This window comes from Mesorhizobium sp. M0195, assembly GCF_040322115.1.
In the GTDB taxonomy this organism is placed as follows: Bacteria; Pseudomonadota; Alphaproteobacteria; order Rhizobiales; family Rhizobiaceae; genus Mesorhizobium.
Window position 1 is genome coordinate 1 of sequence record NZ_JAMYSV010000020.1, and the last position, 55400, is coordinate 55400.

Sequence of the window (55400 nt, forward strand, 5' to 3'; positions counted from 1 at the left end):
TCACCAGACCCGACAATCGATCAAGCGGTGAAGAACCGCCAGCCAACTTGCCGCCCAGAAAAGCCTCCGCCAAGCTCAACTGGCCTATCTGCTTCACTGCCATCGCGATTCCCTCCGAGCTTCGTCTCAGAGAATCACAATCAGCGAATTACGCAACAGGCCCTATGTGGCTGACTGGCGGCAGCGTGGTTGAATTTGCACGGCGATGCGCCAGACTCGACTCAGAGGATGGACAGCGCGATGACCGACCGCACTGTACAAGTACGCATATATGGCAAGGTGCAAGGCGTCAGCTACCGGGTCTGGGCGCGGCGCGAGGCGTCGGCGCTTGGCCTCGCCGGGTGGGTGCGCAACGAAGTTGACGGCTCGGTGACAGCCTTGATTGCAGGAACCGGGGCGGCGGTCTCGACGATGATTGAGCGACTTTGGCAAGGGCCGGCAGGGGCAGCAGTTTCGAAGGTCGATGTCGAGGACATCGAGGCACGCAACACGTCCGCGGGTTTCAGGATTATTGCCTAGCAAGGCATGATCCTGCTCATTGCTTCCATCGGACAAAATCTCCAGGGTGCAGAGAGAGCAAACCTGAAGCCATTGCCCTGCCCGAATGCTTCGGTCCTTGAATTAATTGAACGTTTGTTTTATTACGTCGTAAAAGGCGGTTTCTCATGGCGCGTACGACCGGTTCTCACGGAGAAAAGACCGAAGCTGCGGTCCGCGAGGCGGCGGTCAGCCTGATTGCGCGTCTCGGCTACGAAGCGATGTCGATGCGCCAGCTGGCGGCCGAAGTCGGCGTCCAGGCAGCGGCGCTTTACCGCTACTTCCCGACCAAGCAGGACCTTCTGTTCACGCTGATGCGCGAGCATATGGAAGGCTTGATCGAGGCGTGGCGCGCAACACGCCCTGTCGGCGCCGATCCGGCAACGCGGCTTGCCGCCTATGTCGAAAACCACATCGCTTTCCATATCGAACGCCGCCATTCCACCCATGTCTCGAACATGGAGCTGCGCAGCCTGTCGCACGAAAAACTCACGCAGATCCTGCGCATGCGCACGGCCTACGAGAAGGAGCTGCGCACCATCCTGCGCGACGGCGTCGAAGCGGGCTTATTCAGCATCGAAGACACAGGGCTCACCGCCATGGCGCTGATCCAGATGATGACCGGCGTCATCGTCTGGTTCCGGCCGGGCGAACGGCTGTCGATCGCCGAAGTCACCGCTACATATCTAGCAATGACAATGCGCCTTGTTGGAGCAAAGAACGATGGCGCGACAACGAGCTCCGGCGCCGTGCGTTCATTCGAGCGCGCAAAGGACGCTCTAGCACTTTGATTTCGCGCATGATCCCGATTTTCGGGGTCGTGCGCCGGGAGGAACGGCATGTACACGCATACGCTCAACTTCGGGCTTGACGAAGATGTCGAGGCGCTGCGCGACCTGGTGCGGCGCTTCGCCCAAGAGAAAATCGCGCCGATAGCCGCCGAGATCGACCGGTCGAACGAATTCCCGGCGCATCTGTGGGTGGAGCTCGGCGGGCTTGGCCTGCTCGGCATCACCGCCGATCCCGATTTCGGCGGCAGCGGCATGGGCTACCTCGCCCACGTCGTGGCGATGGAGGAGATTTCGCGCGCCTCCGCCTCGGTCGGCCTCTCCTACGGCGCCCATTCCAACCTCTGCGTCAACCAGATCAATCGCTGGGCGACGCAGGCGCAGAAGGAAAAATATCTGCCTTCGCTGTGCAGTGGCGAAAAGGTCGGCGCGCTGGCAATGTCGGAATCCGGCGCCGGGTCCGACGTCGTGTCGCTGCGCCTGCGCGCGGAAAGGCGCAACGACCGCTATGTGCTCAACGGCACCAAGATGTGGATCACCAACGGACCGGATGCCGAGACGCTGGTCGTGTATGCCAAGACCGATCCGGAACTCCATTCGCGCGGCATCACCGCTTTCATCGTCGAAAAGGCCTTTGCCGGTTTTTCGGTTGCGCAAAAGCTCGACAAGCTTGGCATGCGCGGCTCGAACACCGGCGAGCTGGTGTTCGAGAATGTCGAAGTCCCGTTCGACAATGTGCTGCATGAGGAAGGGCGCGGCGTCGAGGTGTTGATGTCGGGCCTCGACTACGAACGTGCCGTGCTGGCCGGCGGGCCGATCGGGCTGATGGCGGCGTGCCTCGACGTGGCGATACCTTACGTGCACGAGCGCAAGCAGTTCGGCCAGCCGATCGGCGAATTCCAGCTGGTGCAAGGCAAGCTCGCCGACATGTATGCGACGATGAACGCGGCGCGCGCCTACGTCTATGCCGTGGCCGCCGCTTGCGATCGCGGTGAGACGGCCCGCAAGGATGCTGCCGCCTGTATTCTCTTCGCCGCCGAAAAGGCGACGCTGATGGCGCTCGAGGCCATCCAGCTTTTGGGCGGCAATGGCTACATCAACGACTACCCGACCGGCCGGCTGCTGCGCGACGCCAAGCTCTACGAGATCGGCGCCGGCACCAGCGAAATCCGTCGTTGGCTGATCGGGCGGGAAATCATGGCGGAGAGCGCCTAATGGCATCCTTTTGAACTTTTGCCAGAAGCCATGCGATGTGGCATATTTCGGACTATGTGCCACAACCTAGCGAGACGAACCATGGCGGACAGAACGGGAAAGTCCGGATTTGACGAAGATCCGCAAGCACAGTTCGATGCCAGCGCTCGCAAAACGCCACTTAGGGTTCCGGCGAAACGCGAGCGTGTTAAACTTGGCGAGGGCGGGCGCTTCGTCATCCCTGCTGCGATGCGCGAGGAGATGGGCGTGAAGCCTGGCGAGGAGATGATCCTGCATGTCGAAAACGGCGAGCTGCGGGTAAGATCGTGGCTGCAGAATCTGCGGCGCGTCCAGGCCGAATTGTCGGCGCTGAAACAGCCCGGTGAAAGCGTCGTCGACGAATTTCTGAAAGAGCGGCGGGAAGAGCAGCGTCGAAGCGACAAGCGTCTCGACCGGCTTCACGCCGAAGGGACGACAGGAAAGCGGGCGAAATGAAGCCCTACGTCATGGACAGTTCGGCGGCACTCGCAATCCTGCTCAACGAGCAAGGCACCGATAGTGCTTTGGGGTTCGCGCCGGATGCACAATGCAGTTCGGTCAATGCGGCCGAAATCATTGCCAAGCTGATCGACAAGGGACGCAGCATGGAACAGGCCGCGGACGACCTCGCCAGTCTCGGCATGCCGATCGCCGTTTTCGACGAAGCGATGGGCATCGCCGCCGGGCAGCTTCGCCAACTGACGCGGCATCGCGGCCTGTCGTTGGGCGATCGGGCCTGCCTCGCGCTGGCTATTCGCGAGAACGCCATTGCCGTCACCGCTGATCGCGATTGGAGCGACCTCGATGTCGGCTGCAAGATCGAGCTGATCCGGTAGCGCCATGGCCCCCCTCAACTCGCAGATCTCGCCCGCCTCCGATATTTTCCGCGCCAATGCCGAGCGCATGCGGGCGCTGGTCGCCGATATTGCTGAGAAAGCGGCCACGGTCGAACGCGGCGGCTCGGAAGATGCGCGCGAGCGGCACGTCTCCCGCGGCAAGCTCCTGCCGCGGCAACGCCTCGCCCAATTGCTTGATACCGGCTCGCCCTTCCTCGAAATCGGCCAGTTCGCGGCATGGTCGATGTATGGCGAGGACATCCCGTCGGCCGGTCTCATCGCCGGCATCGGGCGCGTCGAAGGCACCGAAGTGATGGTCGTCGTCAACGACGCCACGGTGAAGGGCGGCACCTATTATCCGCTGACAGTGAAGAAGCATCTGCGTGCACAGGAAATCGCGCTGCAGAACAATCTGCCTTGCGTCTATCTGGTCGACAGCGGCGGCGCCAATCTGCCCAATCAGGACGAGGTGTTTCCCGACCGCGATCATTTCGGCCGCATCTTCTATAACCAGGCCAACATGTCGGCCGCCGGCATTCCGCAGATCGCCTGCGTCATGGGGTCGTGCACTGCCGGCGGCGCCTATGTGCCTGCGATGTCGGACGAGACAATCATGGTGCGCAACCAGGCAACCATCTTTCTCGGCGGCCCGCCGCTGGTGAAGGCGGCCACCGGCGAGGACGTCACCGCCGAGGACCTCGGTGGCGCCGACGTGCACACAAGGCTTTCCGGCGTTGCCGACCACTATGCGCTCGACGACGAGCATGCGCTGGCCATATGCCGGCGTATCGTCAAAAACCTGAATCGGAACAAGACTGTAAGCCTTGCCTTACAGAAATCGATTCCGCCGCTTCACGATCCACATGAACTCTACGGAATCGTGCCGACGGATCTGCGCCAGCCCTATGACGTACGCGAGGTAATCGCCCGCACCGTCGACGGCTCCGAATTCGATGAGTTCAAGCAGAATTATGGCACCACGCTGGTCACCGGTTTTGCCCATCTCAGCGGCATGCCGGTCGGCATCATCGCCAACAATGGCGTGCTGTTTTCGGAAAGCGCGCTAAAGGGCGCGCATTTCATCGAGCTGTGCTGCCAGCGCAGGATCCCGCTGATTTTCCTGCAGAACATCACCGGCTTCATGGTCGGGCGGAGATACGAGGCCGGCGGCATCGCCAAGGACGGCGCCAAGCTGGTCATGGCGGTCGCAACGGCCAAGGTGCCGAAGATGACCGTGATCATCGGCGGCTCGTTCGGCGCCGGCAATTACGGTATGTGCGGACGCGCCTATTCGCCACGCTTCCTGTGGATGTGGCCGAATGCCCGCATCTCGGTGATGGGCGGCGAGCAGGCGGCAACGGTGCTGGCCATGGTCAAGCGCGAAGGCATCGAGCGCAAGGGCGGGGAATGGAGCGCCGAGGAGGAGGCGAAATTCAAGAAGCCGATCCTTATGAAATACGAGCATGAAGGCCACCCGCTCTATTCGTCGGCAAGGCTCTGGGACGACGGCATCATCGACCCGGCCAAGACCCGCGAGGTGCTGGCGCTCAGCCTTTCGGCCGCGCTCAACGCCGAGATCGAAGAGACAAGGTTCGGCGTGTTCAGGATGTGAGATGAGCGAAATCGGCCAGAGGATTCGTATTCAAACCGGCGACATCACGAAGCTGGCGGTCGACGCCATCGTCAACGCCGCCAACACCTCTCTTCTCGGAGGCGGCGGCGTCGACGGCGCTATCCACCGCGCGGCCGGCCCCGAGCTTGTGGCAGAATGCCGGACCTTGCATGGCTGCAAGGTCGGAGACGCAAAAATCACCAAGGGCTACAGGCTACCCGCGCGCTACGTCATTCATACGGTCGGGCCGGTCTGGCAAGGTGGCAGCAAAGGAGAAGCCGAACTGCTCGCCTCCTGCTATCGCCGGTCGCTCGAAATCGCCGCCGCAAAGGACTGCCGGACGGTGGCGTTTCCAGCGATCTCGACCGGGGCCTACCGCTACCCGAAGGATCAGGCGACGCAAATTGCAGTCGGGACCGTGAGCGCCTTCATCGGCCAGAACACCGTTCCGGAAACCGTCATTTTCTGCTGCTTCGACGAGCCGACGGCCGAATTGTATCAGCGGGCCGTTGCTGCACTCGGCAAAGCGTGATCCACAGCCATGAGAAATCTGCAGACCCATTTTCAATCATCCAACTGGCCATACAGAAAAATTGCGGCTATTGCTGTTTTTCAACGTCAATGGGGCTTGGGCGAAGGTGAAACAGCAACTTTTCCAGAAAACTACTGCCGCAATACTTTCGGGGTTACTTATATTAGCTGCACCAGGCACGGGCGCGGCGGGATCGCTGGCCGGAAGCGAAGGCGACAAGCGCTTTTCACCACTTCTGCCTGGCAGCGCCAAGGACGAATGCACCAAGGCCTACAAGGCCTATGTCGCTGCAAGCGGCCATTCGGCATACGCCACGACATCTTTCGTGCGGGTCAGGGACGGTTACGTCCTGTGTGGCGCTCACTGCAATGCCTCGTCGCAAAAGGCGGCAGAGGCCATGGCGATGAAATCCTGCCAGAGCGCACGGGCGTACTACAAGGTGGCGGCCAGCGGCAACTGTCAGATCGCGGCTTCGAAGTAGACGGGCAAACGCCGATCCGGGATTGCCCGCGCCAAATCCGGGAGGCCCGATGTTCGCCAAGATCCTGATCGCCAACCGTGGCGAGATCGCCTGCCGGGTGGTCCGCACGGCACGCAGGATGGGTGTGCGCAGCGTCGCCGTCTATTCCGATGCCGACGCTCACGCCTTGCATGTCGAAATGGCCGACGAAGCGGTGCATATCGGCGCCTCTCCCGCCAACGAAAGCTATCTGCGCGGCGACAAGATCATTGCAGCGGCCTTGGCCACAGGTGCCGAGGCCATCCATCCGGGCTACGGCTTTCTTTCGGAAAACCCCGAATTCGTCGACCAGGTCGCCGCCGCTGGGCTGATCTTCATTGGGCCGTCGGCGGCCTCGATCCGTGCCATGGGACTGAAGGACGCGGCCAAGCGGCTGATGGAAAAGTCCGGCGTGCCTGTCGTTCCGGGCTACCATGGCGAAGCGCAGGAGATCGTGTTGCTCGCCTCCAAGGCGCGCGAGATCGGCTACCCCGTATTGATCAAGGCGCGCGCCGGCGGCGGCGGCAAGGGCATGCGGCGTGTCGAGCATCCCGATGATTTTTCGGAAGCACTGTCGGGCGCGCGGCGCGAGGCGAAAGCCGCGTTCGGTGACGACCGCGTCTTGGTGGAAAAATATGTCGACAAGCCGCGCCACATCGAAGTGCAGGTGTTTGGTGACAATTTCGGCAACGCCGTACATCTTCACGAACGTGACTGCTCGGCGCAGCGCCGCCATCAGAAGGTGATCGAGGAGGCGCCTGCCCCCGGCATGACGCCGGCACTGCGCAAGGCGATGACCGAGGCGGCGGTGAAAGCCGCAAAGGCAATCCACTATTCCGGCGCCGGTACCATCGAGTTCATCGTCGATGCCTCGCAAGGTCTGAAGGCCGACCGTTTCTGGTTCATGGAAATGAACACCCGCCTTCAGGTCGAGCACCCCGTCACCGAAATGGTCACCGGCATCGACTTGGTCGAGTGGCAGTTGCGGGTAGCCTCCGGCGAAAAACTGCCGAAGACGCAGAGCGAGATCGCGCTCTCCGGCCACGCCTTCGAGGCGCGCATCTATGCCGAGGACGCGGCAAGAGGGTTTTTACCGGCGACCGGCACCTTGCACCATTTGAAATTTCCGCAGCCAGCACCGGAAGGTGCGACCATGCGCATCGAAACTGGCGTGCGCGCCGGCGATGCGATTTCGCCGTTTTACGACCCGATGATCGCCAAGCTGATCGTCCATGGCAAGGACAGACGGGCGGCGCTCACGGCACTTGGCGAGGCGCTGTCGCAGACCGAAATCGCCGGCTCGACCGTCAACACTGGCTTTCTTGCCGCGCTGGCCGCTGATGCAGCTTTTGCGGCGGGCGATATCGATACCGGCCTGATCTCCAGGCATCAGCAGGCGTTGACGGCGGTTGCGCCGCCGAGCGGTGAGACAATTGCCGCCGCGGCACTTGCTGCTTCCGGTGCGCGCGACTTGCCGTCCTCGGACGATCCCTGGTTGTCGCTGGCCGGCTATGCGCATTTCCACGCTGTAGTGCGGCGCATGCTGCTGAAGTTTGGCGAGCAGGAGATCGCCGCGCGCGTGTCGGTGCGGCCGGACAGACGGTTCGAGGTGGCGCTGGAAGCGCCCTATGACAGCGTCAATTCGCATGATCTCCGTACCGCCCCTCGCCTCGCCCGCTGGCCGGGCCACGTCACCGTCTTCGAGGGCGCTATCGGCTACGATTTTGCCGTGCCGGACCCGCTGGCGCGAGCCGACGAAGCCGCCGCTTCCGGCAGCCTGCGCGCGCCGATGCCGGGCCTGGTCAAATTGGTGCGTGCGGCAAAAGGCGAGGCCGTGATCAAGGGCCAGCCGCTGCTGATACTGGAGGCGATGAAGATGGAGCACACCATTGCCGCGCCCCATGACGGGCTTATCGCCGAGATCGCCGCCGAAGGCGCGCAGGTCACAGACGGAACCGTGCTGGTTCGCTTTGCCGAGGAACCACAGCTGACCGCAGTTTCCTTATCCACGAAGTGACCCCGAGCGCGTCACAAAAGGCACCGCAAAGATGAAAATGGCCAGGTTCGACCCGGCCATTTTCAATTACAACATAGTTCTATCAGGGCTGGATCGGCGCGTATTTGCCGTCATGCCACTGGTTGATGTCGTAGCTGGCGTTCTTGAGGTCGCCCTTCTCGTCGAAGGTGACCGGCCCGACAACCGTGCTGATCGGCTGGCCGTTCTTCAACGCCTCGGCGACCTTGGCCGGGTCGTCGCTGCCGGCGCGCTTGATGCCCTCGGCGAATGCCTGGATCACGGCATAGGAAAACAGCGTGAAGCCCTCCGGCACAAAGCCGCCGGCCTTGATCTTGGCGATAGCTTCCTTGGCTTCGGGCTTCGACTGCGGATCCGATGGGAAGACGAACATGGTGCCTTCGCCGGCCGGACCGGCAACCTGCCAGAATTCCGGCGAAGCGATCGAGTCCGGCATGATCAACTGGAACTTGAGGTTCTGCTCCGCCGACTGGCGCAGGATGAGGCCGGCTTCGGGGTGATAGCCGCCGAAATAGACCACATCAGCCTTCAGCTCCTTGAGCTTGGTAACGAGCGCGGAATAGTCCTTCTCGCCGGCGTTGATGCCCTCGTAGAGGATTTCATTGAGACCGTTCTGGTTCATCGTTGCCTTCACGGCATCGGCCACGCCCTGCCCATAGGCGCTCTTGTCGTGCAGGATGACGACTTTCTTGCCGGCATATTTCTTGGCGATCCAGGGACCAATAAAAGCGCCCTGCGCATCGTCGCGCGTATAGAGGCGCATGATCGTCGGCCAGCCGGCCTTCGCCGCTGCGTCGGTCAACACCGGGTTTGAGGAAGCCGGACTCATCATCAGCGCACCGGCTTCTGCGTAGACAGCGGAGGCCGGGATGCTGGAGCCCGAGCAGGCGTGACCATCGATGAACTTGACACCATTGGCGATGATGCGGTTGGCGACCGAAACCGCCTGCTTCGGATCGCACTGATCATCCTCGATGTCGAGCTTGATCTGGCGACCGTCGACGCCGCCAGCCGCGTTGATCGCGTCGGCGGCGGCTTGCGCGCCTTGCTTGAACTGATCGCCGATGGTGGCAAGCTGCCCGGTCATCGGTCCGACCACCGAAAAGGTGATGTCGTCGGCGAAGGCGAGCGGCGCGGTCATCATCAGGCCAAATATGGCTGCGCTCAAAATACTGAATTTCTTCATGGTAACATAACTCCTCCACTCTCGCGCAGCCGCCCGGCCGCGCCTCTTCCAGAGTGGCGGGAGAATTTCATCCTTCGCCGGAGCTGTCTAGACGCATCGTCGGCGCTCGATTGGGCCTGTAACATGCGGTCCCAAAGACAAAGCCGCGCCAGCCCTGTTCCGGCCGGTCGCGGCTTTTGCCATTGAGCTTGCCGGCGCATCCGCGCCGGAACCTGCTGGCCTTCCCTGTCTGTTGCACGGCTCGGCCTGATCAGCCTGCTGTGTTCTTGGTTTTGACTTGGTCGGCCATCTTGCGCGGCCTCTTTTTTTCGGGGCCAGCCGTCTGCGCGGCCTTGACCCGAAGCGTCCCTGTCAGTGAACTCAGTGTCGGCGAATTCAGTGCATCGTCATCCATTCGCGGGCTTCGCGCAGCGCACTGGCGATCTCGACTTTCGACATGGCGGCCGACAATTCAGAACGCAGTTCCGCGGCGCGGGCCGAACCCTTGATCGCGGCGATGTTGAACCATTTGTGGGCGGCGACGACATCGGTCTCGCAATCGCGGCCGGTCGCATACATCATGCCCAACTCGAAAAGAATATCGGCCTGGGCAGTTGCCCCCATGGCGCCGAAGCCGGCTTCAAGCATTTCAAAACGTGCCATTTCAAATCCCCTGTTCTGGCTCCCGAGAGCTGTCTCCGTCTGTCCCTCGGTGTCCTTGATTACCTTCGGGGGCGGCCGCTCTTTCGATGCTTTCGAGAATGCCGCGGAGGCTTGAATCCGTCGTTAAATGGCGTGCTTAATTTGAGGAAAACAAAGCTAAAACAAGAGGTAAACGCGAAAATTCGTTAAGGATACAAAGCCAGCAACTGCGCCAGTTTGCACAAAATTTGAAGAAAACTTGCGAGGCGCGGATCAAGACTCGGCTAACCACAGAAGACAAAGACGTGTGCGGCCCGTTTCATTTTTCGCCGGCGCGGCCGTTCGGGAGCGGGCAAAAACCCGCAACCGTTCCGTCGCGGCACCGCTTTTGTTTTTCCGGGAGCTGGACTAGCTTACGTTTGCGTAAGGGGCAGACGGCCGGGACGGAGCCCGATTGGACTTGCCTGAGGGAGGAAAGACATGTTTCGACACGTGAGCCTGGCCCTCGCGGCCGCAATAATGATGACCGGCGCGGCATGGGCCGATCCGATCGAAGGCAATTGGAAAACGCAAGCCGGAGCGACTGCCGCCATTTCGGGTGGCGGCGGGGCATTTTCGATTACGCTCAAATCCGGCAAATTTGCCGGCAAGAACATAGGTTCACTGAAGGTGGCCGGCGACAACAAATATGCCGGCACCATAACCGACCCCGAAACCGACAAGACCTATTCGGGCAAGGCTTCGCTTTCCGGCAGTTCGCTCAAGATGAGCGGCTGCGTGTTGGGCGGGCTGATCTGCAAGAGCCAGACCTGGCACAAGCTCTGATCGTGCCATTCCTGCCGGGGTGCGCGGGGCCAGTCGGCCCCGTTTTCATATATCGGTCTCGCAGCCGCGGCTCGCCATAGGTCACTGCTTTCAAGGCGGCCCGCCCAGAGATCATCAACCATTTTGAACCCCAGATGAACGCCGGCATCAGAGCCGGTTCAGCCTGGGCAAGGCATTGTCATGCGTGTTGAAGGAGACACCGCGCGATGCTTGCCCGCCGCTTCACCATCGTCTGCCTGCTGATGAGCCTGTTCGGCATGTTGTTCGCCGTCCTTGTCGCCGAAGCCGGCCGGCCGGCCCGCGCCTGGGATGTGGCCATTTCCTGCCGGCTCGGTTGCCCGAACCAGCTTCGCCACTGAACCCGACAGCGAGATATTGAAACCCACGCCATGACCCGCCTCACCGCCAATGTCGTCAAGATCCTTCGGCTTCTGCCGCGGACGGCACTCATCCTGACGGTTCTGGCGGCCCCGGTCCTGGCCGTGCCGACGATGCGCGCCGATTCCGGTTCGACCATCGAGGCGCCTGCGCTGAGAAAGGCCAGCGTCGGCTTTGTGCTGCTGGTCAGCTTGCGGCGAGGCTAGGCCGCCGGAAAGAAAACCGCCGACAGCGCGTTTTGAGACCGCCTTACCCCCTCCCAACTGCGCGCCCAACTCTCTATATTGGGTCATGGAAAAGCGAATCTATCCCCAAGCCATTGAATCGGTCGTCACGCCGGAGCCGTTTGGCCGACAGAGCTTCAACGACGCCAAGAAGGCGGTCGCGGCCCTGCAGGTGCTTTACGACCGCAACACAAAGTTCCTGCGCGATTCATTTGCCGCGCTCGCAGCGGGCGGCGACAACAACAAACGCTACCGGGCCTTCTATCCGGAGATCGGCGTCACCACGAGTTCGTTCACCCAGATCGACTCGAGGCAGGCCTATGGTCACATGCCGACGCCGGGGCATTTCTCAACCACAATCACCCAGCCTGCTCTTTTCGAGAGCTATCTCACCGAACAGCTTCGGCTGATCATGCGCAACCACGGCGTTCCGGTCACGGTTTCAGAATCGACCACTCCCATCCCCCTGCATTTCGCCTTTCTCGAAGGCACGCATGTCGACGGTTCCGCTGCGGAACGCATCAAACGGCCGATCCGTGACCTGTTCGACGTGCCGGATCTCGACGGCACCGACGACCAGATCGCCAACGGTACATTTGAAGTGGGATTGGGCGAGGCACGGCCGCTGGCGCCGTTCACGGCACAACGGATCGACTATTCGCTGCATCGGATGTCGCACTATACGGCGACCAGTCCCCAGCATTTCCAGAACTTCGTGCTGTTCACCAACTACCAGTTCTACATCGACGAATTCGTCGCCCGTGCACGCGAATTGATGGCCAATGGCGGTGACGGATATGTAGAGTTCGTCGAGCCGGGCAATATCGTGACCAAAGTGGGCGACAGCGCGCCTGGTGAGGGTGCTGCGCCCCCTCGCCTGCCGCAGATGCCGGCCTATCATCTGAAGAAGCCGAATCATGGCGGCATCACCATGGTCAATATCGGCGTTGGCCCTTCCAACGCCAAGACCATCACCGACCATATTGCGGTGCTCCGGCCGCATGCCTGGGTGATGCTCGGCCATTGCGCTGGCCTGCGCAACACGCAGGCGCTGGGCGATTATGTGCTGGCACACGCCTATGTTCGGGAAGACCATGTCCTCGACGACGATCTTCCGGTCTGGGTGCCGATCCCGCCGCTGGCTGAAATCCAAGTGGCGCTGCAGGAAGCGGTCGCCGAGGTCACCGGGCTTTCCGGCTACGACCTCAAGCGCATCATGCGCACCGGCACCGTCGCCACCATCGACAACCGCAACTGGGAGCTGCGCGACCAGCGCGGGCCGGTGCAGCGGCTGTCGCAGTCGCGGGCGATCGCGCTCGATATGGAATCGGCAACGATCGCCGCCAACGGCTTCCGCTTCCGGGTTCCCTATGGCACGCTGCTTTGCGTATCCGACAAGCCGCTGCATGGCGAATTGAAGCTGCCCGGCATGGCGACCGAGTTCTACAAGCGGCAAGTGGCGCAGCATCTGACCATCGGCATCAGGGCGATGGAGAAGCTGGCTGAAATGCCGATGGAGCGACTGCATTCGCGTAAGCTCAGGAGCTTTTCGGAAACGGCCTTCCAGTAAATGCCGAATCGCATGTGTCGGTCCGGGTCAGGACATTTCGTCATCTTGATTGAGCCGCACTTCTGCCGATAGACAAAGCGATGGCACGTATTCGGGAAATGACGGTTGCGCTGGCATTCGTCGCAATGCTTGCACTCTCGGCCGCGCTGGTGGCCGGGTTTTTCGGATCGCTGCATCCGGCCCTCGATTCCTTTGCTCATTTCCGCGTCCATTTTTCGGTGCTGATGGCGCTTTGCGCGCTGCCCCTGCTCGCCACCTCGTTTCGCCTGCAGGCTGCGGCCGCCTTGCTGTTTGCGGTAGCCTCCTTTGCCACCACGTCGAATGCCTTGCCGCTTTCGCGGCTATGGCAGGTGCAGGCCGCCTACGAAGCCAAACCTGGTGACGAGCCGGTCTACCGCCTGCTGCAGATGAACCTCAGGTTCAACAATCCAACGCCTGAGAAGGTGCTGTCGCTGATCGGCCGGACCCAGCCCGATGTGATCACCCTCGAAGAGGTGTCCGAGATGTGGAAGGCAAAGCTTGGGCTGCTGTCCAGCGCTTATCCCTACCGGATCCTCTGCCCGTATCCCAATGGCGTGTTCGGCGTTGCGCTGCTGTCCAGACGACCGTTTGCCATAGGCACAGCGCCGCACTGCGACAGCCGCGGCGCAATGGCGATCGCCACGGTCGATTTCGGCGGAACCGACGTCGATGTCGGCGCCATCCACCTCACCTGGCCATGGCCGCACAACCAATCACGGCAGATTGGAGGGTTGTCTGACGAAATCGCCTCGCTTGGCGAGACGTCGATCCTGGCGGGCGACTGCAACGCAGCGCCATGGAGCGCCGCCGTCCGGCGCGTCGCATCGCTTGGCAAGCTGACTGTAATGCCGTCGGTCGGGCCGACCTGGCTCTACAGAAAGCTGCCGGATTTCCTGCGCTTCGCCGGACTGCCGATCGACCAGGTTTTCAGCAAGGGCGCCATCGTTATCCGTTCGGCGTCGACCCTTGAGGACACCGGCTCAGACCATCTGCCGGTGCTGGTGGAGTTTTCGCTACGGTCGCATGAACAAAAGCCGCTCGACGAGCACCAGACGGCGACCGCGCTTGCAGCGCTGCCTGGCGGGACGCGAAGCTGAAAATCCGCAGTCCAGTCTCGACCTGGCTTATTACTGGCCCACAAAAGCGCGGATGAGGTGCTCGACAGGGCCGCCGTCGCGATGCTCGTGCGCATCGAAGGCGATCTGCTTTGCCTCGTATTCGGCATAGATGGCATTGATCCGGCGATTTGCCTCGCGACGTGCCTCGAAACAGTGCGGGTCATCAGCGACTGTCAGCCCTCGAACCGACTTTTCGGTGGCCCGCATCATCTGTCTGGCGATGCGGCCATGGGTCTCTTCATGGGCGCGGACGCCAGCGAAGAACCGCTTCCAGCGCTTCTGCAGCGCAGGCGATGTGGCTGAGACTAGTTTGGGATAGGTATAGAAGAGATTGAGCGTCCCGTTGGCCTGGCGCAGGCGGCAGACGCCGTTTTCCTGATGGGCGTCGAAGGTCCAATCATCGACGCTGTAGCCGGTCTGCGCGATGGCGTGGGTCATGAAGCCGTGCTTCGGCCCACTGCGATCCATGGCCTCGATCAGGGCCGCGCCGGTGGTTCCGGCAATGTTGTAAGTTCGTGTCTTGACCAGCACCTTAGTGCCGGCCAAGGCTGCAGGGGCGCACAATGCCCCGATCGCCACAACGCTCGTCAGAACTGCCAGGCGCATTTTTCCTTCCTCCCTGTCGCCGCAGAAAGGAAACACAGGCAGGCGGTTTATTCAACAATCCTACGGTTGCGCTGCTCCTCATCTTGTTTAGTCCGGAACAAACCTTGTGACTTACATGTTCTGGTAGACCGGGCCCTCGCCGCCCTGTGGCGGCACCCAATTTATATTCTGGTTCGGGTCCTTGATATCGCAAGTCTTGCAGTGCACGCAGTTCTGCGCGTTGATGACGAAGCGCACATCCTTTGCCGCAGGATCGGCGGCGGCATTGCCGTCCTTGTCGACCCATTCGTAGACGCTGGCCGGGCAGTAACGCGTCGAGGGCCCGGCATAGACGTCATGCTCGGAGCGCTTTTGCAGGTCCATGTCGGCGACGAGCAGATGGACCGGCTCGTTCTCCTCGTGGTTGGTGTTGGACAGGAACACCGACGACAGCCGGTCGAAGGTCAGCACCCCGTCCGGCTTCGGGTAGGCGATCTTCTGGTGCGCGGCGGCCGGTTCCAGCGTGGCGTAGTCGGCCTTGCCGTGCTTCATCGTGCCGAAGGGCGAGAAGCCGAACAGCGTGTTCAGCCACATGTCGAGCCCGCCAAGGCCGACGCCGACAATGGTGCCGAAGCGTGACCATAGCGGCTTGACATTGCGCACTTTCTTCAGATCCTTGCCGATATCGGTGGCGCGCCAGGTGGCCTCGTAGGAGGCCAGCTCGTCATTGGCGCGGCCGGCGGCTATCGCATCACAGACATGCTCGGCCGCCAGCATTCCGGAGAGCACGGCATTGTGCGAGCCCTTGATGCGCGGCACGTTGACGAAGCCGGCCGCGCAGCCGATCAGGGCACCGCCGGGGAAGGACAGTTTCGGCACCGACTGCCAGCCGCCTTCGGTGATGGCGCGGGCACCATAGCCCAGCCGCTTGGCACCCTCGAAGGTACCGCGGATCGCCGGATGGGTCTTGAAGCGCTGGAACTCGTCAAAGGGCGACAGATAGGGGTTCTTGTAGTTCAGGTGAACGACGAAGCCGACTGCCACCTGGTTGTCCTCGAGATGGTAGAGGAAGGAGCCGCCGCCGGTCTTCATATCGAGCGGCCAGCCGAAGGAATGCTGCACAAGGCCCGGCCGGTGGTTTTCCGGTTTGACCTGCCAGAGTTCCTTGAGGCCGATGCCGTATTTTCCTGGCTCGCGGCCGTCGGAAAGGTGGTATTTGGCGATCAGCTGCTTGGCGAGCGAGCCACGCGCGCCCTCGCCGATCAAGACATATTTGCCCATCAGCGCCATGCCCGGCGCAAAGCCCGGACCGTGCGTGCCGTCCTTCTCGACGCCCATGTCGCCGGTGACGACGCCGGTGACCGCACCGGCCTCGTTGTAGAGCAGGCCGACCGCCGCAAAGCCCGGATAGATCTCGACGCCCAGCGCCTCGGCCTTGGTCGCCAGCCAGCGGCAGACATTGCCGAGCGAGACGATATAGTTGCCGTGATTGTTCATCAGCGGCGGCATCAGGATATTGGGCAGACGGAACGAACCGGCGGGGCCGAGAACCAGGAAATGGTCGTCGGTGACCGGTGTCCTGAAGGGATGACCCTCCTCTTCGCGCCAGCCGGGCAGCAGCCGGTCGATGCCGATCGGATCGACGACGGCGCCGGACAGGATATGCGCGCCGACTTCGCCGCCCTTTTCCAGCACGACGACGGAAAGCTCGGGATTGACCTGCTTGAGACGGATCGCGGCGGCGAGGCCGGCCGGGCCGGCGCCGACAATGACCACGTCGAATTCCATGCTTTCGCGTTCGATATCGCTCATCGACCCCTCACTGGCTCGCTATTCCCGGCATCTTGCTGGCTCACGCGCTGCATAGCGCATCAAATAGCGACGGGAAACCGGCGCGGACGTGACAATACCGATTTCGTCAAAAAGTCGCGTCCTGCCACACAGATTCGCGGTGGCGAGCATCAATCTTCAATCCTATTCCGTTTGCACAGATATGTCGCACTGATGTTTTTAATTGTTCGACGGCTTGCTTATCGGCCATACTTCCCGCCATGCGCATATTCAGGCCGGCTGGCTTTTCATCGACGCGCTTTTTTTTCACGCCCGGCCGGATTTGCCGTGCGGCGCTGTTGGCGCTGCTGCCACTGACGACCCTCGATGCCCATGCCGAGCAGCAACTGGTCTGGGCGACCGGCGCCTATTCCTTTTCCGACGAGCGCGGCGGCTTCCGCATCACCGGGGCTTCCGGCATCGGCACGAAAGAGGATCCGCTGGTCATCACCGAAGAGCTGAATTCAGCGACGCCGGTAACGCTTGCCATTCGCACGACAAAGCCGATCCAGCCGTTCGGCAAGGCGGGAGACTTCGCCAATGGTCTGATGTATATGCGCATCGACGTGCTCAACAATAGCGGCCAGGCCTGGGTCGAGTTCCAGTTCGAACTCCAGGAGATCCTCGACCAGCCGAGCGTGTTCGGCGACGGCCTGTCGTTTGACCAGCGCAACAAAACGCCTGAAAATATCTGGTCGAGCAGCTACGCCGATTTCGACCGCAATTTCGAACCGTATGACCGCCTGCTGTTCAAGAACGGCAAGATCGACCCGCTGAAGACCGCCAGCTTCTATTTCCTGATCACCGACTACACGCCGCGCTGGACGTTCTATCTGGTGCAGGATCCGCGCATACCGTCGAGCTGAACTTGCAAATTCAAGCTTTGCGGCCGAATGTGAAACCATGACTGCCGCCCCCCACAATAGCCGAGCCGATCTCGCCGAGCTGCTGGCCTTCTACGCCAGCGCCGGCGTCGACGAGGCACTTGAAGAACACCCGGTAAACAGGTTTGCAGAAGCCAGGCCACCGGAGCGGGTGCCTGCGGCGGCCGCTATGCCGGCCGGTGAAAATGCGGCGCCACAACGCTCGACGAGCGTATCGCGCGCCGAAATGGGCGAGAGACCGAGTACAGCACCGGCAGTGCGAACGTCCCCGGCCATGTCAACGGTGCCCGACGAGGCGCAAGCGGCATTGGCGCGGCAACTGGCGAGATCGGCGGCAAGCCTCGACGAGCTTCGCCAGCACATGGCGGCATTCGACGGCTGCAATCTCAAATTCACCGCCAAGAACCTTGTGTTCGCCGACGGCAATCCGACTGCCGAGGTGATGCTGGTCGGCGAAGCGCCGGGTCGCGATGAGGACATAGAGGGCTTGCCGTTCGTTGGCCGCTCCGGCCGGCTGCTCGACCGCATGCTGGCTGCGATCGGTCTTGACCGGACGTCCGTCTACATCGCCAATGTCATTCCCTGGCGGCCGCCCGGCAACCGCACGCCGACCCCGCACGAAACCGAGATCTGCCGGCCGTTCATCGAGCGGCAGATCGAGTTGGTCAATCCGAAGGTGCTGGTCAATCTCGGCGGCCCGTCGGCAAAGACCCTGCTCAACACCTCCGAAGGCATATTGCGGCTGCGCGGCAACTGGCGCGTCCACACGACCCCGTCCGGCGTCGCCATTCCTGCCATGCCGACCCTGCATCCGGCCTATTTGCTGAGAACGCCGGCGCACAAGAAGCTGGCGTGGCGGGATTTCCTCGAAGTGAAGGCGAAGTTGCGGGCGCTTGGGTAATGGTGCAGAGCGCGTCTTCAGTTCTCCCCTTGCGAGGAAGGAAGGGCGGCATCATGACTTCGCAGGTAATTGAAATGCGCCCACTGCCGGCCTAGTCATCTCGTTATGACAGCAGCCCAGATTTCCGCCGGCAGTCTCATTCGCGAATGGCGTACACGCCGGCGCATGAGCCAGCTCGACCTCGCTATGGAGGCCGAGATCTCGCAGCGGCATCTGAGCTTCGTGGAAAGCGGCCGCGCCGCACCCTCGCGTGACATGGTGCTGCATCTGGCGGAGCAGCTTTCGATCCCGCTCAGGCAGCGCAACCAGCTGCTGCTGGCCGCCGGCTTTGCCCCGAGCTTCGGCGAACGACCACTTGACGATGCCTCGATGGCACCGGCGATGGCGGCGGTCGAGACCGTGCTCAAGGCGCACGAGCCGTTCCCGGCGCTTACCGTCGACCGGCATTGGAACCTGGTGTCGGCGAACGCCGCCATCGGCCCGTTCCTCGCCAATGTCGCCGATGCCTCCCTGCTGAAGCCGCCGGTCAACGTTTTGCGCCTCAGCCTGCATCCCGGCGGCATCGCGCCGCGTATCGTCAACCTAGCGGAATGGCGGACGCATCTTCTGGAGCGGCTGAAGCGGCAGAACGACGCTACCGCCGATCCGGTTCTGGTCGAGCTCGAGCGCGAGCTTCGGGCCTATCCGTCCGGCCTTAGAGGCAGCCGGCCGGCGCCGGTCGAACCGAATGCGATTGTCCATCCGCTCAAGCTTGCCCATGGCGACGCGGTGCTGTCGTTCATCAGCACCATCACCGTGTTCGGCACGCCGCTCGACGTGACGCTGTCGGAGCTGGCGATCGAATCTTTTTTCCCCGCCGACGAACAGACGCGGGCGGTGCTGGTGCGGCTGGCGAAAGAGCGGACTGACGCAGCGGAGCCGTGATCACCCTTCCGGCGCGACGGCCTTGCGGGTGCGGGTGCGTTCGAGACCCAGCTGGCGCTCGCGCCAGATGATGAAAATCCCCGCCGCAACCACGATCATGCCGCCGACCAGCATGTTGATCGTGGCGACATCGCCAAAGACCAGATACCCGACGACGACGCCGAGGATCATCGAAGTGTATTCGAAGGGTGCCACGACGGAAGCCTCGGCATGGCGATAGGCCGAGGTCATCAGGATCTGGCCAAGCCCGCCGCAAAAACCCGCGGCAATCAGAAGCCCGGCCTGTGTCGTCGTCAGCGCCTGCCAGCCGAATGGCAGCGAAAGCAGCGCCATGAGGCTCGCGGTAACCGAAAACCACAGCACGATGGTCGCCGTCCGCTCGCTCTGGACGAGGTTGCGAACCAGGAGCATGGCGATGGCGGAGATCGCCGCGGCTATGAGGGCGGCAATGACGCCGAGCACCTCCTGATCGCCAAGGGCAGCGCCCGAACTGAGCAGCGTCAGTTCCGGCCATGAGATGATCAGCACCCCGACCAGGCCGACGGCAACCGCACTCCAGCGATATATGCGGATGGCTTCGCCGAGGAAGATCGAACTGAACACCACGACCAGCAGCGGCTGCGCGTAGTTCAGCGTGATCGCCTCCGGCAGCGGCAGCCGCGTCAGCGCGAAGAAGCCGAGCCCCATGGCACAGACACCGACGACGCCGCGCGCAATGTGGTTGATCGGGCGCTTTGTCGAAAAGGCGGTTCCGAGTTTTCCCTGGAAGGCGAGGAAGGCGATGATCGGAAAAATGGCAAAGAAGGAGCGGAAGAAGACGATCTGGCCCGCCGGCACGGTGCCCGCCGCCTTGATGCAGGACGACATGCCGACGAAGACCGCCACCGATACGATCTTGAGCAAGATCCCGGTCAGTGTGCTGTGCTCGCCGGCAAGATTGCCGGCTGCAAGCACTGGCAAATCCGGTCTGGCTGTCACGCCCCTTTTGCTTCCTCGATCGCCCAGATGCGCGCCGGCGTTGCCGGCCTGTCGATATGCCTGATGCCGTAGGCGCGGTAGAACGCGTCGGTCACCGCATTGAGCGCGGCAGGCGTCGATCCGATCGTAACCGCCCCGGCGCCTTTGATGAAAGCCCGATCGTCGCGACGCAACACAGAGGCGCTCATCCCGAATTTCGGCGTGACGATGGTCATGGAAGCCTCGCGATGATGCTTGGAAAATGATCGCCGGAAATAGACGTCGCTGCAGTTTTGTCGAGGGAGTGTTTCGTGTAAAGAGCGCAGACTTCAAATTATTTGGACCAGCGGACCCGCCCGCCGCTCCCGGATCGACAGGAAAAATCAAGGAATGCGCACAGATACCGGCCAGGTCTTCAAACTCGAAGACTATCGCCCTAGTGATTATCTGATTCCGGAAACCAGCCTGACTTTCCGCCTTTCGCCTGAAGCAACGCATGTCACCGCCGTGCTGACGGTCGAACGTCGCGACGAGATTGCCGCGTCGGTGCCACTGGTGCTGGATGGCGACGGGCTGACGCTCCGCAGCATCGCCATCGACGGCCAGGAACCGAGCCTTGAGGATTTTCTCGTCACGCCCGATCAACTGACAATCATCAGCCCCCCTGCCACAAGGCGCTTCCAGCTGAGAATTGAAACCGTGTTGGCGCCGGCGCAGAACGAAGCGCTGATGGGCCTCTATCGCTCCAGCGACGTCTATTGCACGCAATGCGAGGCCGAAGGCTTTCGCCGCATCACCTATTTCCTCGACCGTCCCGACATCCTGTCGGTCTATACGGTGCGTATCGAAGCGGAGCGCAATGAGGCGCCGCTGCTTTTGTCCAACGGCAACCCGGCCGGCAGCGGCGAGCTTGCCGGCGGCTGGCACTATGCGGTCTGGCACGACCCCTTCCCCAAGCCGTCCTATTTGTTTGCGCTGGTGGCGGGCGACCTCGGCAAGATCTCGGACAGTTTCGTTACCCTGTCTGGCCGCAAAGTCGAGCTCGCAATCCATGTCGAACCGGGCAAAGAGCGGCTCGCCGGCTACGCCATGGACGCTTTGAAACGGTCGATGAAATGGGACGAGGAGGCATTCGGCCGCGAATACGACCTTGATGTCTTCAACATCGTCGCCGTGTCCGACTTCAATATGGGCGCGATGGAGAACAAGGGTCTCAACATCTTCAACGACAAATATGTGCTGGCCGACCAGGAGACCGCGACCGACGCCGATTTCGCCAATATCGAAGCCATCATCGCGCATGAGTATTTCCACAATTGGACAGGTAACAGAATCACTTGCCGTGACTGGTTCCAGCTTTGCCTGAAGGAAGGCCTGACCGTTTTCCGCGACCACGAATTCTCAGCAGATCAGCGCTCGCGCGCCGTCAAGCGCATCGCCGAGGTGCGTACACTGCGCGCCCATCAGTTTCCCGAGGACCAAGGGCCGCTGGCGCATCCGGTGCGGCCGCGCCGCTATCGCGAGATCAACAATTTCTATACGGCGACGGTCTATGAAAAGGGCTCGGAAGTCGTGCGCATGATCCACACTATCCTCGGAGCAGAGACGTTCCGCGCCGGCATGGACCTCTACTTCGAACGTCACGACGGCCAGGCGGCGACGATCGAAGACTTCATCAAGGTGTTCGAAGACGTTTCCGGTCGCGACCTGTCGCAGTTTTCGCTCTGGTATCATCAGGCCGGTACGCCGAACCTGACCGTCAGTTCGGCGTATAATCCTGCGGCGCAGGAATTCACGCTGGAAATCGAGCAGTCGGTGCCGCCAACGCCGTCGGAAAGCCGCAAACGGCTGATGCACATTCCGCTTGCCTTCGGCCTGGTCGGCGCCGGCGGAGAGGCGACAGCCTATAGCGGCGTGGAAGGGGCGAATGTCGAGGACGGCGTCATCCATATCCGCAAACGCCGCCATGTCGTCAGGTTTTCCGGGATTGCCGAGCGGCCGGCAATGTCGCTCAACCGCGGCTTTTCGGCGCCAGTGACGCTTTCGGTCGAGCAGCGGCCCGACGACCAGTTTTTTCTGGCCGGCCACGACAGCGACGCCTTCTCGCGCTGGCAGGCGTTCAACACGCTTTTGACCGATGCGCTGATTGCAGCTTTCCGCCAGATCCTGGACCACAGGCAACCCGAGTTCAGCGCCCGGCTGACCGGGCTTACCGGCAAAATAGCCGGCGACGAAGCGCTCGAACCCGCCTATCGGGCACTGGCGCTGGCGCTGCCCGGCGAGGCCGATATCGCCCGCGACATCGGCAAGAACATCGACCCCGATGCCATTCTCGCGGCGCGCGGGGCGCTGGCAGTTGCGATCGCCGAGGCCAACCGCGAGATATTCTCCAACTTTTACGATCGGCTCGCCGACAATGGTCCGTTCAGCCCGGACGCGGCCAGTGCCGGGCGGCGGGCGCTGCGCAATGTCCTGCTGGACTATCTCTCCTTGCTGCCGGGAGGTGCGGAACTCGCTGCCCGGCACTTCCAATTGGCGACCAACATGACGGATCGTGCCGCGGCGTTGACCGTGCTTGCGCACCGTCACCACGGCTCACCTGAGGCAACCAAGGCACTGGCCGATTTCGAGGCGAAATATGCAACCGATCCGCTGGTCATGGACAAATGGTTCCAGATCCAGGCCAGCGTGCCCGGTCCGCAAACCGTCGACACGGTGCGCGCCTTGACCAGCCACCCAGCGTTCTCGATGGTCAACCCGAACCGGGTACGCTCGCTCATCGGTACGTTTTCCAGCGCCAACCAGACCGGCTTTCATCGCGCCGACGGCGAGGGCTACCGGCTTTTCGTCGAAACGGTGCTGCAGGTCGAAAAACGCAACCCGCAGGTGGCCGCCAGGCTGGCGACGGCGCTCAGGTCGTGGCGCTCGCTCGAACCCGTGCGGCAGGCCAAGGCAAGGGAGGCGTTGCTTTCAATCGCCAATACCGAGAAGCTGTCGGCCGATTTGCGAGACATCGTCGAGCGCACCCTGGCGTAAGCGACCTCTCCTTCTCCCCTTGTCGTAGGAGAAGGGAAGACCATCCGAAAACCCATTATTTTAGTCGATTTTTAATCTTTTTTCGCCGCACCTCTGGACAAGGCGAATCACCTTTGATTCTTTAGTGACGATTCGGAAGTGCGGCGTTGCCGGATCGTCAAGCGGGACAGAAAATCGGGGAGTGCCATTTATGGCGAAGGCGGACGCGTGGGGCGCGCCCGGTGGGACGGCGTTTGAGCGTCGCGAGGCGCGAAACGACGGTCTCGCGGGCAATACGCGGCTCATCGCCGAACCTGCCTACCGACGGCTGCTGGCAGCCGAGCCGCTGTTGCGGCGATCGATACCGGCCCTCATCATCATGTTTCTGTTGATCATCGCAGTACTGCGCTTTCTGTCACTGATGAACGAGCGCGACGAGATCGAGCGCGACGCCAAGGCGATCCTTGCGCTGGCCGCCGGCCAACTGGCCAGTTCGATCGCCGACGCGACCATGGTTTCCGCGCCAGGTGCGATCCAGAACCTGCTGGAGAGCACCGGTCGTCAGGGCGCGATGGGCCGAAGCCACGTACTGGCGATCACCGACAGCGCCTTCAAGATCATTGCCGTATCGCCGCAGTCGATGCACTGGGAGGGCCGATCGCTCGATGGCGTCGTGCAGGGCGGGCAGCCGCTGTTCATGTTCGGCGACCGCGCCGGAGTGATGGAGGTCAGCATCGGCGGACAGGACTGGTACGCGGCAGTGAGCCTGGCGAATGGCCGAAAGGGTGCCGCGGCAGCGTTCGTGCCGCAGGAGGCAGTTTTTGACGCCTGGCGCAAGACGGTCTCACTCAATGTCACGCTGTTCGTGCTGACGGCCGGCGTGCTGATCGTCATCCTTTATGCCTATTTCGGCCAGGCGGCGCGTGCCCAGGCCGCCGACCGCATCTATCTCGAAGCCCACCAGCGCATCGACATGGCGTTGGTGCGCGGCCGCTGCGGCCTGTGGGATTGGGACATGGTGCGCGGCAAGATGTACTGGTCGCGCTCGATGTACGACATGCTGGGCTACGAGCCTTGCGACACGATGCTGTCGTTCGGCGAAGTCGACGAAATCATTCATCCCGAGGACGGCGATTTGTTCGAACTCGCCAACAGGATCGTCGCACGCGAGATCGATCATATCGACCAGGTGTTCCGGATGCGCCATGCCGACGGGCAATGGGTTTGGATGCGCGCAAGAGCACAGGTTATCGACCCGGAAGCGCCGGAGATCCAGCTGATCGGCATCGCCGTCGACGTCACCGAGCAGCGGCACCTGGCGCTGCGCTCCGAAGCGGCGGACCTGCGCCTGAGGACAGCCATCGAAAACATCAACGAATCCTTCGTGCTGTGGGATTCGTCCGAGCGCCTGATCATGTGCAATTCCAAATACCAGCAGGACAACGGCCTGTCGGATCGCGACGTGATGCCGGGCGCCCCGCGCGCCGTGCTGGAACAATGCATGCTGGCCTTCGCCTCGGAGCGGCGGCTTGCCAATACCAACGGACCGCAGGGGGGCGTGACCTTCGAACGCCAGCTTGCCGACGGCCGCTGGCTGCAAGTGAACGAGTTGCGGACAAGGGACGGCGGCACCGTCTCGGTCGGCTCCGACATCACCCAGATCAAGCTACACCAGGAGAAGCTGGTCGACAGCGAGCGCCGGCTGATGGCGACAATCCACGACCTCAGCCTTGCCCGCCGCGCGGAAGAAGAACGGACTCGTGAGCTCGTCGAGCTCAATCGCAAATACATGAAGGAAACCGAGCGGGCCGAAGCGGCAAACCGGGCCAAATCCGAATTCCTGGCCAACATGTCGCACGAGTTGCGCACGCCGCTCAACGCGATCATCGGCTTCTCGGAACTGATGGAACGGCGGCTGTTCGGGCCGCTGGGGTCGCCGCGCTACGAAGAGTATGCCACCGACATCAACGGCAGCGGCAAATATCTTCTCGGCGTGATCAACGACATCCTCGACATGTCGAAGATCGAGGCCGGCCAGTTCGCCCTGGATCAGGAAGAAATCGATCTCTGCCCGCTCATCAGGGAGACGGTTCGCGTCGTCTCGCTGCAGGCGGCGGAAAAGTCGATCACCGTCGAAACCCGCATCGCCGATTCGCTGACGCTGTTCGCCGACCGCAGGGCGATCAAGCAGATCCTCATCAACCTTCTGTCCAATGCGGTGAAGTTCACCGGGCTAGGCGGCCACATCTCGGTCAGAGCCCGCAGCATTTCCAGCGCGCTGATCCTGACGATCGAGGACAGTGGCTGCGGCATCCCGAAAGCGGCGCTGAGCAAGCTCGGACGGCCATTCGAACAGGTGCAAAACCAGTTCTCCAAGAGCCATGCCGGCTCTGGGCTCGGCCTCGCCATCTCGCGCTCGCTGGCCGAGCTTCAGGGTGGCGCCTTGAAGATCCGTTCGACCGAAAGCATCGGCACGATCGTCTCGGTACGCATCCCGATGAAGAAAGTCGCGCAGGCGGTCAGGGCGGCTGCCTGAACGACCAAATAAGTCTCCGGCGGCTCGCGCCGCCGGAGCGGTTGTCAATTCTCACTGCATGCCGTCAGCGCCATCATTACCCTCGCCGTCCCATTGGCGGTGACGGCCGGGACCCTTCGGCAGTTCGTTCTTCTCGATCTTGCCGTCATTGTCACGGTCGAGCATGGCGAACACCTTCTTCTGGCGGCTGGTGATATCGTCGGCGGTCAGGGTCCCGTCCCCCTTGGTGTCGTAGCGGGCGATGATGCGCCTGGCCATCTGCTCGAAGCGCGCCTTCTCCAGCGCGTCGGCGAGCTGTGCCACGGTCAGCTTGCCGCCATTGTCAGCGACCATCTTCTTCAGCCGCGCGTTCATGGCGTCGGAGAACTGGTCGAAGGTGATGGTGCCGTCATTGTCCTTCATGACTTTGCCCAGGCGCATCATCATGCCGCCGCGCGGCCCGGCGCCGGAGTGCTCGTCTGCATAGGCTGCGGTGCCGACGGCGCCGGCCAGGGCTGCGAAAACGAGTGCAAGTCTGGTTGTCTTTCTCATGGTCTTCTCCTGTTGCATCGTCACCCCCGATGCTAGAGCGGCGGACCTTCAATCCCCCGCTCTATCTCTTTGATTGAACATCGGAACCTCCCAGAAAAGGTCGCAATTTTGGGTCCGATGCTCTCGCCCGTACGCTGGTTGCCGTCACGGTTGTTTCGCACGAACCAGAAGGTCGAAATCCTTTCTGACCTTCTGCGATGTCTCCTTGAGATGCCCTTCAAGCACACCGAAATCAGGCAGGTCGGTGACCGCAAGAAGCAGATCGGAAAGCCCTGGCGGAACGTCGTCGCGTTCGAACGCGCCGGTGAGGCAAAGCCGTATCATCTGAGTCAGCGCCAGATAGAGCGAATAGGCATCCACCAGTTCCTGCCTGACCTGGGCGCTGGCGAAATCCGGCGCCAGGCGCGACAGGACCTCAGCCGTGCCGGTGGCCCTGCGGCCGGCTTCGATCTTTCCCGTGATCAGCGCAACCTGGGCAATGAATTCGAGATCTATGAGGCCGCCCGGGATCAGCTTGATGTCCCAAGGATCGCGCGGCGGCTTCTCCTTGTCGACCATGGCGCGCATCTCGGATGCCTCGGCCATCACCTTGGCTGGATCGCGCGGCAGAGCGAGCACTGCGGTAACTTCCTCCTCAACCTCGCGGCAGAGCTCGGCATCGCCACCGATCGTGCGGGCCCGCGCCAGCGCCATATGCTCCCACGTCCAGGCGTCCTGGCGCTGGTACTTCTTGAAGGCATCGACGTGCGTGGCCACCGGCCCCTTGTTGCCGGACGGCCGCAGACGAAGGTCGAGCTCGTAGAGCACACCCTCGGCGGTCGGCGCGGAAACGGCGGCGATCAGCCGCTGCGTCAGCCGGCTGTAGTAATGCGACGGGGCAAGCGGCTTGTCGCCGTCGGACTCCTCGGCATCGGCGTCGTGATCGTAGAGCAGGATGAGGTCGACGTCGGAACCCGCCGTCAGTTCGCGGCTGCCGAGCTTGCCCATGCCGAGCAGTGCGACCCTGCCGCCGGCAATATAGCCATGACGCGACGCGAATTCCGCCGTCACCGCCTGCAACGCCGCCTCGATGGTCAGATCGGCGAGATCGGAAAAGGCGCGGCCGGCGCGCGGCGGATCGATCGACCCTGCAAGCAGCCTGACGCCGATCAGGAATTTTTGCTCCGAAGCAAAGATGCGCAGCCGGTCGAGCACGTCCTCGTAAGCCCTGTCGCCTTCGAGGAAGGCAGCGAGGCGCGCCGACAGATAGGCGCGGTTGGGCAGTTCGCTCAGCAGCGCCGGATCGAGCAGGCCATCGAAGACATGCGGCCGGCGCGTGATGATGGCGGCCAACCGCGGTGCTGCGCCCATGATCGTCGCCATCAGCTTCAGCAACGCCGGATTCGACTGCAGCAGCGAAAACAGCTGGATGCCGGCAGGCAGGCCGGCAAGGAATTCGTCGAAGCGGATCACCGCCTCGTCCGCTCGCCGCGTCTGGCCGAAGGCTTGCAGCAGCGCCGGCGTCAGTTCGGTCAGCCGCTCGCGCGCCTCCGCCGACCGGGTGACGCGGTAGCGGCCGAAGTGCCAGCCGCGGATAACCCGGCAGATGTCGCTCGGCCGCTGGAAGCCGAGCCGCCGCAGGGTCTGCAAGGTATCGGGATCGTCGACGTCGCCGGTAAAGACCAGATTGCCGATGCCGGCCGAAAGCTCCGGCGCGGTCTCGAACAGCGCTGCATAGTGGCGCTCGACCTGATGCAGCGCCGCGCGGAACGTTTCGGCAAAGCCTGCCGCATCGGCAAAGCCCAGCATGCGGGCGACGCGTTCCAGCCCCTCTTCGTCCTCCGGCAGAACATGCGTCTGCTGGTCGGCAACCATCTGGATGGCATGTTCGACGCGGCGCAGGAACCAGTATTGCCTGGTGAGTGCATCGCGCGCGTCGGCGGTGATCCAGCCGCGCGCGGCGAGTTCGCCGAGCATCGGCACGGTCTCGCGGCCGCGCAGTTCGGGAAAGCGGCCGCCGGCGATAAGCTGCTGGGTCTGGACGAAGAACTCGATCTCGCGGATGCCGCCGCGACCGAGCTTGACGTTGTGGCCCTTGACCGCGACCTCGCCATGGCCCTTGTGGGCGTGGATCTGGCGCTTGATCGAATGGACGTCGGCAATCGCCGCATAGTCCATGTATTTGCGCCAGATATAGGGCTGCAGTTCCTTCAGGAACGCGGCGCCGGCGGCAACATCGCCGGCCACCGGGCGAGCCTTGATCATGGCGGCGCGCTCCCAGTTCTGGCCGCGCGCCTCATAGTAGCGCAGCGCCGCCTCGACCGGGATCGCCAGCGGTGTCGAGCCGGGATCGGGACGAAGCCTGAGATCGGTGCGGAAGACGTAACCGTGCTCGGTGCGGTCCTGGAGGATACGGACCAGCCGGCGGGTCAGGCGCGAAAACAGCTCTGTGGCATCGAGCGGATCGACGACGGCAGGCGCATCGGGGTCGAAGAAGACGACGAGGTCGATGTCGGAGGAGAAGTTCAGCTCATGCGCGCCGAGCTTGCCCATGCCGAGCAGAATCCAGCCCGAGCGTCGCGCCGGATTTTTGGGATCCGGCAATCGGAGCTTGCCCTGCTCATGCGCGTCGCGGAGCAGGAAATCGATGGCCGCACGCGTGCAAGCATCGGCAAGGTCGCTCAGTCGCCGCACTGTCAACGAGGTCTCGGCCTCGCCGGCGAGATCGGCCAAGGCGATCAGGAAATGCGCCTCCGCCTTGCATTGGCGCAGCTCCATCATCAGGCTGGTTTCGGAGACGGCCTCTGCGCGTGCTGCCTTGTCGATCGCGGCGCCGATCGATGACAGCCGCGCCTCGACCCTCCCGTCGAAAAGCGCATCGAGTATCCGCGGCCGGCGGCGCGCGGTATCGCGCAGGAACGGCGACAGGTCGAACACAGCGGCGAGGAAATCCTGGACGACCCCCTTGCCGGCGAGAAATTTCGCCAGTCGCGGCAGTTCCTTTTGCCGCGCGGCGTCGGCGATCTCCGACAGTTCCTGCCTGGCGCGGCTTGCATCCAGCGGAACGAGCTCTACCGCCGGCTTCAACAGCCAGTCCGTTTCCAGGCGTCGCACTGCCATCCTCGCAACCATCAGCGATCCTCCCGCCCGGGAAAACTCATGACGACCGACAATCCGGGATTGCCGGGCAGCAGCTCAAGCCGTCCATTGTGGAATGTCATGATCGCCTTGGCGAGACTCAAGCCAAGGCCGGAACCCGGCTGCGAGCGGCTCTTTTCCAGCCGCACGAAACGCTCGGTCACCCTGGCGCGGTCGACATCGTCGGGAATGCCCTGGCCGTTGTCGGAGACGGCGAGTCTGATCTCGCTACCGACACGCTCCAGCGTCACGCGAACCGTAGGCCTGGAGGTCGAGTCGGTCGAATATTTGATCGCATTGTCGACGATGTTGGACAGCGCTTGGCCGATCAGCTCGCGATTGCCGTCGACGACGAAAGAACCTTGCACCGAAGTTTCGAGCGTCACGCCCGCCTCCTCCGCTACCGGCTCGTAGAGTTCGACGACGTCGTGCACGGCAGCGGCCAGATTGACCCTGGTGGTGCTTTCCGAGGAATAGCCGGCCTCCAGCCGCGAAATCATCAGGATAGCGTTGAAGGTCTTTATCAGCTGATCGGATTCGGCGATCGTTCCTTCCAGCGCCTGCCGGTAGTCGCTGGTGTTGTGCTTGCCGGAAAGCGTCGCCTCGGCACGATTGCGCAGCCTGGTCAGCGGCGTCTTCAGGTCGTGGGCGATGTTGTCGGAGACCTGCTTCAGGCCCTCGTTCAGCGTGGCGATCCGGGCCAGCATGGAATTGAGGTTTTCCGACAGCCGGTCGAACTCGTCACCGGCGCCGGTGACCGGCAGCCGGCCGGAAAGATCGCCGCCCATGATGCGGCGGCTCGCCTCCGACACGCTGTCGATGCGTTTCAGCGCCGCGCGCCCGACGAAAAACCAGATCAGCAGCCCGCCGACACCCATCATGCCGAGCGCCAGCATCAAGGCGCGGCGAATGACGGCGCGGAAGCGCTCCGGCTCGCCGAGGTCGCGGCCGACCAGCATGATCATCTGGTTGGGCAGGCGCAGCACCAGAGCAACGGCGTTGTGGCCTTTCTCGCCTTCGGCCTGGACTTCGCTCTGGGCGGGCTCGTTCGGGTCGGAGACCGGGTTGCGCTGCCGCTCGAGTTCGCCCTCACCGAAGCGGCGGTAGGAGAACGGTTCGGTGGTCCAGCCCTCGGCCTCGATCACGCCCGGCTCCAGGCTCTGCACGTTGCCGGTCAGGATCTGGCCGTTGGCATCGGCGATCAGATAGAGATTGGCGCCGGGCTGGCGGGAGCGCTGCTCGACGACGCGGACCAGCAGCGGAAGGCCGCCGCGCTGATAGGCGCGGGCAAGGCCGAGCACCTCGTCGTTGATCGTCTCCTGCGTCTGGGCGGTCAGCATGCGCACCGAGAGCGAGGTCATGTACAAGACCAGCAACACCGCACACAGCGCAAAAAGCAGAAGATAAAGCGCTGAAAGCCGCGCTGCCGTCGTCTTCATGATGGCCGGCACGGAAAGAGCCATGGGGTTCTAGCCGCTTTTCAGCATGTAGCCGGCGCCGCGAACCGTGTGGAGGATCGGCTTGTCGAAGCCCTTCTCGATCTTGCCCCGCAGCCGCGAGATATGAACGTCGATGACGTTGGTCTGCGGATCGAAATGGTAGTCCCAGACGTTCTCGAGCAGCATGGTGCGCGTCACCACCTGGCCGGCATGGCGCATCAGATATTCGAGCAGTCGGAACTCGCGCGGCTGCAGCGTTATCTCGCGCCCGGCGCGGCGCACCGAGTGCGACAGCCGGTCGAGTTCGAGATCACCGACCCGGTAAACGGTTTCGGCTTCCCTGGCGCTGGCGCGGCGGTTCAGCACCTCGACGCGGGCGAGCAGTTCGGAAAAGGCGTAGGGTTTGGTCAGATAGTCGTCGCCGCCGGCGCGCAGACCGGTGACCCGGTCGTCGACTTCGCCGAGCGCCGACAGGATGAGCACGGGCGTCGTGTTGCCTCTGGACCTGAGCCCGGCAATGACGGACAGGCCGTCGCGGCGCGGCATCATGCGGTCAACGACCATGACGTCATAGTCGCCGGAATCAGCGAGCGCGAAGCCGGTTTCGCCGTCGCCGGCGACATGGGCGGTATGGCCGGCCTCGGCGAACGCCTTCTGCAGGTAGTCGGCTGCCTCGCGATCGTCTTCTATGACGAGAATCTTCATAGAACCGTTATACGCGATTTCGCTGGAAGATTGAGTGGCCGGCATACGCATCGTGGCCTTCTCCATGGCGTATCGCGAACAAAGTGATTCAAGGATACGCGGTAAGTCTTTGTTTTAGCATGTCGTAGCCTAAAACCGCTTCACGCTTTGAGCGACATGTTCGAGCGGCAGCGGGCGATGGGAAGCCCGCTGCCGCTGGGGCGGAACACGATGACTGACTAACGTATTCAGGCCCCGTGCTTTCCCGTGCGGCGGCTCGGGGGTGTTGAAAACCGCCGCACCGGAAAAGTCGACCACTAGAGCGCCGCGCGTCCTCTTGGACGCGCGAAGGACGCTCTAGCACCTTGAATCGGCGCATGAGCCTTTCCGAAAACGGAATACGTGTTCGGGGTCATGCGCTCAGCCCTTGGCGACAGGCAGTGCGACGAAGCGGTTGCTGTCGTCGCGGGTGATCTGCATCAACACCGCCTTGCGGCCGGACTTCACCGCGTCGGCCATCGCCTTGTCGACGTCGGCGGTGCCGCTCACTTCCGTCGAATTGACGGAGGTGATGACGTCGCCGGGCTGGATGCCGCGATCGGCGGCATCGCTGTCGGGGTCGACGTCGGTCACCACAAGTCCCTTGCCATTTTCGGACTTGGTAACGGTCAGGCCGAGATCGGCGAGCGTGTCGGTCTTCGGTGCCGGAGCAGGCTGCTGGTCGGCCGAGGCCTGCTTGTCGCTCGACGGCAGCTTGCCAAGGTCGACCTTAACCGCCTCGCTCTTGCCGTTGCGCCACACCGTGACGTCGACCGATTTGCCGGGCGGGTAAGCGCCAATCAGTCGGGCGAGTTCCTTCGGCGAAGCAACGTCCTTGCCGTCCACCTGGGTGATCACGTCACCGGCGGTGATGCCGGCCTTCTTGCCGGGACCGTTGTCCTGCGCGCTGGCAACGAGCGCGCCTTTGCCGGACCCAAGGCCAAGCGACTCGGCGATTTCAGGCGTGACCGGCTGGATTTCGACGCCGAGCCAGCCGCGCTGGACGGTACCGTTCCTCATCAGGTCCTGCACGACCTGCTTGGCGGTCGAAGCGGGAATGTCGAAGGCAATGCCGACGCTGCCGCCCGACGGCGAGAAGATCGCGGTGTTGATGCCGACAACCTGGCCGTTGAGGTTGAAGGTCGGGCCGCCCGAATTGCCGCGGTTCACCGAGGCGTCGATCTGGATGAAGTCGTCATAGGGACCGGCGCCGATATCGCGGCCGCGGGCCGAAACGATGCCTGCGGTAACCGTGCCGCCGAGGCCGAACGGATTGCCGACAGCCACCACCCAGTCGCCGACGCGAACCTTGGAATCATCGGCGAAGTCGACATAGGTGAACCTGTTGCCGTCATCGACCTTGAGCACGGCAAGATCGGTGCGCGGATCGGTGCCGATCAGCTTGGCGTCGAGTTCCTTGCCGTCATTGGTCACCACGGTGAAGGCGGTCCCCTCCTCGACGACATGGTTGTTGGTGACGAGATAGCCGTCATCGGAGATGAAGAAGCCGGACCCTTGCGCCACCGGCCGCGGCTGGTCGTTGTTGCGGTCACGATGTCCAAAACGACGCATTCCGTTCGGGCCTTGGTCGCCAAAGCCGCGGAATTCGCGGAAGAAACGCCGCAGCTGCGGGTTATCGGGAAGATTGCCTAAGCCGTCCTCGTCGTCCATCTGGTCGGAACCGTCATCGGCCGTCGGCTGGATCTTGGCCTTGACGCGCACGCTGACAACCGCCGGCGAAACACGCTCGACCACATCGGCGAAGCTTGGGACCTGCGGTGCCTCGACACGCACGGCGTCGGCCAGCACCGGGGCTGTCCCGGTGGCAACGGCGCCGAAGCCGATCGCGCCGGCAATGGCCAGGGATGCGGCTGCGGCCAGCAGGCGTTTGCGAGTGCGAAGAGATGAATTGGGGGCAACATTCATGGTTCTCGTATCCTCTTTTCAAGGGACGCCCCTTGTTTGGCATCCTCGACAAAGGAAATAGAGAGCCGCACATTACGGCGCCATTTCCGGTACATGAAACTTTCGTAATGTATCGATCAATCGCGGCGGAGCATTGCGTCCAACGCCGCCTGCTCGTCCGCGGTCAGGGCATTGGTCGCCGTCGAGCGGCGCGAGCGGGCGGCCAGCAGGATAAACGTCCCGCCAACGAGCAGCAGAAGAACTGGCGTCCCCCAGAGCAAGACATTGCGCAGATTGAAGCGTGGCTTCAGCAGCACGAACTCGCCGTAGCGCGAAACGACATAGTCCATCACCTGCTGATCGGTATCGCCGGCGACCAGACGCTGGCGCACAAGGATGCGCAGGTCACGGGCGAGATCGGCATCGGACTCGTCGATCGACTGGTTCTGGCAGACCATGCAGCGCAGGCCTTCCGACAAAGCGCGCGCCCTCGCCTCGAGTGCCGGGTCGGCGAGCACCTCGTCGGGCTTGACCGCCTGCGCGGCGCCGGCGAACAACAGCGCCAGCAGCAGGACCAGCGAGGCCAGCGTGCTCCTTCTCATTGCGGGCTCGCCGATGGCATGGCGCCTGCAGGCTTGCGGCGCGACGGTGCGCCGACGCGCAGGCGGCGGTCAAGCAGCGACATCGCCGCGCCCGCCATCATCACCAATCCGCCGCCCCAGATCAGCGTCACCAGCGGCTTCCACCACAGACGAACGACCACCGAGCCATCGCTGCCCTCGTCGCCAAGCGAAAGATAGAGCTGGCTGAAGCCGATCGTCCTGATGCCGGATTCGGTTGTGGTCATCTGGCGCACCGGATACGAGCGCTTGGCCGAGGTGATCTCGCCTGCGACGCTGCCGTCGGCGCCAAGCAGGGCGAAGCGGCCGCGATCCTCACTGTAGTTAGGGCCCTGGGCCGGGTAGAGCCCCTCGAAGCGCAGCCTGTGACCGGACAGTTCGACGGTCTCGCCGGCATGCATCGACAGGATTTTTTCGGTGCCGAAGCAAAGCGTGCCGACAATGCCAAGCGTCGTCAGCCCGAGACCGAGATGCGCAAGCGCTGTGCCGAAGACCGAGCGCGGCAGGCCGGCGAAGCGCCTGAGCATGGTGGCGAGCGCGACGGTGCCGAAGCCGGATTTGACGCCGAGATCGGTGAGCGCACCGCAGATTAGCCAGAAGGCAAGGCCGACACCGAGCGCTGCGAATACCGATGCGCCATCGATGAACAAGGCCGTCACCAGTACGGCGAGCAGCGCCGCCGCGAAAGCCGCCATCAGGCGCTGGGCGACCGCGAAAATGTCGCCGCGCTTCCAGGCGAGCAGCGGCCCGAACGGCACGACGACCAAGAGCGGCACCATCAGCGGGCCGAATGTCAGGTTGAAGAACGGCGCGCCGACCGAAATCTTGTCGGCCGAAAGCGCCTCGACGGCGAGCGGGTAGAGCGTGCCGACCAGCACGGTGGCGGTGGCGGTGGTCAGGAACAGATTGTTCAGGACCAGCGCGCCTTCGCGCGAGATCGGGTGAAACAGGCCGCCGGCCGTCAGCCGGGAGGCGCGCAAGGCAAACAGCGCCAGCGAGCCGCCGATGAACAGCGTCAGGATGCAGAGGATGAAAACGCCACGCGTCGGATCGTTGGCGAATGCGTGCACCGAGGTCAGCACGCCGGAACGCACCAGGAAGGTGCCGAGCAGCGACAGTGAGAAGGTCAGGATCGCCAGAAGCAGCGTCCAGATCTTCAGCGCCGAGCGCTTTTCCATGACGATCGCCGAATGCAGCAGCGCCGTGCCCGCCAGCCACGGCATGAAGGATGCGTTCTCGACCGGGTCCCAGAACCAGAAGCCGCCCCAGCCGAGTTCGTAATAGGCCCAGTAGGAGCCCATGGCGATGCCGCCGGTGAGGAACATCCAGGCGACCAGCGTCCATGGCCTTACCCAGCGCGCCCACGAAGCGTCGATGCGGCCCTCGATGAGGGCGGCGACCGAGAAGGAAAAGCAGATCGAGAAACCGACATAGCCGAGATAGAGCAGCGGCGGATGGATGGCGAGGCCGAGATCCTGCAGGATCGGGTTGAGATCGCGTCCCTCGATAGGCGCCGGATTGAGCCTGACGAACGGGTTCGACGTCGTCAGGATGAACAGCAAGAACGTGGCGCCGATCGCTCCCTGCACGGCAAGCACATTGGCCCGGAGCGTCGCCGGAAGATTGCCGCCGAAAACGGCGACAAGCGCGCCGAAGAAGGTCAGGATCAGCACCCAGAGCAGCATCGAACCTTCGTGATTGCCCCAGGTTCCGGTGATCTTGTAGATCAGCGGCTGCAGCGAATGCGAGTTCTCCCAGACGCTCTCAACCGAAAAATCGGACCCTGCATAGGCGGTCGCCAGCGCTACGAAGGACAGCGCCGTCAAGGCAAAGCCGGTCAGCGCGGCGGGTGCGCCGACGGCCATCATCTTGTGGTTGCCGGTGCGCGCGCCGAACATCGGCACCACCGTCTGCACCAGGGCCAGCGCAAACGCCAGGACCAGGGCGAAATGTCCGGTTTCAACCATTGTCGCCGCACCCGCTACTCACTCTTGCTCTCCTGCCACACGCCCTTGGCCTTGAGGCCGTCGGCCACCTCCTTGGGCATATAGGTCTCGTCATGCTTGGCGAGCACGCTGTCGGCGACAAAGATGCCGTCGGGGCCAAACGAGCCTTCGGTGATCACGCCCTGCCCTTCCCGGAAAAGGTCGGGAAGAATGCCGGTATAGGTGACCTTGACGTCCTTCTGGTTGTCGGTCACCGAAAAGGCGACGGTGGCGCCTTGGCTACGCTCTACTGTGCCTTTTTCGACGAGGCCGCCGAGCCTGATGCGCTGGCCCGGCTGAAGGCTGGCGGTGGCCAGATCAGCCGGCATGTAGAAATAGGAGGCCTTCTGGCCAAGCGCACAGAAGGTCAGCCCGGTGGCAACACCGAGAAACCCCAGCCCTGCGGCGATCACCGACAGTCGTTTCTGCTTGCGCGTCATCGTCTACTCCGTCGCCGTCACGCCGAGCGAGGCAGCAAAGGCGGTGAATTTCCTGGCCTGGTCACTGTCCGCGCCAAAGACGGCGATACCGCGATTGAGCGCGTCACGCGCCTGATCTGTCTTGCCCAGCACGACATAAGAACGAACGAGCTGCATCCACCCTTCCTCGTCGCGCGGATTTTGCCGAAGCTTTTCATCGAGGCTGGCAACCATAGTGCTGATCATGGCTTGCCGGTCCTGCGGCGACATCGAGGAGGCAGCATCGATATCCTCGGCGCTCGGTCCTTTCGCGGGCGCTCCGGAAGCGACGCTGCGGGCGGCGGATTCGGCCAGCGCCTGCTCGACGGCGCCGCGCCACGGCGAGCCCTGCGGCAAGGCGGCCAGCATCTTTTGCCAGGCCGCCGTGGCTTCAGCTATGCGGCCCTCCTGTGCCATGCCCATGGCGAGATAGAACGCGGCCTTCGGATTGGCCGGATCGAGCTTCAACGCCGCCTCGAACGCCGCCTGCGCTTCGGCCGAGACAATGCCGCCGGCCGCATTGGCTATCGCCTCGCCAAGACCCGCCTGACGGGCAGCGCTGTCGCCGTCGAGGCGGATGGCGTTGCGATAGGCGGTCACCGCATCGGCGTATCGCTGCCTGCGCAGATAGACCGGCGCCAGAACGTCCCAGCCACGGCCATCGGATGGGTTGGCCGCCAGGTGCGCCTCGGCGCGGGCTATCAGCTCGTCGACCGAGCTGTCGGCGGGGTTCTTGGCCAGGCGTTCGCTGAGTGGCTGCGATGGCAGGTCGGGTGAGCCGAGCTGGCCATAGAGGCCCCAGCTGAGCAGCGGAACCACCAGCACGGCAGCCGTCGCCACCAGTCTTGTCGACCGCGACGGCTGCGTCGCCGTCTCGCCGGCCTGGCCGGCATTGCTCAGGCGAAGGATGCGGCGGGCGATTTCGGCGCGAGCCTCTTCGGCCTCCATCGGCTGGATCAGGCCACGCGCCATATCGCGGTCAAGCTCGGCCAGCTGGTCGCGATAGACTTCAAGGTCGTGATCGCCGGCAGCGGACGCGTTCTTCGATCCACCGGCCAACGGCAGCAGCACCGCCAGGCTTGCGCCCAGCGTCAGGATTGCGGCTATGACCCAGAACAGCATGGCTCTTCCAATAGAACGAGACCCCTGCCCTGCCAACACAAGCGTGCTGCGACGCTTTGGCGGAAACGGCCGGACCAGCTACGTCAGCGGCGTCCAGCTGCCGTCGGCATTGCGGCAGGCGGTTCCGCGCGCGGTGGCGCCGGCGGTGCCGGTAAACACCGTATGGGTGTATTGCCGGCAGTCCTGCGATCCGACGCGATAGGGCTGGGCGGCAACCACTTCGCCGCGATGGGCCGAACTGTCGCTCTTCCAAGCCACTTTCTGGCCGCTCGCCGTGTATTCAAGCGCCTTGTATTCCGCCTCGAGCGCGCTGCGTTTCTCGGTCTCGCTCAGGCCGGCGCCGATAGAGCCGCCGACGAGGCCGCCGCCCATGGCGGAGATGATCGTCGTCGCCACCTTGGCGCCGCTGGGGGGCGTGGCGGCCGGCGTTACCGTAACGGCCGGGCCCTTGCTGAGCGTTGTGCAGCCGGAGACGGCGAGCAGGGCGGAAACGAGCGCGACGCGAATCTTCATGCCAATACCGGCTTTCTTGAGCTGGACCGCCGCGCTGTCAGCAGGCTGGCGCGGCGATAATGTCGATGTTTGTCGGAAATTTGGCCGCAGCCGGCCACCTGGAAAAGCATTACTGAAGGCTCCGCAATCGAACCATCGCCTTCAATCCACCCATGACGGATCGTTCCAGCGCCAGAGAGCCTCCATACTCGTTGACAAGGTCGGCGACAATGGCAAGTCCGAGCCCGCTGCCCGGTTTTGTCTCGTCGAGACGCCGGCCGCGCTGCAATACCTCGCGCGCCTTGTCGTCGGGAATGCCGGGGCCGTCATCCTCGATGGCTATCTCGAATAGATTGGCCGCGCCCTCCTTGCTGGCGCCACCCTTGCTGGAGATTGGCTTCACGGAAACGGCGACCGCGCTCCTTGCCCATTTCATCGCATTGTCGAGCAGATTGCCGAGCAACTCCTCCAGGTCCTCGCGTTCGCCGGCAAAGACGATGTCGGTGGCCGGCAATGACAGCGACAGCGCCGTCTGCGGGTTAAGCTTCTGCAGCACCCGCACCATGCGCTGGACCAGCGGTATCACCGGCGTTCGGTAGACGACGCTGTCGCGCTGCGCGGCGACGCGGGCACGTTGCAGATAATGGTCCACTTGCTTCTGCATGGAAGCAGCCTGCTCGGCGATCAGCTGCCCCTTGGCGCCACCCAGCGCCCGCGCCTCGTTGAGCAGCACGGCAAGCGGCGTCTTCAGCGAGTGCGCCAGGTTGCCGACCTGCGTGCGCGACCGCTCGACGATACGCCTGTTGTTCTCGATCAGCGCATTGGTCTCGTTGGCGAGCGGCTCGATCTCGGCCGGGAAACGGCCGTCGAGGCGTTGCGCGGTTCCTTCGCGCACCATCGCAAGCGCATTCCTGACCCGGCGCAGCGGCTGCAGGCCGAGCAGGATCGCAATCGCGTTGATGGCGATCATGCCGACGCCGAACAGCGACAGATAGGTCAACAGGCGCCGCTGGAAGGTAGCGATTTCCTGCTCGAGCTCGGTCTGGTTGCCCATGACACGGAAGCGCGCGGCGCGATTTTTCGCATCGAGGACGAACTCGCTCTCGAACACCTCCAACTGCTCGCCTTCGATGCCATCCGCTGAATAGCTGCGCTGGAAGCTAGCATTGAAGGGCACCTCGGCAACGCTTGGCGACGGGATCGCCTTGGTCATCGACGACGAATGGAGATCGCCGTGCACGCCTTCCGAGGCGGGCTCGACCGACCAGTACCAGCCGGAATTCGGCTCCGAGAACCTCAAATCGCCGAGGTCGGGGGCGCCCGTCAACTGGCCGCCTTCGGAAACGCCCACCGAGCCGATCAGGTTGAACAGATGCGCCGAAAGCAGGCTGTCGAAACCGCGCTCGCTGGCCTGGCGATAGAGCGTGGTGATCAAGGTGAAGATGACGACCAGAGTGAGGATCGCCCAGACCGTCGAAAAGGCGATGACGCGAAACGCCAGCGAACGCGGCCATGACCGCAGCGACGGCGTGTTCGAGACGGCGGGTTTTGTAGTCAGCGGTTCCGCGTTACGCCTCCGGCTTACGCATGCGGTAGCCCATGCCGCGAACGGTTTCGATCATGTCGATGCCCATCTTCTTGCGAAGCCGTCCGACAAAGACCTCGATCGTGTTGGAATCGCGGTCGAAATCCTGGTCGTAGAGATGCTCGACCAGTTCGGTCCGGGACACCACGTCGCCCATATGGTGCATGAGGTAAGCAAGCAAGCGGAATTCGTGCGAGGTCAGCTTCAGCGGTACGCCGTCGACGTCGGCTTTGGAGGCTTTGGTGTCGAGACGCAGCGGCCCGCAGGTCAGCTCGGACGAGGCATGCCCGGCAGCGCGCCGGATCAGAGCGCGCACCCTGGCCAGAATTTCCTCGATGTGGAAGGGTTTGGTGACGTAGTCGTCGGCGCCGGCGTCGATGCCGGCAACCTTGTCGCTCCAGCGGTCGCGTGCCGTCAGGATCAGCACCGGCATCTTGCGGCCGCCGCGCCGCCAGCGCTCGACCACGCTGATGCCGTCCATCTGCGGCAGGCCGATGTCGAGCACCACGGCATCGTAGGGCTCGGTGTCGCCGAGAAAGTGCCCTTCCTCGCCGTCGAAAGCGCGGTCGACGACATAGCCGGCATCGACCAGCGCGTCGCCGATCTGCCGGTTGAGATCCTTGTCATCTTCGACGACGAGTACGCGCATGCGGAAGGCCTGTTGAAGCTGTTCAGATATAGGCCGATTCCGGCAGACTGGGAAACGGCACGGTTCAGTTCAGCGGAACGACGATCTCTGAGCGACGGGGACGCTGCCCGTCCTTGCCCGGAAGGAGCACGACGATGACGCAGACCGGCTGGCCGCCGCGTGTCGACTGCGAGGCCTTGGCCAAGGTGCCGCCATTCTGCTCCGCCACCTGCTGGCCGATCGCGTAGCAGTCGGACGCGGCGAGGACGACCGGCTGGGGCTGCTCGGGGGTGACAGCGGGGATCGCCATCGCTTGCGACGCAAGCAGGCCGGCGGCTGAGAGCGCCAGTGCCGCGGTCCGGAAGTGGGAGCGAAGGGTTTTCATGGCCAGCGTTCTAACGCGCCGGTGCTGAACGTGATATGAACGGTGAACGCTCGAATGCATGCCCGCCACACCCCTGAAGCGCGAGATTACCGGATTGCCATTTCGCCGCCCATCCCGCGAAATTGCCAAGTTTAACCTAGCCCTCCGATCCTCCGCCGACAACCGGGCATCGTTTGGCGGTGAAAGGCAATCGCTTTAGGTTTGCCCCGACTTCGACAATCGATCCGGCAACCGAAGGCAGATTCAGCCGAACCAACCGGAAATAAAAAACCCGCTCTGCGACGGGTCATTGGCGCCAATCAGCACCATAGCCAGATTAGTAGCATAGCTGCCGGCACAAAGCAAGAACAAAATTGCCCGATTTTCACGGAAAGTGCCCGACGGTCAGCCGTCTTCCTCGATCACGGCGTGGAAGCGCAGCAGCCCGTGATGGGCCGAAAGGTCCTCGTCGTAGCGGGCTTCGGCGAATTCGAGCTTGAGATGGGCGCGACGATGTTCGCCAAGCGAGAGCGCCGCATCTCGCAGGCGGGCGCTGACCAGGTCCATGATGTCGGTGGTTTCGTTGCTGGCCTCGGATTTCGACCAGACATGCAGCGTCAGCAACTGCTCGGCGTTGTTCTCCGTCCCTGTTGCCCAGTCGTAGACGCTGGTGCGGCCGACGGTCATATGGGGAAACGCAACATTCTCCGGCGCACGGTCGAACAATTGTGCGTCGCCCAGTGCCGCCGATAAATCTGGATCGTCGTTCACTGCCTCGAATATGGCCTTCTGCAATTCGACGGCCGGGGCGGTCATTGTCTTTGCCCTCGCCCGTCGCGTCGACCTCCCGGCTGCGTAGCTGCGTTGCATGACGGCATCCCGGCAAAAGCGCGAATCAGCGCGTCTCATACGGATTATGAACCTTCATGACCTCGGGAATAAGCCCTGCTCCTGGAATGCGCGACGCCGCAGCCGTCCGCGTCACGGACCCGTGACCGGCTGAACGGTCGCGACGTCAAACGGCGAGCGAAGTCGGACGCCCTGAGAAAGCGTCTTGTGGACGGATCGCGACTAGCGAAAATCCGCCGCAGTCAGCACATATATGCTCCTGCGGGTGCGGGCATAGGCATTCCTGGCGACATCGTGGATCGAGTTGGAAGCCGTGTCGAAGGCTGCCAGGTAGGTAGCTTCTGAGGCCGCCGTTCCCGGCTGCATCTTGGAGATGGCATCGGTAGCGACAGAGAAGGAAATCTGGAACATGCCGTCATGGCCGACGAAGCGGATGCGTTTGCTTGCCTCGTCGTAGCTGCGGCTGGGATTGGGAAATGTCAGGCTCATGATTTCGCCTCCATCGATGCGGATACGGCCTTCTTGACTGCCCGTGACGCCCGCTTCTTCTTTGCGGCGACCGGATTCAGAGCTTCCGCCGCGCGGTCCGCCTCTTCCTTGGCCAGTCGCAATTCCCTCAGCCTTGCCGTTTTGATGCTCCTAGCCTTCGCCTCCGAGAGATATTCGGCAGTTGCTTTGTTCCGTTCCGCCGTCTTCTTCTGGTTTTCCATGAAGCGAGCCTGAGCTTTTTCCATGATGTTCTGATTGCCTTCGGCCATCGGTAAAATCTCCCTTGCAGCGAAAGTCATGGCTGTGAACTTCATCGTAAATAGGTGTTCAAAGACAGAAATTCAATTTCAATAATATTCGGCAAGGCCCGAACACAGGGGGATGGCCAGGCAAGATAATAAATTCAATATTTGATGTGCCCTATGAATATTTTTTGGCACTCCTATCAATCGAGTGCCAAGGCGCCTATAGAGAGGGGCGGCCGCCTAAGCCGGCCCCAGAAAGAGTCCCCATGAAATTCCGGCCACTCCACGATCGCGTCGTCATTCGGCGCGCCGAAAGCGACACCAAATCCAAGGGCGGCATCATCATCCCCGACAATGCCAAGGAAAAACCGCAGGAAGGCGAAGTGATCGCCGTCGGGCCGGGTGCGCGGGACGAAAGCGGCGCGTTGATCCCGCTCGACGTCAAGGCCGGCGACCTCATCCTGTTCGGCAAATGGTCCGGCACCGAGGTCAAGATAGACGGCGAGGACCTTCTGATCATGAAGGAGGCCGACATCATGGGCATCATCGACAAAAGCGAGATGGGCACCGTCGATAAGACCGTGGCTGCCAAGAAGGCCGCCTGATTGGAAGGCCGCGCGCCCTCCCGCGCGCGCAAAGGACGCTCCGAGCTTTGATTCAGGCGCTGCAAGCGCCTTGCCACGACAACCGAACTGGAAAAGATCATGTCTGCCAAGGAAATCAGATTCTCCACCGACGCGCGTGACCGCATGCTGCGCGGCGTCGAAATCCTCAACAACGCCGTCAAGGTGACGCTCGGCCCCAAAGGCCGCAACGTCATCATCGACAAGGCCTACGGCGCGCCGCGCATCACCAAGGACGGGGTGGCCGTGGCAAAGGAAATCGAGCTTTCCGACAAGTTCGAAAACATGGGCGCACAGATGGTGCGCGAAGTGGCCTCGAAAACCAACGACCTCGCCGGCGACGGCACCACCACCGCCACGGTGCTTGCCGCTTCCATCCTGCGCGAGGGCGCCAAATTCGTTGCCGCCGGCATGAACCCGATGGACCTCAAGCGCGGCATCGACCTTGCCATCAGCGCCGTCGTAAAGGAAATCCAGGCCCGAGCCAAGAAGGTCAAGTCCTCAGGCGAGATCGCGCAGGTCGGCACCATTGCCGCCAATGGCGACACCAGTGTCGGCGCCATGATCGCCAAGGCGATGGACAAGGTCGGCAATGACGGCGTCATTACCGTCGAGGAGGCCAAGACCGCCGAAACCGAGCTAGACGTCGTCGAAGGCATGCAGTTCGACCGCGGCTATCTCTCGCCCTATTTCGTCACCAATGCCGAGAAGATGCGCGCCGAGCTGGAAGACCCTTACGTCCTCATCCACGAAAAGAAGCTCGGAAATCTGCAGGCCCTGCTGCCCATCCTCGAAGCCGTGGTGCAAAGCGGGAGGCCGCTGTTGATCATCTCCGAGGACGTCGAGGGCGAAGCGCTGGCAACGCTGGTCGTCAACAAGCTGCGCGGCGGCCTCAAGGTAGCGGCCGTCAAGGCGCCTGGCTTCGGTGACCGCCGCAAGGCGATGCTGGAAGACATCGCCGTGCTCACCGCCGGACAGATGATTTCCGAGGATCTCGGCATCAAGCTGGAGAACATTACCATAGACATGCTCGGCCGCGCCAAGCGCGTGCTGATCGAGAAGGACACCACCACGATCATCGACGGCGCCGGCGAGAAGACCACCATCCAGGCGCGCGTCCAGCAGATCAAGGCGCAGATCGAGGAAACCACGTCCGACTATGACAAGGAGAAGCTGCAGGAACGTCTCGCCAAGCTGGCGGGCGGCGTTGCCGTCATCCGCGTCGGCGGCGCCACCGAATCCGAGGTCAAGGAAAAGAAGGACCGCATCGACGATGCGCTGAACGCCACGCGCGCGGCCGTTGAAGAAGGCATCGTTCCGGGCGGCGGTGTCGCGTTGCTGCGCGCCAAGGCTGTGCTGAACGGGATGACCGGAGCCAATGCCGATGTGACGGCGGGCATTTCGATCGTGTCGAGAGCGCTCGAAGCGCCGATCCGGCAGATCGCCGAGAATTCCGGCGTCGAAGGTTCGATCGTCGTCGGCAAGCTCGCCGACGGCAAGGATCACAATCAGGGCTTCGATGCCCAGAACGAGGTCTATGTCGACATGATCAAGGCCGGCATCGTCGACCCGGCGAAGGTGGTACGGACGGCGCTGCAGGACGCGGGCTCCATTGCGGCGCTTCTGATCACGGCGGAAGCCATGATCACCGACGTTCCGGCGAAGGAAGCCGCTGCTTCGCCCGGCGGCATGGGCTATTGACCAGCCACTGCCGGAAACAAGCCTGAAAGACAGCCGCCGGGTATCCCCGGCGCGCACCATCGGCAAGGAGATCGATCAATGATCGCATTCGTCCCGAAGCCAAATGCAGCGGCGAAAATCGAAGTGGCCGAGGAAAGCCGCTTCGATCGCATTCGCAGGCTTGCCGACAAGCACAGGAAAGCCAACGCCGGTATGATAGGCCGCGACCCGAAAAAGATCGCGGACAAGCGTCCCATGTGACGCTGCCGATCCTCAGCACCCACGCAAGCGCGGAACCTTCATCGCCCTTGTAGGCAGCACCAAAATGGACGAATAGTCTTGAAAGGCGCGCCGCCGTGAAATTGCCGGCATGCGGTTTCTCAGTTGGCGGCGTCCCCGCAGCCGGATCCTGGAATGGCCAGTCCTTTGGAACCACGCAAGAGAAGAGGTCCGATCGCCGCAAGGCTGCTGGCGGTGGATGCGTGGATCGATTCCTCTGCCTACGAAATCGGCTTCAGGGCGCGCCAGTTCTGGGAGGCGGCCACCATCTTCTCGCGGCGTTTCCGCGTCGGCGGCTGGCGCCGCGGCCTGATCGAACTGTTGAGTGAAGGCTTTACGCTCGGTGCCGGCGGCATCGTCGTCCTTTTGGCGCTGGCCTTGCCGGCCTTCCAGATAACCGCCGGCGACTGGCGCACGCAAGGCGACTTCGCCGTCACCTTCCTAGACCGCTACGGCAACGAGATCGGCCAGCGGGGCATCATCCAGCGCGATTCGGTGCCGGTCGACGAGATGCCCGACCATGTCATCAAGGCGGTGCTGGCCACCGAGGACCGCCGTTTCTTCGACCATTACGGCATCGATGTGCTCGGCCTGTCGCGGGCGATATTCGAGAATGTGCGGGCCAATTCCGTCGTCCAGGGCGGCTCGAGCATCACCCAGCAGCTGGCCAAGAACCTGTTCCTGACCAACGAACGGACCTTCGAGCGCAAGATCAAGGAAGCCTTCCTGTCGCTGTGGCTCGAAGCCAATCTGTCGAAGAAGGAAATCCTGCAGCTTTACCTCGACCGCGCCTACATGGGCGGCGGCACTTTCGGCATCGAGGCAGCAGCCGATTTCTATTTCGGCAAGAGCGTCAAGGACCTGAACCTTGCCGAGGCGGCGATGCTGGCCGGCCTGTTCAAGGCGCCGACCAAATACGCGCCGCACATAAACCTGCCCGCCGCCCGTGCGCGGGCCAATGTGGTACTGTCCAATCTGGTCGATTCCGGCTTCATGACCGAAGGCCAGGTGCTGCAGGCAAGATTACACCCGGCCGAAATCGTCGACCGCGGCGAGCAGAAGAGCCCCGATTATTACCTCGACTGGGCCTTCGACGAGGTCAAGAAGATCGCCGCCAAAGGCGGCCCGCACTCGCTTGTCGCCCACACCACTTTCGACGCCAACATCCAGAAGGCGGCCGAAGAATCGATGGAGTTCCACCTCCGCCAGTTCGGCAAGGAATACAACGTCACCGAGGGCGCCATCGTCGTCATCGAGACCAACGGCGCCGTCCGGGCGATCGTCGGCGGCCGCGACTACGGCGCCAGCCAGTTCAACCGCGCCACCAAGGCACTTCGCCAGACCGGCTCCTCGTTCAAGCCCTATGTCTATGCGACGGCGATGGAGCATGGCTTCACGCCGGATTCGGTGGTGTCCGGCGGACCCATCTCCTGGGGCAGCTGGTCGCCCCACAATTACAATGGCGGGTCGGCCGGCAAGGTGACGCTGATCACGGCGATGGCCAAATCGATCAACACCGTGCCGGTGCGGCTGGCCAAGGATTATCTCGGCATCAAGCCGATCAAGGCGATGGCCGAAGCCATGGGCGTCGAGTCGCCGCTGGAATCGCACAAGACCATGGTGCTCGGTACATCGGGCATGACTGTGATGGACCAGGCGACGGGCTACAGCGTGTTCGCCCAGAACGGCTTTGCCGGAACCCGGCACGGCATAAGCCAACTCTTCAACCGTACCGGCGAGGTGGTCTACGACTTCGCCAAGGACGCGCCGCCGCCGCACCGGGTGCTGTCGGAGCAGGCGCTCAAATACATGAACACCATGCTGGCGGCGGTGCCGGTGATCGGCACGGCCCGGCGCGCGGCCCTTCCAAACATCGTTGTCGCCGGCAAGACCGGCACGACGCAGTCCTACCGCGATGCCTGGTTCGTCGGCTTTACCGGCAACTACACAGCCGCCGTCTGGCTCGGCAACGACGACTTCACCGCGACCAACAAGATGACCGGCGGCACGCTGCCGGCAATGGTGTGGCAGCGGCTGATGCTCTATGCGCACCAGAATATCGACCTGAAACCGATCCCCGGTATCGATCATCCTTTCGTCGATGCCGAAATCGCCGCCAAGGCCGAGGAAGCGGAAAAGAAGAACGCCGAACAGGCAGCAGCCGACGCCGCCGCCGAGCGTCCGCCGGTGCTGTCCAGCCGGACCACCCGGACCCTGAAAGAACTCACCAGGCTTTTCCAGGCGGCACCCGTGCTCGACGCGCCCGCTGCACCGGAGACCCTGTCGGCGCTGTGACGGCCAATTCCGCGGGGCCGCTTGCCATAAGCCCCTGCGCCGAGATATCCCCGGGCGGCAATCTCTCTGTCCCCGGCCTTCGGTTCTCCCGGCTCGTCATGCTCAAGAACGCCTTCCTGACGCTGCTTTCGCTTGCCATCGCCATCGGTGGCGGTGGCGCCAGCGTCTGGTACGCGCTGAAGCTGCAGGATGGCGTCGGCGCCATCAGGATCGGGCAATGGACCGCCTTCCCGGATATCGGCACGCCGACGGCGGATCCTTATTCCAAAGCCCGGGTGGCTCGCGAAGGCGTGCTGGCGCTTGGACAGGCGGAAGGGCTGTCCTTCATAGCCGAACGCGATTCCGGCGGCGAACAGCTCAAGCGGCAATGCGCCTACAAGATTGCGGGCGGTTTTCCCACCGCTCGGTTCTGGACGCTTTATGCCGCCGACCAGTCGCTTGGCGTGGTCGAGACCGGCACGCCGAGGCCGGCTGCGCTGCAGTCCTATCAAGTGCTGCGCCAGGCCGACAATTCGGTGGTCATTTCCGTCGGCAGCCGCCCTGCACCTGGCAACTGGCTACTGACCAGCGGCGCCGGCAAGATGTACTTGGTGCTCACGTTCTACGACACACCGATCGCCAGCAGCACCGGTCTGTCGGACGTCACGCTGCCGCAGATCCAGAAGGTCGGCTGCAATGCGTAGCCTGCTGCATGCCGTGCTGCTCGGCCTGCTCGGCGCCGGCATCGTGCACATCGTCGTGCTGCTGCTCGTCCCCGAGTTCTCCGAACGCGACGCCTGGTCGCGATTGGCCATGGCTTCGGATCTCTACAAGATGACCAGGCTCGACGCGGAAGCCGGCGGCGCGCCGGTGGTGAAATCGGTCGATCCGCTGTTTTATGCGGCGGCTTGCCGCTTCGACCTTGCCGAGGGGATGGTGCGGGTCAAGGCGCCGGGCAAGGTGCCATTCTGGTCGATATCGGTCTATGACCGCGGCGGCCACAACATCTACTCGTTCAACGACCACAGCGCGACCGCAGGCGTGCTCGACACCGTTGTGCTGACGCCGGCCCAGATGATCGAGGTCCGCAAGGATCTTCCCGAGGAACTGCAAGGGGCCATCTTCGTCGAGGCGCCGATAGAGGAAGGCGTGTTCGTCATCCGTTCGTTCGTGCCCGACGACAGCTGGAAGCCGATTGTCTCGCGCTTTCTCGAACAGAGTTCCTGCGAACTGCAGGATTTTTAGGCCGGTTCCGATGCTCAGTGGTGCGGTACCGGCAATGTTCCCGACGGTCCCGGCTTGTCGGGGCCGGTCGGCCGCGTTTCGGCCGTCAGCGGCCGCTGCTCGTAGCGCACCCCGGGAAATATGATCACTGCCGCCGGCGCGGCTTGTTGTGCTCGATTGGTTGCCGCCGTTCGCGGCACGAAAGACAGTACCATGCCCATGGTTCGCGTATTCCTCTCGGTTGCCCCGGAGCACAACGCAACGCCTCCATAGTCGATTAAGAAGGCAGTAGGTTAACGGAGCGCTAACGGATCGCCGCTAAATTGATCTTTGTTCTTGGGAAACGCGAAACCGGTACAGCCCGGCAGAGCGCCCTCCAGATCGTGTCGAGTGTCAGGCGTATCCTTCGTGTCAGCTTCGGATTTCGGGCAAATCGCAGCAGGAGCTGAATCGGGAAAGGCCGAAAGGCTGTTTCGCGCCGCGGTATCGGCATTCTGTTCGCTCACCCGCCCTTCGCGCCGGGAGATCGCGCAGCTCGAAGACCTGACGCTGCCGCTTTTCGAGAATGTCTCGGTCGAATCGCGCCGCTACGTCGCAGCGGCCCTTTCCGAATGCGAATATGCACCCGCCGCGCTGGTGCGGCGGCTTTGCCAGGAGCGGGTCGACATCGCCGCTCCGCTACTCATCCGCTCGCGTGCCCTCAGCGACATCGACCTGATCGCGCTGATCGGGCGTCACGGCCTGCCGCATGCCCGTGCCATTGCCCGCCGCAAGGATCTCAACCAAACCATCGCCGATCTCATCAAAGTGCTTGAAAGGCCGACGCTGGTGCGGTCGCAGCAGCAGCCGGAAGCAACTGCCATTGCCCCGTCCGAAAACGCGGAAATGGTCGCGAGCGACGCAAACAGACAAGAGGCGGCCGACGCCGCCGAAACCGTACGCCGCCGGTTGCGATCCATGATGCGCTCCGAGCGCGGCACCGCCATCAGACCGTTCGTCGAGCCACAAACCTACGTCAAGCTGCGCGAAACCGCGCTGACCGGCAATGCGGCATTCTTTCAGACAGCGCTCGCCGATGCGCTCGAAGTCGATTTTTCAACGGCGCGGACGCTCACCGCGAGCCAAAATTACACACCGCTACTTTTCGCCTTGCGCGCGCTCGACCTCAGCGAAGACAAGGCGTTCCTGATCACGGCTGCCATCTATCCGACCGAGTTTCCGCACCCGCAGGCGATCCGCATCTTCCTCGACCGCTACCGCCTGCTGCACCGCGACGCTGCGTTGGACAGGCTCCGCGGCTGGAAGGCCGACACCGTGTCGAAAATCGTTCGCAAGCCCGGGCGCGTCGCGGCAAATGCCGACCTGCGCAAGCCGAACAGCGCCGATGTAACCGCCACCCCAAAGGCGCTTCGCATCTGAAGGCTTGCCGTTACGACGCCTTGACCGAGATAAGCTCCTCGACGGGAACGACGCCCGCCTCGATCTCGATCACCCAGATATCCGGATCGAATTTCTTCTCGCGCTCCAGCTGCGCGTCGAAAATGGCGGCATCGTCGCCTTCGCCAAGCAGACTGAAAAAACGGTCGTCCGGCCTGGCCGAATCGTAGCTCGTCTGCGGCGCCGGCCCGAACAGCGCCATCTCTCCTAGCCGGCCACGCGCCAACACGAAAACTGCGCCGGCTTCCGTGGCGCCGCGCTTGACCACGGCGGCAAAGCCGCCGGCGCTAAAAACCCGGCGCAACAGGGCCGACACCCACAGATCGGTGGTTACCCGCATGGCGGGACCCTGTACGATTTCGGGTTTGTGGTGTCGAGATTCTCACTTATTCGCGAGCAACGGTTGGCCATCAAAGCAAGTCCCGGAATGCGACGATTTACCAACAAAGTCTAACAAAACTTGTTGGCCTCTGTGAAAAATGCTATAGTGCCCGGTATGAAAGCCCAGCCCATGCGCACTCTTACTGTGTCGCTTACCCCCAAGCAGGCCGCCCGTCTACAAGACGCCGTGAACAGCGGAGACTATGCTTCCAACAGTGAAATCGTCAGGGAAGCACTACGTCTATGGGAGCAGCGCGAGGAATTCCGCACTCTTGAACTGGAACGCCTCAAAAGGGCCTATGACGAAGGGATGGCAAGTGGCGAAGGTCAACACGTAAATCGTACGGCTTTCTTACGCGCTCTGAAGGCCGAACGCGCAGTCCGTGGCTGAATACCGGCTCACCCCGCGAGCTTCTCAGGATTTGCGAGATATTTGGCATCACATTGCCGTCGATAACGAGAAGGCGGCTGACAAGCTGATCGGACGCATTTTCGACAGGCTGGAATTGGCTTGCGAGCACGCCAAAATGGGCGCAGCTCGACCGGAATTGAGCGCCACCGCCCGCATTCTGGTCGAGGGGCGCTACATCGTGATTTACGAGCCCATGCCCTACGGCGTGTTAGCCGTGGCGATAGTCCATGGAATGCGTGACCCGGAGCAATGGCTTAAATAGGCCGGGAGACTAGGTTTCGGCCCTCAGTTGGTCAGGCCGATCTCGCGCATCTTGACGTAGACGATCTCGTCTGGCTCGCCGGTCTCCGGCAAGCCGAACAGCGCCTGGAATTCCTTGATCGCGGCCTTGGTGCGCGCGCCTACGACGCCATCCAATTGCATGTCCTCATTGCCGAACGCTTTCAGTCCGGCCTGGATCTTGACGATGCGGGGATCCGGCGTTTGCGCCGCTGCGTTTGCTGGTGCGGATACCGGAATGGCGGCCGGAGCAGCGGCCGTTTCGACCGGCCGCGGCACGGGATGCGGAACCACGGCCGCGGTCTTTGGCGTGGCGCCCAGTTGATCCAGCAGGACGCCGTCGATCTCGCCGGAGGCATTCAATCCGACTTTCTGCTGATAGGCCTGGATGGCCTTGCGCGTATTCGGTCCGGGAATACCGTCGATGGTGCCGGAATAGAAATCGAGATCCTTCAAGATGCCCTGGACCTGCTCGACGACCGGGTCGCTCTTGATCGGCGTAGCGGCCGGACGCACGATATTGATGGTGGTTTCGGGCTCATCGCTATCCGCCCGCGGAAAGCGTTCGATGCTTCTGGTAGCGAAAAACGCTCCGGCATGCGGAAAGGGCTGGTACCAAAGCGCGTTCGCCGAGACGTAGAACAGCGTCACCAGGAACGCGGTGGAGCCGCCGACCACAACAGGATTGCGCGAGATCAGGCTGCCCAGCGCCATCGCTCCGTGCTCGAAGGCATTGCCGCGGCGTTTGACCGCCTTAGGCTGTTTTGCGGAGCGACCCATTGCTCTCCCCTTTGCCACCGTCCGCCTTGGCTTTGACCGCGGACATCGGCACCACGCCGGTCTTCTCCGCCGAGCGGCCCGTCGGGCCGCTCACGGGAAGGCTGATCGTCACCGTGGTGCCCTCGCCCGGCATGCTTTCGATCGACATTGTGCCCTCGTGCAGCGCCACCAGCCCCTTCACCAGCGAAAGCCCGAGCCCTGTGCCTTCGAAACGACGGGTATAGTCGTTCTGGATCTGCATGAACGGCTTGCCGAGATTGGCGAAATCTTCCTCGGCGATGCCGATACCGGTGTCCCGGACCCAGAAATGCAGCCGCGAGCCGATCCGCTTGGCGCCGATGACGACATTGCCGCCTTCGGGCGTGAACTTGATCGCGTTAGAGACGAGATTGATCAGGATCTGCTGCACGGCGCGACGGTCGGCATTTATTTCGCCTGCATCCGGCGCGATCTGGGCCTGCAGATCGATGGCCTTTGCCTCGGCTTGCAGGCGCATCATCGACTGGCACATCTCGACCGCTTCGCGGAAGCGGAACGGTTCCGGTTCGGTCGCGTAGGCGCCCGATTCGATCCGCGATACGTCGAGTATCGAGGTGACGACGGCAAGCAAGTGCTGGCCCGAATCCCTGACCAAGCCGACATATTCCTTCTGGCGCGGATCCTTGAAGCTGCCGAACATCTCGTGCAGCAGCATGTCGGAAAAGCCAATGATGGCATTGAGCGGGGTGCGCAACTCATGGCTGACGACGGCAAGGAAGCGACCTTTCGCCACCTCGGCCGAAGCAGCCGCCTCGTTGGCAGCGGCAAGCTCCTGGCGCAGTCCGGCCAGTTCATCGTTCTCGCGCAGAAGAAGCGTGAAGACAGTCTCCTGCCCAGGCGCGCGCATCATCTCGAGCGAAAACGGCTGGTAGTTGTCGGCCGTCACGCCGCTGCTCTGCGGTAGCCGGACGCGAAGATCGAGCCGGCGCGACAGGGCGCCCTCGCGCATATCGGCCAGCGCACTGAGATATGGGACGCGGTCGGACAGATGGATGCGATCGAAAAGTCCGGTGCCGAAAAGCAGCTCCGGTGGCAGCCTCAGTATCGTGCGTGCCTTAGCCGAGGCGTCCAGAACCTCGCCATGCGCAGCGATTCGCAGCACGACGGCGTCGATCAGGTCTTCGAGCCGGTGGCTGCCGGCCGGATCGAGCTGAGCGCTGGCGGTGGCACGAAGTGAAGCGACACGCGGAATGAGCGTGAGCGCCCAGGCCAACGGCACTAGCCAGTGCCATGCGGCGATTTCGGTCTGGCCGAGCGGCAAGACGGAACCGGCTAAAGGCTGCAGCAAGACTGCGACAAGGGCCGATATGGCGCCCCAGATCACGGCACGGCGCGACTGGCCGATCCACCAGGCTTCAAACGGCAGCGCCACCGCGAGTAAGGCAACCGGCGAGGCCACACCGCCGGCGGCAGCGATAAGGGCACCCAGGGCAACACTGCCGACGACCAAGGCGAGTTGGCCGGCCAGGGTCATCTTGCCCGATGCAGCCACCAGCAGGGCGGCGAACCAGCAAAGGCCGAACGCCGCAAAGATCGCAGCCACAGTCACGGCCGCGCCCATGCCCGACGTGACCAGCGTCACCGCTGCACCCGCGCTGAAGAAGGGAGCCGCCAGCATGACGCCAATGAACCGGCTCTCACGGCGGCGGTCGTCCTGGCCGAGGACGGACGGATGAACCATCCGTTCGCAACCGGCGGCTATCGCGCCTGGCAACTCGGCGTATCTGGCCTTGATCGCACTCAACTCAACGCACCCGGTCGTGAACGGCTCTGCTTTGCAGGCGGCTTTTGTCGATCCGAAACTCGCATCCAGCGTTTAAGGAATGGATAAGGCTGCGCCGATCGTCCCCCGGCAGGCTGCAAATATCGGGATACCGGTGGGTAAAAACCGGGGCAATTGCCGCCATAGTAAACGGAGCGTTATCCGGACCACCCGCGCCTGGGCTTGCGGCCGATCGCATCAAACTGTCACCAACGCAAAAAATAACTAATAAAAACAGCACGTTGGATGGTTACCATTTGCTGAATGAAATATGAACCATTCGAGGCAAATGAACTTCAAAACGCTTCGTTTCGAATCTGCCTAAAATTTGAGGAAAACTGTTGCTTTCGGGACAAGCCGTCCTTTGCGCGTCTGTGCCAGTATCGCGGTACAAGGGTCGTGCGGTTCGGAGGCATGACCGTCATAAAGGACAGACAGATGGGCTTTCTGATAAGAGCTGCTTTCTGGTTTTCCCTCGTGCTTCTGGCGCTGCCGCTGGGTGTCGGCGCCGATGATGCGGGCCGCGCAAGCGTCGGGCCGCTCCAGGCGCTGTTTGCGGCGCGCGAAGCCGTCGGCGACATCGCCGGCATCTGCGAGCGCAAGCCGGACGTGTGCGAGACCGGCAAATCGGCAATGCACACCATCACCGCCCGGGCCAGGGAAACCGCCAAGATCGCGGCCGCCATGCTGGACGACAAAACCCCTGAACCAGATACGGTGACGACCACCGGCAGCGTGCCCGAGGAAATCGTCTTGCCGGCGAAAGTCGATCTGCCGGCGAAACTGCACTTGCCTGCGAAGAACTGAGACGGTTTCGGCCGAATTCGTCGCCAGACCGCAAGGCTCCCCACGCCCGGCGCCTGCAGCGTTTCTCCTCTTTTTCCGTGACGTGGCAGCGCCGGATAACTATATCCGGGGTGATGACTACGACGATCCAGACCATCCGCGACGACTTTTCCCTGCTCGACGAGTGGGAAGACCGCTATCGCTATGTGATTGAACTGGGTGAAGCGCTGCCGCCGTTTCCCGACGAGCAACGCATACCGGCCAACAAGGTGCCCGGCTGCGTCAGCCAGGTCTGGTTGACCACCGAACAGGGCGGGGGTCCCGACCCCGTTATCACCTTCAAGGGCGATTCCGACGCCCATATCGTGCGCGGTCTGGTCGCCATCATGCTGGCGCTGTTTTCGGGACGGCCGGCCAGCGAAATCCAGAGGACCGACGCGGAGGCCACATTGAAGGCGCTCGGACTTGACGAGCACCTGTCGCCGCAGCGCGCCAATGGTCTTCGCTCGATGGTCAAGCGCATCAAGCGTGACGCCGAAGCAGCGTTGAAGCAGACCGCCTGACCGTACAGCAGTTGCCGGCAGCATGGCGGGTTCGACCTTTGACCCCATAATACAAAACGGCGCCCGCAGGCGCCGTTTGAGTGTCAAACCCGAAGAGCCGGTTATCAGCGTCCCTTGCGCTTGCGGCCGAGACCCATCTTCTTGGCGAGCTGCGAACGGGCGGCCGCATAATTGGGCGCAACCATCGGATAGCTCGGGTCCAGGTTCCACTTTTCGCGATACTGGTCGGGCGTGAGATCATAGTGGGTCATCAAGTGACGCTTGAGCGACTTGAACTTCTTGCCGTCTTCGAGACAGATGATGTAGTCGTCATGCACCGAACGCTTCGGATTTACCGCCGGCTTCTGCTTGTCGGCAGGCGGCTGCTCGGCGGCCCCGCCGACGCGCCCCAAAGCGGCATGGACATCGGCAATGAGGTTCGGCAATTCGCCGACCGGCACGGGATTGTTGCTGACATAGGCGGCCACCACGTCGGCGGTAAGCTCGATCAGCGCGTCACTGTTTCTGGAAGGTGTTTCGGTAATATCCATGGCGTTCAGGCCCCAACGAGAATTGTTTCTGTTTGCGCCCGTTTCGATAGTTGGGCATCGCGCGAACTTGTGCAGGAAAAAGCCTCCGCGATTCGCGTCGCGGCACCTTAATGGGCCTTGGCGTCAAGTAAGTCAATTCGCTTCTTGCGCTC

General features: G+C 62.8%; 58 protein-coding genes. 30 read left to right on the forward strand and 28 right to left on the reverse strand.

Annotated elements, in window-relative coordinates; translation table 11 throughout:
* Positions 1–240 precede the first annotated feature (240 nt).
* From NKJ12_RS26345 to NKJ12_RS26385, 9 genes are all read left to right on the forward strand, one after another.
* On the forward strand, positions 241–519 hold the full coding sequence (locus NKJ12_RS26345) for an acylphosphatase (protein WP_352690002.1): 279 nt from the start codon (positions 241–243) through the stop codon (positions 517–519).
* A 146-nt stretch (positions 520–665) separates the two neighbouring features.
* On the forward strand, positions 666–1328 hold the full coding sequence (locus tag NKJ12_RS26350; protein ID WP_352690003.1) for a TetR/AcrR family transcriptional regulator: 663 nt from the start codon (positions 666–668) through the stop codon (positions 1326–1328).
* A gap of 48 nt (positions 1329–1376) precedes the next feature.
* Positions 1377–2540 (forward strand): isovaleryl-CoA dehydrogenase, encoded by a 1164-nt coding sequence (locus NKJ12_RS26355; RefSeq protein ID WP_352690004.1) that lies wholly within the window; start codon positions 1377–1379, stop codon positions 2538–2540.
* Between the two features lie 81 nt (positions 2541–2621).
* The gene (locus NKJ12_RS26360; protein WP_352690005.1) at positions 2622–3014 is read left to right on the forward strand and encodes an AbrB/MazE/SpoVT family DNA-binding domain-containing protein; all 393 of its coding nucleotides are present in this window, start codon (positions 2622–2624) and stop codon (positions 3012–3014) included.
* Positions 3011–3394, forward strand: coding sequence for a type II toxin-antitoxin system VapC family toxin (locus NKJ12_RS26365; RefSeq protein WP_352480311.1), 384 nt, complete (start codon positions 3011–3013; stop codon positions 3392–3394). The genes NKJ12_RS26360 and NKJ12_RS26365 overlap by 4 nt, the downstream gene beginning before the upstream one ends.
* 4 nt (positions 3395–3398) lie before the next feature.
* Positions 3399–5006 (forward strand): carboxyl transferase domain-containing protein, encoded by a 1608-nt coding sequence (locus tag NKJ12_RS26370; protein ID WP_352690006.1) that lies wholly within the window; start codon positions 3399–3401, stop codon positions 5004–5006.
* A gap of 1 nt (position 5007) precedes the next feature.
* Positions 5008–5538 carry an O-acetyl-ADP-ribose deacetylase gene (locus NKJ12_RS26375; RefSeq protein ID WP_352690007.1) on the forward strand — a complete coding sequence of 177 codons (531 nt, stop codon included), beginning with the start codon at positions 5008–5010 and terminating at the stop codon, positions 5536–5538.
* 70 nt (positions 5539–5608) lie between these two features.
* On the forward strand, positions 5609–6019 hold the full coding sequence (locus tag NKJ12_RS26380) for a hypothetical protein (RefSeq protein WP_352706063.1): 411 nt from the start codon (positions 5609–5611) through the stop codon (positions 6017–6019).
* A 49-nt stretch (positions 6020–6068) separates the two neighbouring features.
* Positions 6069–8054 carry an acetyl/propionyl/methylcrotonyl-CoA carboxylase subunit alpha gene (locus tag NKJ12_RS26385; protein ID WP_352706065.1) on the forward strand — a complete coding sequence of 662 codons (1986 nt, stop codon included), beginning with the start codon at positions 6069–6071 and terminating at the stop codon, positions 8052–8054.
* An 82-nt stretch (positions 8055–8136) separates the two neighbouring features.
* Here NKJ12_RS26385 and NKJ12_RS26390 read toward each other — a convergent pair whose 3' ends face one another.
* On the reverse strand, positions 8137–9258 hold the full coding sequence (locus NKJ12_RS26390; RefSeq protein WP_254819977.1) for a branched-chain amino acid ABC transporter substrate-binding protein: 1122 nt from the start codon (positions 9256–9258) through the stop codon (positions 8137–8139).
* 375 nt (positions 9259–9633) lie between these two features.
* Complete coding sequence (locus tag NKJ12_RS26395; RefSeq protein WP_352706067.1) at positions 9634–9900, reverse strand: SEL1-like repeat protein; 267 nt, start codon at positions 9898–9900, stop codon at positions 9634–9636.
* 459 nt (positions 9901–10359) lie between these two features.
* On the opposite strand from NKJ12_RS26395, the gene NKJ12_RS26400 reads away from it, so the two are divergent.
* From NKJ12_RS26400 to NKJ12_RS26420, 5 genes are all read left to right on the forward strand, one after another.
* Complete coding sequence (locus tag NKJ12_RS26400) at positions 10360–10704, forward strand: DUF2147 domain-containing protein (protein WP_254819976.1); 345 nt, start codon at positions 10360–10362, stop codon at positions 10702–10704.
* 206 nt (positions 10705–10910) lie between these two features.
* Positions 10911–11063 carry a hypothetical protein gene (locus tag NKJ12_RS26405; RefSeq protein ID WP_023718367.1) on the forward strand — a complete coding sequence of 51 codons (153 nt, stop codon included), beginning with the start codon at positions 10911–10913 and terminating at the stop codon, positions 11061–11063.
* Between the two features lie 30 nt (positions 11064–11093).
* Positions 11094–11288, forward strand: coding sequence for a hypothetical protein (locus NKJ12_RS26410; RefSeq protein WP_352706069.1), 195 nt, complete (start codon positions 11094–11096; stop codon positions 11286–11288).
* An 85-nt stretch (positions 11289–11373) separates the two neighbouring features.
* Complete coding sequence (locus NKJ12_RS26415; protein WP_352647263.1) at positions 11374–12876, forward strand: AMP nucleosidase; 1503 nt, start codon at positions 11374–11376, stop codon at positions 12874–12876.
* 80 nt (positions 12877–12956) lie between these two features.
* Positions 12957–13994, forward strand: a complete 1038-nt coding sequence (locus NKJ12_RS26420; protein ID WP_352706071.1) for an endonuclease/exonuclease/phosphatase family protein — start codon at positions 12957–12959, stop codon at positions 13992–13994.
* Positions 13995–14024: 30 nt separating this feature from the next.
* On the opposite strand, the gene NKJ12_RS26425 is transcribed toward NKJ12_RS26420, so the two are convergent.
* The 3 genes from NKJ12_RS26425 to NKJ12_RS26435 form a co-directional block, all read right to left on the reverse strand.
* Entirely contained in the window at positions 14025–14621 is a 597-nt protein-coding gene (locus NKJ12_RS26425; protein WP_352706073.1) for a DUF922 domain-containing protein, read from the reverse strand.
* 111 nt (positions 14622–14732) lie between these two features.
* Complete coding sequence (locus NKJ12_RS26430) at positions 14733–16412, reverse strand: electron transfer flavoprotein-ubiquinone oxidoreductase (protein ID WP_352706075.1); 1680 nt, start codon at positions 16410–16412, stop codon at positions 14733–14735.
* Between the two features lie 106 nt (positions 16413–16518).
* On the reverse strand, positions 16519–16701 hold the full coding sequence (locus NKJ12_RS26435) for a hypothetical protein (protein WP_254820002.1): 183 nt from the start codon (positions 16699–16701) through the stop codon (positions 16519–16521).
* Here NKJ12_RS26435 and NKJ12_RS26440 point away from each other — a divergent pair.
* The 3 genes from NKJ12_RS26440 (at position 16652) to NKJ12_RS26450 (ending at position 19139) form a co-directional block, all read left to right on the forward strand.
* Positions 16652–17296 carry a hypothetical protein gene (locus NKJ12_RS26440; protein ID WP_352647256.1) on the forward strand — a complete coding sequence of 215 codons (645 nt, stop codon included), beginning with the start codon at positions 16652–16654 and terminating at the stop codon, positions 17294–17296. The two genes, NKJ12_RS26435 and NKJ12_RS26440, sit on opposite strands and share 50 nt — an antisense overlap.
* Positions 17297–17333: 37 nt before the next feature.
* Positions 17334–18215, forward strand: a complete 882-nt coding sequence (locus NKJ12_RS26445) for a uracil-DNA glycosylase (RefSeq protein WP_352706078.1) — start codon at positions 17334–17336, stop codon at positions 18213–18215.
* Between the two features lie 105 nt (positions 18216–18320).
* Positions 18321–19139: a helix-turn-helix domain-containing protein gene (locus NKJ12_RS26450; protein ID WP_352706080.1), complete on the forward strand. Its 819-nt coding sequence runs from the start codon at positions 18321–18323 to the stop codon at positions 19137–19139.
* Here the strand turns inward: NKJ12_RS26450 and NKJ12_RS26455 are convergent, their stop codons facing one another.
* Both NKJ12_RS26455 and NKJ12_RS26460 read right to left on the reverse strand, forming a co-directional pair.
* Positions 19140–20117 carry a DMT family transporter gene (locus tag NKJ12_RS26455; protein WP_502899851.1) on the reverse strand — a complete coding sequence of 326 codons (978 nt, stop codon included), beginning with the start codon at positions 20115–20117 and terminating at the stop codon, positions 19140–19142.
* Positions 20114–20332, reverse strand: a complete 219-nt coding sequence (locus NKJ12_RS26460; protein WP_352706152.1) for a hypothetical protein — start codon at positions 20330–20332, stop codon at positions 20114–20116. Before NKJ12_RS26460 ends, NKJ12_RS26455 begins: the two co-directional genes overlap by 4 nt.
* A gap of 154 nt (positions 20333–20486) precedes the next feature.
* Here NKJ12_RS26460 and pepN point away from each other — a divergent pair, with 154 nt between their 5' ends.
* Both pepN and NKJ12_RS26470 read left to right on the forward strand, forming a co-directional pair.
* Positions 20487–23132, forward strand: coding sequence for an aminopeptidase N (gene pepN, locus NKJ12_RS26465; RefSeq protein ID WP_352706082.1), 2646 nt, complete (start codon positions 20487–20489; stop codon positions 23130–23132).
* Between the two features lie 190 nt (positions 23133–23322).
* A complete protein-coding gene (locus tag NKJ12_RS26470; RefSeq protein ID WP_352706084.1) occupies positions 23323–25647 on the forward strand; it encodes a PAS domain-containing sensor histidine kinase in 2325 nt (774 codons plus the stop codon).
* Positions 25648–25698: 51 nt separating this feature from the next.
* Here NKJ12_RS26470 and NKJ12_RS26475 read toward each other — a convergent pair whose 3' ends face one another.
* From NKJ12_RS26475 to NKJ12_RS26550, 16 genes are all read right to left on the reverse strand, one after another.
* The gene (locus NKJ12_RS26475; protein WP_352507496.1) at positions 25699–26178 is read right to left on the reverse strand and encodes an EF-hand domain-containing protein; all 480 of its coding nucleotides are present in this window, start codon (positions 26176–26178) and stop codon (positions 25699–25701) included.
* Between the two features lie 144 nt (positions 26179–26322).
* Positions 26323–29289, reverse strand: a complete 2967-nt coding sequence (locus NKJ12_RS26480) for a bifunctional [glutamine synthetase] adenylyltransferase/[glutamine synthetase]-adenylyl-L-tyrosine phosphorylase (RefSeq protein ID WP_352706086.1) — start codon at positions 29287–29289, stop codon at positions 26323–26325.
* Positions 29289–30758 carry a sensor histidine kinase gene (locus NKJ12_RS26485; protein WP_352690014.1) on the reverse strand — a complete coding sequence of 490 codons (1470 nt, stop codon included), beginning with the start codon at positions 30756–30758 and terminating at the stop codon, positions 29289–29291. The genes NKJ12_RS26480 and NKJ12_RS26485 overlap by 1 nt, the downstream gene beginning before the upstream one ends.
* Before the next feature lie 6 nt (positions 30759–30764).
* The gene (locus tag NKJ12_RS26490; protein WP_254819962.1) at positions 30765–31439 is read right to left on the reverse strand and encodes a response regulator transcription factor; all 675 of its coding nucleotides are present in this window, start codon (positions 31437–31439) and stop codon (positions 30765–30767) included.
* 399 nt (positions 31440–31838) lie between these two features.
* Positions 31839–33383: a Do family serine endopeptidase gene (locus NKJ12_RS26495; protein ID WP_352690015.1), complete on the reverse strand. Its 1545-nt coding sequence runs from the start codon at positions 33381–33383 to the stop codon at positions 31839–31841.
* A gap of 116 nt (positions 33384–33499) precedes the next feature.
* A complete protein-coding gene (locus NKJ12_RS26500; protein ID WP_352647241.1) occupies positions 33500–33964 on the reverse strand; it encodes a cytochrome c-type biogenesis protein in 465 nt (154 codons plus the stop codon).
* The gene (locus NKJ12_RS26505) at positions 33961–35949 is read right to left on the reverse strand and encodes a heme lyase CcmF/NrfE family subunit (RefSeq protein WP_352706088.1); all 1989 of its coding nucleotides are present in this window, start codon (positions 35947–35949) and stop codon (positions 33961–33963) included. The genes NKJ12_RS26500 and NKJ12_RS26505 overlap by 4 nt, the downstream gene beginning before the upstream one ends.
* 14 nt (positions 35950–35963) lie before the next feature.
* A complete protein-coding gene (ccmE, locus tag NKJ12_RS26510; RefSeq protein WP_352706090.1) occupies positions 35964–36407 on the reverse strand; it encodes a cytochrome c maturation protein CcmE in 444 nt (147 codons plus the stop codon).
* Between the two features lie 3 nt (positions 36408–36410).
* Positions 36411–37547 (reverse strand): c-type cytochrome biogenesis protein CcmI, encoded by a 1137-nt coding sequence (gene ccmI / locus NKJ12_RS26515; protein ID WP_352706092.1) that lies wholly within the window; start codon positions 37545–37547, stop codon positions 36411–36413.
* A gap of 78 nt (positions 37548–37625) precedes the next feature.
* The gene (locus NKJ12_RS26520; RefSeq protein ID WP_352690020.1) at positions 37626–38060 is read right to left on the reverse strand and encodes an RT0821/Lpp0805 family surface protein; all 435 of its coding nucleotides are present in this window, start codon (positions 38058–38060) and stop codon (positions 37626–37628) included.
* A gap of 109 nt (positions 38061–38169) precedes the next feature.
* Positions 38170–39597 carry an ATP-binding protein gene (locus NKJ12_RS26525; RefSeq protein WP_352706146.1) on the reverse strand — a complete coding sequence of 476 codons (1428 nt, stop codon included), beginning with the start codon at positions 39595–39597 and terminating at the stop codon, positions 38170–38172.
* Between the two features lie 10 nt (positions 39598–39607).
* Positions 39608–40273, reverse strand: coding sequence for a response regulator transcription factor (locus tag NKJ12_RS26530; RefSeq protein ID WP_352588745.1), 666 nt, complete (start codon positions 40271–40273; stop codon positions 39608–39610).
* Between the two features lie 64 nt (positions 40274–40337).
* Positions 40338–40637, reverse strand: coding sequence for a hypothetical protein (locus NKJ12_RS26535; protein WP_352647230.1), 300 nt, complete (start codon positions 40635–40637; stop codon positions 40338–40340).
* 384 nt (positions 40638–41021) lie between these two features.
* Positions 41022–41432, reverse strand: a complete 411-nt coding sequence (locus NKJ12_RS26540; protein ID WP_352706094.1) for a DUF3168 domain-containing protein — start codon at positions 41430–41432, stop codon at positions 41022–41024.
* 255 nt (positions 41433–41687) lie between these two features.
* Entirely contained in the window at positions 41688–41954 is a 267-nt protein-coding gene (locus NKJ12_RS26545) for a DUF1488 family protein (RefSeq protein ID WP_254819951.1), read from the reverse strand.
* Entirely contained in the window at positions 41951–42223 is a 273-nt protein-coding gene (locus NKJ12_RS26550; protein WP_352647226.1) for a hypothetical protein, read from the reverse strand. The genes NKJ12_RS26545 and NKJ12_RS26550 overlap by 4 nt, the downstream gene beginning before the upstream one ends.
* Positions 42224–42465: 242 nt before the next feature.
* Here NKJ12_RS26550 and NKJ12_RS26555 point away from each other — a divergent pair, with 242 nt between their 5' ends.
* From NKJ12_RS26555 to NKJ12_RS26580, 6 genes are all read left to right on the forward strand, one after another.
* The gene (locus NKJ12_RS26555) at positions 42466–42804 is read left to right on the forward strand and encodes a co-chaperone GroES (RefSeq protein ID WP_352479528.1); all 339 of its coding nucleotides are present in this window, start codon (positions 42466–42468) and stop codon (positions 42802–42804) included.
* 99 nt (positions 42805–42903) lie between these two features.
* Entirely contained in the window at positions 42904–44523 is a 1620-nt protein-coding gene (gene groL / locus NKJ12_RS26560; protein ID WP_352690028.1) for a chaperonin GroEL, read from the forward strand.
* A gap of 78 nt (positions 44524–44601) precedes the next feature.
* Positions 44602–44763, forward strand: coding sequence for a hypothetical protein (locus NKJ12_RS26565; RefSeq protein WP_352479526.1), 162 nt, complete (start codon positions 44602–44604; stop codon positions 44761–44763).
* A 153-nt stretch (positions 44764–44916) separates the two neighbouring features.
* The gene (locus tag NKJ12_RS26570; protein WP_352690030.1) at positions 44917–47076 is read left to right on the forward strand and encodes a transglycosylase domain-containing protein; all 2160 of its coding nucleotides are present in this window, start codon (positions 44917–44919) and stop codon (positions 47074–47076) included.
* Between the two features lie 98 nt (positions 47077–47174).
* The gene (locus tag NKJ12_RS26575) at positions 47175–47759 is read left to right on the forward strand and encodes a DUF1214 domain-containing protein (protein ID WP_352706148.1); all 585 of its coding nucleotides are present in this window, start codon (positions 47175–47177) and stop codon (positions 47757–47759) included.
* Positions 47752–48300, forward strand: coding sequence for a DUF1254 domain-containing protein (locus NKJ12_RS26580; RefSeq protein WP_254819944.1), 549 nt, complete (start codon positions 47752–47754; stop codon positions 48298–48300). The genes NKJ12_RS26575 and NKJ12_RS26580 overlap by 8 nt, the downstream gene beginning before the upstream one ends.
* Positions 48301–48314: 14 nt before the next feature.
* Here the strand turns inward: NKJ12_RS26580 and NKJ12_RS26585 are convergent, their stop codons facing one another.
* Entirely contained in the window at positions 48315–48500 is a 186-nt protein-coding gene (locus tag NKJ12_RS26585; protein WP_254819943.1) for a hypothetical protein, read from the reverse strand.
* Positions 48501–48687: 187 nt separating this feature from the next.
* Between NKJ12_RS26585 and NKJ12_RS26590 the strand changes: the two genes are divergently transcribed.
* Positions 48688–49698, forward strand: coding sequence for a hypothetical protein (locus NKJ12_RS26590; RefSeq protein WP_352690033.1), 1011 nt, complete (start codon positions 48688–48690; stop codon positions 49696–49698).
* A gap of 10 nt (positions 49699–49708) precedes the next feature.
* Here NKJ12_RS26590 and NKJ12_RS26595 read toward each other — a convergent pair whose 3' ends face one another.
* Positions 49709–50056: a DUF1491 family protein gene (locus NKJ12_RS26595; RefSeq protein ID WP_254819941.1), complete on the reverse strand. Its 348-nt coding sequence runs from the start codon at positions 50054–50056 to the stop codon at positions 49709–49711.
* Between the two features lie 171 nt (positions 50057–50227).
* Between NKJ12_RS26595 and NKJ12_RS26600 the strand changes: the two genes are divergently transcribed.
* The gene (locus NKJ12_RS26600) at positions 50228–50488 is read left to right on the forward strand and encodes a type II toxin-antitoxin system ParD family antitoxin (protein WP_254819940.1); all 261 of its coding nucleotides are present in this window, start codon (positions 50228–50230) and stop codon (positions 50486–50488) included.
* Positions 50481–50771 carry a type II toxin-antitoxin system RelE/ParE family toxin gene (locus NKJ12_RS26605; protein ID WP_254819939.1) on the forward strand — a complete coding sequence of 97 codons (291 nt, stop codon included), beginning with the start codon at positions 50481–50483 and terminating at the stop codon, positions 50769–50771. The genes NKJ12_RS26600 and NKJ12_RS26605 overlap by 8 nt, the downstream gene beginning before the upstream one ends.
* Before the next feature lie 23 nt (positions 50772–50794).
* Here NKJ12_RS26605 and NKJ12_RS26610 read toward each other — a convergent pair whose 3' ends face one another.
* Both NKJ12_RS26610 and NKJ12_RS26615 read right to left on the reverse strand, forming a co-directional pair.
* On the reverse strand, positions 50795–51568 hold the full coding sequence (locus tag NKJ12_RS26610) for a peptidoglycan-binding domain-containing protein (RefSeq protein ID WP_254819938.1): 774 nt from the start codon (positions 51566–51568) through the stop codon (positions 50795–50797).
* Positions 51543–53288: an ATP-binding protein gene (locus NKJ12_RS26615; protein WP_352690061.1), complete on the reverse strand. Its 1746-nt coding sequence runs from the start codon at positions 53286–53288 to the stop codon at positions 51543–51545. Before NKJ12_RS26615 ends, NKJ12_RS26610 begins: the two co-directional genes overlap by 26 nt.
* 519 nt (positions 53289–53807) lie before the next feature.
* Between NKJ12_RS26615 and NKJ12_RS26620 the strand changes: the two genes are divergently transcribed.
* Positions 53808–54176, forward strand: coding sequence for a DUF5330 domain-containing protein (locus NKJ12_RS26620; RefSeq protein WP_352706097.1), 369 nt, complete (start codon positions 53808–53810; stop codon positions 54174–54176).
* Between the two features lie 113 nt (positions 54177–54289).
* Complete coding sequence (locus tag NKJ12_RS26625) at positions 54290–54718, forward strand: SufE family protein (protein WP_352479545.1); 429 nt, start codon at positions 54290–54292, stop codon at positions 54716–54718.
* A gap of 104 nt (positions 54719–54822) precedes the next feature.
* Here the strand turns inward: NKJ12_RS26625 and NKJ12_RS26630 are convergent, their stop codons facing one another.
* Positions 54823–55248, reverse strand: coding sequence for a Ros/MucR family transcriptional regulator (locus tag NKJ12_RS26630; RefSeq protein WP_023677844.1), 426 nt, complete (start codon positions 55246–55248; stop codon positions 54823–54825).
* Between the last annotated feature and the right edge of the window lie 152 nt (positions 55249–55400).

Excerpts from the sequence above, each read along its gene's own strand:
- NKJ12_RS26345 (WP_352690002.1), top strand. The coding sequence starts at position 241 with ATGACCGACCGCACTGTACAAGTACGCATATATGGCAAGGTGCAAGGC.
- NKJ12_RS26350 (WP_352690003.1), top strand. The coding sequence starts at position 666 with ATGGCGCGTACGACCGGTTCTCACGGAGAAAAGACCGAAGCTGCGGTC.
- NKJ12_RS26355 (WP_352690004.1), top strand. The coding sequence starts at position 1,377 with ATGTACACGCATACGCTCAACTTCGGGCTTGACGAAGATGTCGAGGCG.
- NKJ12_RS26360 (WP_352690005.1), top strand. The coding sequence starts at position 2,622 with ATGGCGGACAGAACGGGAAAGTCCGGATTTGACGAAGATCCGCAAGCA.
- NKJ12_RS26365 (WP_352480311.1), top strand. The coding sequence starts at position 3,011 with ATGAAGCCCTACGTCATGGACAGTTCGGCGGCACTCGCAATCCTGCTC.
- NKJ12_RS26370 (WP_352690006.1), top strand. The coding sequence starts at position 3,399 with ATGGCCCCCCTCAACTCGCAGATCTCGCCCGCCTCCGATATTTTCCGC.
- NKJ12_RS26375 (WP_352690007.1), top strand. The coding sequence starts at position 5,008 with ATGAGCGAAATCGGCCAGAGGATTCGTATTCAAACCGGCGACATCACG.
- NKJ12_RS26385 (WP_352706065.1), top strand. The coding sequence starts at position 6,069 with ATGTTCGCCAAGATCCTGATCGCCAACCGTGGCGAGATCGCCTGCCGG.
- NKJ12_RS26390 (WP_254819977.1), bottom strand. The coding sequence starts at position 9,258 with ATGAAGAAATTCAGTATTTTGAGCGCAGCCATATTTGGCCTGATGATG.
- NKJ12_RS26395 (WP_352706067.1), bottom strand. The coding sequence starts at position 9,900 with ATGGCACGTTTTGAAATGCTTGAAGCCGGCTTCGGCGCCATGGGGGCA.
- NKJ12_RS26400 (WP_254819976.1), top strand. The coding sequence starts at position 10,360 with ATGTTTCGACACGTGAGCCTGGCCCTCGCGGCCGCAATAATGATGACC.
- NKJ12_RS26405 (WP_023718367.1), top strand. The coding sequence starts at position 10,911 with ATGCTTGCCCGCCGCTTCACCATCGTCTGCCTGCTGATGAGCCTGTTC.
- NKJ12_RS26410 (WP_352706069.1), top strand. The coding sequence starts at position 11,094 with ATGACCCGCCTCACCGCCAATGTCGTCAAGATCCTTCGGCTTCTGCCG.
- NKJ12_RS26415 (WP_352647263.1), top strand. The coding sequence starts at position 11,374 with ATGGAAAAGCGAATCTATCCCCAAGCCATTGAATCGGTCGTCACGCCG.
- NKJ12_RS26420 (WP_352706071.1), top strand. The coding sequence starts at position 12,957 with ATGGCACGTATTCGGGAAATGACGGTTGCGCTGGCATTCGTCGCAATG.
- NKJ12_RS26425 (WP_352706073.1), bottom strand. The coding sequence starts at position 14,621 with ATGCGCCTGGCAGTTCTGACGAGCGTTGTGGCGATCGGGGCATTGTGC.
- NKJ12_RS26430 (WP_352706075.1), bottom strand. The coding sequence starts at position 16,412 with ATGAGCGATATCGAACGCGAAAGCATGGAATTCGACGTGGTCATTGTC.
- NKJ12_RS26440 (WP_352647256.1), top strand. The coding sequence starts at position 16,652 with ATGCGCATATTCAGGCCGGCTGGCTTTTCATCGACGCGCTTTTTTTTC.
- NKJ12_RS26445 (WP_352706078.1), top strand. The coding sequence starts at position 17,334 with ATGACTGCCGCCCCCCACAATAGCCGAGCCGATCTCGCCGAGCTGCTG.
- NKJ12_RS26450 (WP_352706080.1), top strand. The coding sequence starts at position 18,321 with ATGACAGCAGCCCAGATTTCCGCCGGCAGTCTCATTCGCGAATGGCGT.
- NKJ12_RS26460 (WP_352706152.1), bottom strand. The coding sequence starts at position 20,332 with ATGACCATCGTCACGCCGAAATTCGGGATGAGCGCCTCTGTGTTGCGT.
- pepN (WP_352706082.1), top strand. The coding sequence starts at position 20,487 with ATGCGCACAGATACCGGCCAGGTCTTCAAACTCGAAGACTATCGCCCT.
- NKJ12_RS26470 (WP_352706084.1), top strand. The coding sequence starts at position 23,323 with ATGGCGAAGGCGGACGCGTGGGGCGCGCCCGGTGGGACGGCGTTTGAG.
- NKJ12_RS26475 (WP_352507496.1), bottom strand. The coding sequence starts at position 26,178 with ATGAGAAAGACAACCAGACTTGCACTCGTTTTCGCAGCCCTGGCCGGC.
- NKJ12_RS26480 (WP_352706086.1), bottom strand. The coding sequence starts at position 29,289 with ATGGTTGCGAGGATGGCAGTGCGACGCCTGGAAACGGACTGGCTGTTG.
- NKJ12_RS26485 (WP_352690014.1), bottom strand. The coding sequence starts at position 30,758 with ATGGCTCTTTCCGTGCCGGCCATCATGAAGACGACGGCAGCGCGGCTT.
- NKJ12_RS26490 (WP_254819962.1), bottom strand. The coding sequence starts at position 31,439 with ATGAAGATTCTCGTCATAGAAGACGATCGCGAGGCAGCCGACTACCTG.
- NKJ12_RS26495 (WP_352690015.1), bottom strand. The coding sequence starts at position 33,383 with ATGAATGTTGCCCCCAATTCATCTCTTCGCACTCGCAAACGCCTGCTG.
- NKJ12_RS26500 (WP_352647241.1), bottom strand. The coding sequence starts at position 33,964 with ATGAGAAGGAGCACGCTGGCCTCGCTGGTCCTGCTGCTGGCGCTGTTG.
- NKJ12_RS26505 (WP_352706088.1), bottom strand. The coding sequence starts at position 35,949 with ATGGTTGAAACCGGACATTTCGCCCTGGTCCTGGCGTTTGCGCTGGCC.
- ccmE (WP_352706090.1), bottom strand. The coding sequence starts at position 36,407 with ATGACGCGCAAGCAGAAACGACTGTCGGTGATCGCCGCAGGGCTGGGG.
- ccmI (WP_352706092.1), bottom strand. The coding sequence starts at position 37,547 with ATGCTGTTCTGGGTCATAGCCGCAATCCTGACGCTGGGCGCAAGCCTG.
- NKJ12_RS26520 (WP_352690020.1), bottom strand. The coding sequence starts at position 38,060 with ATGAAGATTCGCGTCGCGCTCGTTTCCGCCCTGCTCGCCGTCTCCGGC.
- NKJ12_RS26530 (WP_352588745.1), bottom strand. The coding sequence starts at position 40,273 with ATGCGCGTACTCGTCGTCGAAGATGACAAGGATCTCAACCGGCAGATC.
- NKJ12_RS26535 (WP_352647230.1), bottom strand. The coding sequence starts at position 40,637 with ATGAAAACCCTTCGCTCCCACTTCCGGACCGCGGCACTGGCGCTCTCA.
- NKJ12_RS26540 (WP_352706094.1), bottom strand. The coding sequence starts at position 41,432 with ATGACCGCCCCGGCCGTCGAATTGCAGAAGGCCATATTCGAGGCAGTG.
- NKJ12_RS26545 (WP_254819951.1), bottom strand. The coding sequence starts at position 41,954 with ATGAGCCTGACATTTCCCAATCCCAGCCGCAGCTACGACGAGGCAAGC.
- NKJ12_RS26550 (WP_352647226.1), bottom strand. The coding sequence starts at position 42,223 with ATGGCCGAAGGCAATCAGAACATCATGGAAAAAGCTCAGGCTCGCTTC.
- NKJ12_RS26555 (WP_352479528.1), top strand. The coding sequence starts at position 42,466 with ATGAAATTCCGGCCACTCCACGATCGCGTCGTCATTCGGCGCGCCGAA.
- groL (WP_352690028.1), top strand. The coding sequence starts at position 42,904 with ATGTCTGCCAAGGAAATCAGATTCTCCACCGACGCGCGTGACCGCATG.
- NKJ12_RS26565 (WP_352479526.1), top strand. The coding sequence starts at position 44,602 with ATGATCGCATTCGTCCCGAAGCCAAATGCAGCGGCGAAAATCGAAGTG.
- NKJ12_RS26570 (WP_352690030.1), top strand. The coding sequence starts at position 44,917 with ATGGCCAGTCCTTTGGAACCACGCAAGAGAAGAGGTCCGATCGCCGCA.
- NKJ12_RS26575 (WP_352706148.1), top strand. The coding sequence starts at position 47,175 with ATGCTCAAGAACGCCTTCCTGACGCTGCTTTCGCTTGCCATCGCCATC.
- NKJ12_RS26580 (WP_254819944.1), top strand. The coding sequence starts at position 47,752 with ATGCGTAGCCTGCTGCATGCCGTGCTGCTCGGCCTGCTCGGCGCCGGC.
- NKJ12_RS26585 (WP_254819943.1), bottom strand. The coding sequence starts at position 48,500 with ATGGGCATGGTACTGTCTTTCGTGCCGCGAACGGCGGCAACCAATCGA.
- NKJ12_RS26595 (WP_254819941.1), bottom strand. The coding sequence starts at position 50,056 with ATGCGGGTAACCACCGATCTGTGGGTGTCGGCCCTGTTGCGCCGGGTT.
- NKJ12_RS26600 (WP_254819940.1), top strand. The coding sequence starts at position 50,228 with ATGCGCACTCTTACTGTGTCGCTTACCCCCAAGCAGGCCGCCCGTCTA.
- NKJ12_RS26610 (WP_254819938.1), bottom strand. The coding sequence starts at position 51,568 with ATGGGTCGCTCCGCAAAACAGCCTAAGGCGGTCAAACGCCGCGGCAAT.
- NKJ12_RS26615 (WP_352690061.1), bottom strand. The coding sequence starts at position 53,288 with ATGGTTCATCCGTCCGTCCTCGGCCAGGACGACCGCCGCCGTGAGAGC.
- NKJ12_RS26620 (WP_352706097.1), top strand. The coding sequence starts at position 53,808 with ATGGGCTTTCTGATAAGAGCTGCTTTCTGGTTTTCCCTCGTGCTTCTG.
- NKJ12_RS26625 (WP_352479545.1), top strand. The coding sequence starts at position 54,290 with ATGACTACGACGATCCAGACCATCCGCGACGACTTTTCCCTGCTCGAC.
- NKJ12_RS26630 (WP_023677844.1), bottom strand. The coding sequence starts at position 55,248 with ATGGATATTACCGAAACACCTTCCAGAAACAGTGACGCGCTGATCGAG.